The sequence below is a fragment of the Cellulomonas sp. GbtcB1 genome (assembly GCF_019091725.1).
Taxonomy (GTDB): Bacteria; Actinomycetota; Actinomycetes; order Actinomycetales; family Cellulomonadaceae; genus Cellulomonas.
The window spans coordinates 1-57,671 of the sequence record NZ_JAGXJG010000005.1 but is presented as its reverse complement, the minus strand read 5'-3'; the positions used below and the strand labels follow the sequence as shown (position 1 = coordinate 57,671).

The following is a 57,671-nucleotide window of genomic DNA, read 5'->3' as shown; positions in this document are numbered from 1 at the left end:
CCACGGGTGGTGGGAGTCGCGGCGTCGTCGTCGGCGAGTCCGCTGAGATGATCCTTGCCGCGCTGGCCGACACGACGTGGGAACACCCCGACTTCGTGCTCAGTCCCTTCGTCGTGGGCAAGGAGATCTCGGTGGCGTGCATCGCCGAGAGCCACGGCGTCCAGCACCTGCCCATCCTGCAGACGGAGTTCGACGGGCCGCTCTACGACTACACCATCAAGCACGATGCGACCCTGCGGCGCCACCACTGCCCGGCCCCGCTCGCGGAGCACACGGTCAGGAGCCTGCGACGGAGTTGCGAACGGCTCTATGAGCGGCTCGGGCTGAGCGGGTTCGCACGCTTCGACTTCCTGGTCCCGGAGGACGGGATCCCGAGGTTCCTCGAGGTCAACGCTCTCCCCGGCATGGCACGGTCGGGCAACCTCGCGACGATGGCGGCGGCCGGTGGGGTGGGGTACCCCGAGCTCGTCCGACGGCAGCTCGCGAGCGCGGCGAGCACCGATCGGTACCGTCCGTGACGGGCGTCCGTTTCCGGAAGGCGGCGACTCCGCACGGCGAGCTCCAGGGGTGGTCGTCCGAGGATCCCGGCGGCGTCCTGTTGTGGGACGCACCGCTGTACCGGACCGTCACCTCATGGCTCGAGCGGGTGTTCCGGGCTCACCTCGCGGCGGCGCGGGCCATCTGGGAGCCGGCACCGGCGCAGTTCGCCCGCACCCTGGGCCTGGGAGAACAGCTCGCCGCCGAGGTTCCGGTGGAGTGGGACGACGACTCCGTCGGCTTCTGCCGTGTCGACTTCGTGCTCGAGGCCGGACGTCCGACCGTGCTCGAGATGAACGTCGGCACCTCGGCGGGCGGTTCGATCGACGTCGAGGCGTGGGCGAGGCGGGTCGGTCCGTCCATCGGCGCGCGGCCCCACCACGCGAGGCTTCGTTGGGTCGCGCGGCGAGCGAGCGAGCTGGGTGCGTGTCGGGTCGTGATCCCGGTGTGGCCGTGGCTCGCGACCGGAGACCCCGAGCGGTACTTCGCCTCGACCCGGCACCACCTCGGCGAGCTCGGCTTCTCGTCCGACCTCGTCCCGCTCCTTGAGGTGCCTCACTGTGTCGACCGGGAACGGGACGTCGCGCTCCGCCTCTTCGCCGTCCAGGACGCGCTCGCGCACGGCCTGGCCCCTCGGGACTACGGCTACGGGCGCGAGTCGCAGGTCCGTTGGCTGTGCGGCGAGTTCGCGACAGCGTTGTCCAGCAAGGCCCTGCTCGCAGCGACAGCGCTCCAGCGGTCGGACGCGCCACTAGTCCCGCAGACCCGCGTCCTCGGGAATGCGCCGCCCGGCCTCGAGGGGATTCCGGTCGAGGACGCGGTGGCGCTGCGCGACGACCTCGTCCTCAAACCGGTGGACGAGCTGGGCGGAACCGGAGTGGCCATCGGACGCACCACCGCTCCCGACGTCTGGGCCTCGCTGTGCCGAGGCGCCAGACCAGGTGGGTGGGTGGTCCAGCGGGTGGCGACGCCCGACGTCGTGCACACTCCACGAGGACCGGCGGCTGCGGTCTGGGGGGCGTACCTCGTCGAGGGCAGGGCGTCGGGGATGCTGGCTCGGTTCCTGCCCGGCGGTCGGGGCGACTGCGTGATCAACGGGCACACGGGTGCCTTGCTCACCGCGGCGGTCGCGCGGTGAGCGAGGCCGGCGAGGCGCGACCGCGGGCTCGCCACCTGATCGGCATGTCCGGGCTCTCCGCCACGGGAGACGGCATCGCCCGGACCCTGCTCCCGCTCGCCGCGGCAGCGGCCCCGCACGCGGAGATGCTCGTCGGGGTGGTGCAGACCGCGGCACGGCTGCCGTGGCTCGTGGCGTCGCTGCCGGCGGGCCGAGCCGCAGACGGCCGGGGGCCGAGCGTGGTGCTCGCCGTCGGCCTCGCCCTGAAGCTCGGCGGACTCCTGCTCATCGCCACCGCGGCTCTGACGTCCACCTGGGGGCTTCTGGTCCCGGCCGCCCTCGCCGCGGCGACGGGTGAGGTCCTGTTCGAGACGGCGACGCAGGTCAGCGTCGTCCACGACTTCACCGAGTCCGACCGTCCGAGGACCAACAGCGCCCTCCAGGCCACCCAGGTGTCCCTGGGCCAGTTCGTGGGTCCGACCGTAGCCGGGCTGTTCTGGCAGTGGAACGCGCTCGTCAGCCTCGCGTCAGCCCTGAGCGCGCAGATCGGCGCGGGGGCGGCCCGTCGCCGGTGGGAGGCCCGACGGCCGCCGGTCGGGTCGCGCTCGTCCGCGGCCGGACCGCGCTCCGGCTGGGGAGCGGGTCTCCGCGCACTGTGGTCGTCGGACGCTCTGCGCGCGACCACCGTGATCGGCACCGTCAGCATGCTCGCGTACGGGCTGTGGAGCGTGTGCTTCGTCCTCCACGTCACCGGTCCTGCCGGGCTCGGGGCGAGCAGCGCTGTCTTCGGCCTTCTCGTGGGCTGCCCTGCGATCGGGGCGCTGCTCGGGAGCAGGGTCTTCCCCCCTCTGCTCCCTCGTCTCTCCGCTCTGGCCGGGTTGCTGGCGATGATCGTCGGTCAGCTCGGGCTGTTCGTCCCTGCCGCTCTCGGGGCGCCAGCTGTGATCGTGGCGTGTGGCCTGGTCATCTACGGTCTCGGGCTCGCGGGGTGGTCCGCGGGGGTGCTCGCGTTCCGGCAGTCGGTGGTTCCGAGCGAGGTGTACGGACAGGCGACCGGTGCCTATCGGTTCGTGAGCTGGGGAGCGAGCCCGCTCGGGGCCGCGCTCGGCGGGGTGCTGGTCGCCCGTGCCGGCACCTCGGTGGGGATGCTCGTCGGCGTGGCGCTCGTCGCTCTCCAGATTCCCCTCGTGCCGTGGGCGCGGTCGCTGCGCTCCTACCGGGGTGGGCGAGCATGAGGCGGTCACCGCGCTACTTCTCCCAGTGGGGCGACCTGGCGTGCAATCACGCGGTGATCGAGCGCCGCGAGGACCCCGCGACGCTGCACGACTGGGGTGCCGACGGGTACGCGTCGGGTGCGGAGTACCGACGGTGGTCGCTGAACACGTGCGGGATCGCCTGCCTCCAGTCCGTCCTCTCGGACCTGGGACACCCCGAGCAGCCCAAAGCGGCCCTCCTGCGCCGCGCCGTCGCGACCGGCGCCCTCGTCCCGCAGGACGACGGTGGGATCGACGGGATGTTCTACCGCCCGTTCGTCGAGTGGGTGCGGGCCGACTACGGGATCGAGGCGGTGGTCCGCGGTGTGCTCGAGGTGGACGAGCTCTCGTCCCATGTCGCGTCCGGCGACTGGTACGTCATCGCCTCCGTCTCGTCGGAGATCCGCTGGCCCGACCGACGGCCGAGCCGCCGCGGGGGCCACCTCGTGCTGGTGCACGACATCCGGGACGGGCACCTCGTCTTCCACAACCCGTCGGGACTCGGCGCCACCGCGGCCGACGCCCGCTGCGCCCCCGAGAGGTTCGCCCAGTTCTTCGCCGGGCGCGGCATCATCGTGAGGAGAAGCTCGTGAGAATCGTCCTGATCGCCGGCGGTCGGACCGCCGAGGCCGCCGGAACCCGGGGCTCCGCAGCGCACCTCGAGCAAGCGGCCCGTGCTCTTGGGCACCGCGTCGAGACCCTGGAGGTACCGGCCGACCCGGACACCCGGTGGTCAGCGCTGGCCTCCGCGCGGCAGCACGACGTCGTCCTCCCCCTCATCTCCGGTCTCGAGGGCGCACTCGAGCTCCTGGACGTCCCGTACGTCGGGTCGCCACCCGACGCCGCCGCGCTCGCTGCCAACAAGGCGACCTTCAACACCCTGCTCACCGGGTGGGGCCTGCGCACCGTACCCTGGGAGCTGCACGACGTCGGACGAGACGGTGTCTCGGCGTCGCCCGCCGTCCCGGGACCCTGGTACGTCAAGCCGGCCCGCCTTGGCGCCTCGTACGGCATCAGCCGCGTGGATGCACCCGGCGGCCTCGGCACCGCGGTTCGGGCCGCAGCCGACCACGACAACCTCGTCCTGATCGAGCAGGAAGTTCCCCGACCGTTCATCGAGGTGGAGGTCGCGGCAATCGTGGGGGCGTCGGCCCGGATCAGCCCCCCGATGGAGATCAGGGCGCCAGGTGCTCTGTGGCGCGATCCCCGGTGGAAGTACTCGCTCGACGAGCTCCCGGTCCTCTACCAGGGCGGCGCGGCGCAGGAGTGCCTCGACGCCGTCCGATTGATGATCGAGCGCTCGGGCGTTGCGGGCGCGGTGCGTTTCGACCTGTTCGTCTCCCGCGGGCAGGCTGTGTTCGTCGGAGAGGTCAACGCGCTGCCGGGGCACGGCGCGGCCTCGACCTTCCCTCGCATCTTCGAGCTCGCGGGTGTCAGCCGGCCCGAGCAGCTCGAGATGATGCTGGAGGCCGCGGTGCGGAACCACTCCCGCGCAGCCTCGCAGCGCGTTCGCGGATAGCGGCGGTACTGAGCGGGGGCGGACCTCACCCGTCGCAGAGCCGGCTCGGACGAGGGCATCGCCTTCGCGGGCTGACCGCGGGCGTTCCCCGGCCGCGGCGCGCATGCTGGACCGGCCGGGTGCAGCGCCGCCGCCCGGCGCCGGTCGGACGAGGAGACGTCATGACGACGAAGGTCGAGGAGTCGGTCCTGGTGAACGTGCCGGTTTCCGTCGCGTACAACCAGTGGACCCAGTTCGAGGACTTCCCCCGGTTCATGGGGGGCGTGCAGTCGGTGACCCAGCTCGGCGACGACCGCCTGCGGTGGGTCGCGGAGATCGCGGGCGTCAAGCGTGAGTGGGAGGCGCGGATCCTCGAGCAGGTCCGCGACGCGAAGGTCGCCTGGGCGGCCACCGAGGGCGCGACCAACGCGGGCGCCGTCACGTTCGAGGACCTGGGCGGCGGGCAGACCTCCGTGCACCTCTCGCTGGAGTACGCGCCGGAGGGCCTGGTCGAGAAGGTCGGGGACGCGCTCGGGGTCGTGGAGAACCGCGCCAAGAAGGACCTCGAACGGTTCAAGGCGTTCATCGAGGACGAGGGGTACGCCACCGGGGCGTGGCGCGGCGAGGTGAACGCCGGGGCCGGGGTCGGCACCCCGGGGGTCGAGGCGGCCGCCGCGTCCGAGGGCGACCGCGGGAAGGCCGGGTTCTCCGGCAAGGCCGTGGCCGCGGGACTCGGTGCCGCCGCGGCGGGGGCGGCCGCGGCCGTCGTCGGGGCCGCGCGGGCCGGCGGGGACGCGGCGGAGGTCGACCCGGTGGTGCCCGCGACCGCGGAGCCGCTGCCGCCGGCGGAGCCGGTCGCCGGCCAGGCCGCGCCCGTGGTCGACGTGCCGCCGACGCGGACCGCGCCGGTGGCCGACGACGGGACGGACCCCGCCGCGCAGATCTGACACGGCGCCCCCGGTCGGGACCTGCCCGACCGGGGGCGCGGTGCGTCAGGCCTCGTCGGCCAGGAACCAGGCCGTCGTCCACCCGGGCACGACCCCGTCCGCCCCGGCGCCCGGCTCCGCGCTCGTGAGCACCACGCGCCCGGCGTCGACCCGGTACGGCTCCGCGCCGAAGGTGGTGACGACGTGCCACCCGCCCGGGCGGACGTAGTGCAGGACGTCGTCCCGCCCGGTCTCGACCCACGCCAGCTCCTCCGCGCCCTGGAGCCGCCGCCGGGCCGCGAGCGCCCGGCGGTAGAGCCCGAGCGTCGAGCCGGGGTCCGCCTCCTGGGCCGCGACCGCGTGCTCGGCGAACCACGCCGGCTGCGGCAGGTGCGCGGCGCCGGCGCCGAAGCCGAACGAGCCGCCGTCGGCGGTCCACGGGATCGGCACCCGGCAGCCGTCGCGGCCGACCTGGGTCCCGCCGGTGCGGAAGAAGGTCGGGTCCTGCCGCTGCTCCGCGGGGATGTCCGCCACCTCGTGCAGGCCGAGCTCCTCGCCCTGGTAGAGGTAGGTCGAACCCGGCAGGCCCAGCACCAGCAGCGTCGCGGCCCGGGCGACCCGCAGGCCGTGCTCCCGGTCCAGCCTGGACTCCGGACCGCCCTCCAGCAGCCAGCGCGCGGCCCGCTCGCGCGGGGCGAGACCGTCGCCGCGCGGCGCGATGCCGTAGCGGGTCGGGTGCCGCACCACGTCGTGGTTCGACAGCACCCAGGTGCTCGACGAGCCGGACCGCGCGGCCAGCTCGAGGTTGTCGGTGATGATCCGCCGGAACTCACCGGCATCCGGCTCCGCGAGCAGCAGGTCGAAGTTGAAGGACTGCCCGAGGCTCTCCGGCCGGGCGTACAGCGGCACCCGCTCGGAGTCGACCCACGCCTCGGCGACGGCGGCGCGCGGCGGGTCGTAGTCGTCGAGGACGGTCCGCCACTCGGCGTACACCTCGTGCACGTCGTCCCGGTCGTACAGCGGGTGGTTCCCGTCCCGCGGCAGCGCCTCGATCTCCGCGGCCGAGGGCAGCGGCTCGGTCAGGTCCTTGGTCAGCATGTGCGCGACGTCGATCCGGAAGCCGTCGACCCCGCGGTCCGACCAGAACCGCAGGGTCCGGACGAAGTCCGCGCGGACCTCCGGGTGGTCCCAGGCGAGGTCGGGCTGCTCGGTCGCGAAGCTGTGCAGGTACCACTGCCCGTCGGCGACCCGCTCCCAGGCCGGCCCGCCGAACGTCGACTCCCAGTCGGTCGGCGGCTCCGAGCCGTCGGGTCCCGCACCGTCCCGGAAGATGTACCGCGCGCGCTCGGGCGACCCCGGCCCCGCCGCCAGCGCGGCGCGGAACCACGCGTGCTGGTCGGAGGTGTGGTTGGGCACGATGTCCACGACGACCCGGATCCCGCGGGCGTGCAGCGCCTCGACCATCGCGTCGAAGTCGTCGAGGGTGCCGAGCCGCGGGTCGACGTCGCGGTAGTCCGCCACGTCGTAGCCGCCGTCCGCGAGCGCCGACGGGTAGAACGGGCTGAGCCAGACGGCGTCCACCCCGAGCTCCGCGAGGTAGCCCGCCCGCCGGGTGACCCCGGCCAGGTCCCCGAGGCCGTCGCCGTCGGCGTCGGCGAAGCTGCGCGGGTAGACCTGGTAGACGACGGCCTGCCGCCACCAGGCGGGGACGTCCCCGGGCGGGGTGCTCGCGGCGGGCGCGGTGGTGGTGTCCTGTGCGGTCATGCGGGTGCGTCCTCCTGCGGGTCGGGGTGCGGGTCGGGTGCGGGTCGGCGGGGCCGGGTCAGCCCTTGACGGCGCCCTGGGTGACGCCCTCCATCACCCAGCGCTGGGTGAACAGGTAGGCGACGATCGCGGGCGCCATGGCCATCAGGTACGAGGCGAACGCCACGTGGTAGTTGTTGCTGAACTGGTTCTGGAACAGGTTCTGCCGCACCGGCAGGGTCTGGAGCGCCGGGTCCGAGATGATCAGCGACGGCATCATGAAGTCGTTCCAGGCGTACAGGAACGCGAAGATGCCGACGGTCGCGCTCATGGGTGCCAGCAGCGGGAAGATCAGCCGCCAGAACGTCTGCCACGTCGTGGCGCCGTCGAGCCGCGCGCTCTCCTCGAGCTCCTCGGGGATCGACCGCAGGAACGCCGTGAACAGCAGCACGCTGAAGCTGAGCTGGAACATCGTCGCCAGCAGGATCACGCCGAACGGGTTGTCCAGGCCGACGCGGCCCGTGAGCTGGATCTGCGGCAGGGCGACCACCGGGAACGGGATGAACATCGCCGCGAGCAGGTAGTAGAAGGAGTACCGGAACAGCCGGTGGTCCCAGTTCCGCATGATCGCGTAGGACGCGAACGCGGCGAGCAGGATCGTCGCCACGACCGTCCCGGCCGTGACGAGCAGCGAGATCCCGGCGCCCACCGGGAACTTCGTCAGGTTCCACGCCTCGACGAACCCGTCGACGCTGAACGGCGCCGGCAGCGAGAAGGCCTGGCCGTCGACCGCCTGCCCCTGGGTCTTGAACGCCATCGACACCGTCACGTAGAGCGGCAGCAGGACGGTGACCGCGCACAGCACCAGGACGACCGTCCCGGACCAGTTCGTGCGCTCGGACCGGACGTGGCCGGTGGTGCGGCCGGTGCCGCGGGCGGCCGCGACCGCCGTCGTCGTCTGCGTCGCCATCACGAGGCCTTCCGGGTGCGCGTCAGGGAGAGCTGCAGGAGGGAGATCAGGACCGCGACGACGAAGAAGATCGTCGCGTTCGCCATCTGGTAGGCGTAGTCGCCGCCGTTGAAGCCGGCGATGATCGTCATCGCGACGCTGCGGGTCTCGGTGCCGGGGCCGCCGTTCGTGAGGCCGACGATGATGTCGTAGGCGTTCAGGTAGCCCTTGAACCCGAGGATCACGTTGATGACGACGTAGCCGGCCACCAGCGGCACGGTGATCCGGAGCAGCTGCTGGACCTTGCTCGCGCCGTCCAGGTCGGCCGCCTCGTACACGTCGCCGGGCACGGACAGCAGGCCCGCGATGTAGATGAGCATCGTCCCGGGGATCGACTGCCACGCGGTGACGAGGACGATCGCGACCCAGGCCAGGTCCGGGTTGGCCAGCAGGCTCGTCTCCAGCCACCCGATCCCGGTGGCGGCGCCCGCGGCGGGCAGCGAGTTCGAGAACAGGAAGTTGAAGACGTACGCGATGATGATGCCGCTGATCACCATGGGGACCACGAACACCGTCCGCAGCGCCGTCTTCATCCGGATCCGCGACGTCAGCCCGACCGCGAGCAGGAACGCCACCAGGTTGACGACGACCACCGTGGCCACCGCGAAGCCGAAGGTGAACAGGTAGCTCTGCAGGATCGCCGGGTCGCTGAACATCGCGACGTAGTTGGTCAGCCCGACGAAGCTCCAGTCCCCGATGCCGATCGAGTCGGTGAAGCTGAAGAAGATCCCGATGATCCCCGGCACCGTGATCGCCAGCGTGAACAGCACGACGGTCGGCAGCAGGAGCAGGTAGTAGATCGGCTCGACCCGGCGGCGGGCGCGCCGGGGCGGTGGGGCGGTGGCGGCCGCGCGGGCGGCCGTCCCGGTGGTCACGGTGCTGGTCATCGCGTCGACTCCTTCGTCTCCGTGACCGGGGCCGGCTGCCGGAAGGCGAGCCGCGCCCAGTCCGCGTCCAGCGTGCGGAGCATCCCGGCGGGGTCGCCGCCGAGCAGGACCGCCTGCGCGTAGTTGTTGACCGGGATGGTCTTGGGGATGAGCACGGACGGCCCCTGGTACACCCGGTTGTCCTCGTAGTACGACGCCATCCCGGCCACCCGCGGGTCGTCGACGGGCGCGGCGTCGGTGGTCGGCGTGAAGCCGAGCTGCGAGGCGTTGTAGGCCTCGATGACCTCCGGGCGGTACAGGTACTCGAGGAAGTCGCGTGCCGCCTCCGGGTGCTTCGCCTCCACCGGGATCCAGGCCGCGAGGTCGACGTTCACCCGGACCGCCAGGTCGTCCGGGTCGTCGGTCATCGGCAGCGGGAAGGTGCCGAGCGGGAGGTCGGGGGCGGTTTTGGCGATCTCGCTGAACGCCCACGGCCCCTGGAGGTACATCGCCGCCTCGCCCTGGGCGAAGGCGAGGTTGCCGTCGCCGTAGCCGCGGCTGGCGGCGTCCGGGTTGACGTACTGCGCGAGCTCGGTCGCCTGCTCCAGCGGCCCGGTGAAGTCCTGCTCGAACGACACCGCGCTGCCCGGGCCGACGTCGGTGCCCTGCTCGGCGAGCCGGTCGAAGAAGTCGAGGACGTCGACCTGCCCGCCGACCGCGTAGTCGAACCAGCCCTGCGCGACCGTCCAGTCGTCCTTGAACGTGGCGTAGATCGGCATGATCCCGGCGGCCTGGAGCGTCTCGCAGGCGGCGATCAGCTCGTCCCAGGTCTGCGGGACCTCGATCCCCTGCTCCGCGAAGATCTGCTCGTTGTAGATGACCGACGCGGCCATGACCGAGTACGGCAGCGCGCTCGTCCGGCCCGGGTACGACCCGTACTGGTCCATCAGCGGCTGCAGGTCCGGGCGGATCCGGGTGGCCGCCTCCGTGTCCGACAGGTCGCTCAGCGCACCGCGCTGCACGAACCGCGCCGACTCCATGTTGTAGTTCGCGAGCGCGATGTCCGGCGGGTTGCCCCGGACGAAGCTCGCCGACACCACGTCCACGCCGGAGGTGTCGAGCACCACCCGCACGTCGGTCTGCGCGGCGTTGTACTCGTCGACCAGCTCCGTCATGAAGCCGATCGCCTCGCGCTTGCTGAACGCGAACCGCACCTCGTCGCGGCCGTCGCCGGCGCACGCCGCGAGCAGCACCCCGCTCGTCAGGACCACGAGCGCGGACGCGACGGCCCGGCGCACGCGCCGCACCCGCCCCGCCCGCCCCGCGGGTCGAGAGATCCCCTGCACCATCGTCCCCTCCGTCGCGGACACCGGTCGGGCGAACGTCATCGTCGCCCACTAGATCTACTTGGCAAATCAACTCGCCTCGGGCAGTGTGTCAGCGCCGAGGAAGGGCGGTCAAGACCTGTGACGACCCAGCACCACCGCGCGGCGCCGCGGCCCGCGAGCCTGGACGCCGTGCTGTCCTGCGCGTGGGATGCCGCCGAGCTCACTGCCAGCGAGGTCATCGCCGCGACCGGCCTGACCCGGTCCACCGCGATCGAGGCCCTCGACGCCCTCACCGCCACCGGGCTGCTCCGCGAGCTGCCGAACGCCCGCGCCGCCGGCGCGTACCGCAAGGGCCGCCCGGCGCGGCGGTTCGGGCTCGTCGCCGACGCCGCCGTGCTCGTCGGGGTCGACAGCGGGCAGGTGCACGTCACGGCCACCGTCGCCGACCTGCGCGGCGCGCCGCTCGGCACCGCCCGGGCGGTGCTCGGGCCGCTGCACGACGACCCCGCGGTGCGGCGGACCGCGGTCCTCGCTGCCGTCGACGAGGCGCTGGCCGCCGCTGCACGGACCCGTGCGGACGTGCTCGCCCTGTGCGCCGGCGTGCCCGCCCCCGTGAACACCCACGGCGACTCGCCCCCGCACCCGGACGGCTTCTGGGACCGGATGAACCCGGGGCTCCGCGACGCGTTCGCCTGGGCGCCGCTGGTCCGCGTCGAGAACGACGCCTCGCTGGCCGCGGTGGCCGAGGGCACGCGCGGCGCGGCGGTCGGCAGCCGGAACTACGTGGCGCTGCTCGCGGGCGAGCGCCTGGGCGCGGGCGTCGTCGTCGACGGCCGGGTGCTGCACGGCGCGCACGGCGGCGTCGGCGAGATGGTGGCCTTCGACCTGGTGGAGGGCGTCGGCGCGGCGTACGGGCTCGGGGCCCGGGCGGCCGAGTGGGCGGCCGACGCCGTCGCGCGCGGGGAGGTGGCCTCCGGCGGCCCGCTCGCCGCCGTCGCCGCGGAGGACCTCGACGGGCGACGGGTGCTCGAGCTCGCCGCCGACGGCGACCCGGACGCCCTGGAGGTCGTGCAGCGGGTCGGCGCGATGCTCGCCCGCGTCGTCAGCGTGCTGGGCAGCATGTTCGACCCGGAGCGCATCGTGGTCTCGGGCGCCGTGTCCGCGGGGGTGCAGCAGGTGGTCGAGGCCGCGCGAGCGGCGCTGCCGCCGGGGCTGCACCTGCCCGCGCCGGCGCTCGAGATCTCGCCTCTGGGGGCGGACGTGGTGGTGACCGGGGCGATCGCGGAGGCGCTCTCCGCCGCCCGGGCGCACGCGCTCGACGTCCTGGCGTCGCGCGCGGCCGCCGGCGACGCGCGGGGATAGCGCCCCGCGGGAGCGTCGCCGCACCCCACGACCGCTCCTCGGAGGGGGCTGGCTCCGGTCGGCCCGACCCGCGAGGATGCCGCGGTGACCGCACCCACGCACGCCGCCCTCATCGCCGACCTGCGCCCCGCCGAGCGCAGCAGCCAGGCACCGGAGCAGCCCGGCCCCGCGCACGACGACGCGGTCGCGGCGCTCCGCGCGCACGCGGCCCGGTGGTCGCTCCAGGACGCCGCATCCGCGTGGGCGGCGGGCCTGTGGTCCGCGCCGTTCGGCTGGCGCAGCGCACTGACCGGCGTCGCCGTCGGCCGCGTCCTCCCGGTCCACCCGGCGGAGCCGTACTCCGCCACGTCCGACGTGTGCCGGGTCTGCGGGCACCGGGAGGGCCACGGGCTCGACGTCGCCGAGGAGCGCTGGCAGCGGCACACCCAGGGGGCGCCGATCGACGGGGCCGTCGCCGAGCACGTCCTCGCGCTGGACGACCTCGCGGGTCATCCCCGCCCCGAGCCGACCGACTACGACGTCTGGGCGCTGCGCGCGCTGCTCACCACGCTGCGCACCCTGCCGCCCCGCACCCGCCCGTCGAAGGCCCGGGACGCGCTGAAGCGGACCGGGGTGCTGCCGACGTCGTCGGCGTGGGCGTACCAGTCGGTGCTCGAGGAGCTGGCGCTGGTCGGCGTCGTCGCGACCGCTGCGCGCCCCGGCATGGTCGAGCGGTGGACGACCTACGCCGAGCGCGACCAGCGGCCGAGCGTGCGGGTGGAGGTGCAGGCGCCGCTGGCCTGGTGGGACTCGGACCACGGGCTGCGGGAGGACGTGGTGGAGCGGGTGTTCGGCCACCTCGGGACCTCGTCCGTGGACCTCGACGCGCCCCGGCCGACGCCCGAGCCCGAGCGGGCCGCGACCGCCACCGTCGCGATCCCGGCGCTGCTGCGCGCCCCGCGCACGGGGGCCGCCCTGCCGCCGCACGTCGGCACCGGCCAGGCCGAGGCCGGCGACGTGTACGCGATCCGCCTCGCGGACGACCGGTGGGTGACGGCGTACGTGCACGGCGAGGCGCTGACGGAGCCCCGGCGGTACGTCCTGGTGGAGTACCTCGCCGGGGTGCACGCCGCGTTCCCGTCGCCGGACGCCGTCGGGACGGCCGTGCAGCCGCGGCGGGACGGTCGCTCGACGTTCCGGGTGCACTCGCTGGAGAAGCTGCCGCGCGCCCGCCGGATCGCCCGGGACGTCCCGGCACCGTCCGCGGCGGAGCCGCTGCCCGCGAGCTCCCCGACGGGGGGCGCGGAGACCGTCCGGCAGATGGCGGGATGGTTCTTCCCGGACGCGTGAACGCGGGCCTCGGTGCCGGACGGGCTTCGGGACCGGGGTCGGCGGTCCACACCTGCGCTGCGACCGGGGAGACGACCGCCGCGGGTCCGTTCAGGTGAACCTCACTCGCAGCCATGCCTGATATGTCCGCTTTGTGACAAGGTGCCCTCACCAGCAGCGGGGCACGGGCAGGGCGGGACGCCAGGGGGCGACGTGACGATCGGGACCACCACGAGTGCGCGCGTCGAGGGGGTCGACGCCCTCCGCGGACTGGCCGCGATCGCCGTGTTCATCTGCCACATCGGCGGCTACTGGGGCTTCCTCGACCTGCCGGGCAAGCTCCCGCAGCTCGTCGCCGCCGGCGCGCACGGCGTCGACGTATTCATCGTCATCTCCGGGTTCTGCCTCGCCCTCCCGCTCGCCGGGCACCGGCGGCCGCTGCGGGTCCCGCAGTTCTACGGCCGCCGCGCGTGGCGGATCCTGCCGCCGTACTACGTCGCCCTCGCGGTCGCCGCCGTGCTCGCGCTGCTCCCGGCGACCTGGCACCTGACCGTCGCCCGGCAGGCGTCCCTCGGGGACGTGCTGCTGCACCTCGTCACCGGGCAGGCGTGGGTGCCCGGCGAGGTCGGCACCATCAACGGATCCCTGTGGTCCGTCGCGCTCGAGGTGCAGCTCTACCTGCTGTTCCCGCTCCTGGTCCTGGCGTGGCGCCGCTGGGGCATCGTCCCCGTGCTCGTCGGGGCGGTCGCGCTCGACCTGGCCTGGCGCGGCTCCGGCGCCCTCGGCGGCCCCGCACCCCTCGGCTCCGACCTCGTCGTCCCGGCCCGGCTCGACCAGTTCGTCGCCGGCATGGCCTGCGCCGTGGCGATCCGCGCCGGCTTCACCTGGTCCGTGCGCCGCGGGCTGGTCGTGTTCTCGATCGCGACCCTCGCCGCGCTCGGCACCTCGACCCTCGACCTCGGCGTGTTCACCGGGGTGGCGTGGGCCGCCGCCGGGTCCAGCGCGGTGCTGCTGCTCGCCGGGCCGCTCGGCCGGGCGCTCGGGGACACCGTCCCGGATCGGTTCGGTGCGCGGTCGTTCAGCTTCTACCTGCTGCACCAGCCGGTCCTGCTCGTCGGCGCCCCGGTCGTGGCGCTGCTCCCGGGCGGGATGCCCGTGCAGCTGGTCGTCGGGGGTGCGATCGCGTTCCTCGTCACCGTGGCCGCCGCCGAGCTGCTGTACCGCGGGGTCGAGCTGCCCAGCCACCACGCAGGGCGTCGGCGTTTCCCGGTCACCGTCGCGCTGCCGCCGCGCACGCCGGCCGTCACGCGGGACGACCGGCGCGACGACCTTCCCGAGCCGACGCCGGTGTGATGGTGCCCAGCCGGCTCCGTCGCGGTCGCCGCGATCCGTGAGCCGGTCGCCCCGGCGTGGTCCTGGCGACCGCATGTCCGGCCCCGGACGCGAAGAACCCCCGGCCGGATCTCTCCGACCGGGGGTTCCCCGTCATGTGTGCGCGAGGGGGGATTTGAACCCCCACGCCCTTTCGGACACTGGCACCTGAAGCCAGCGCGTCTGCCGTTCCGCCACTCGCGCGCCGCAGAAGATTAACACGATTCCGGGGGCCCTCCTGACCACCCCCTCCGCGGCGCCCCGGGACCCCGCCTGCACGCCCCGCGCACACCCCGCCGCGACCTCTTCACCAGGGACGCGCCACACCCGTCGTCCCCAGGGAGAGCCTGCGGACCTGGTCCGCGGCTACCATCGACGCAGTGTGTCGGGTGCAGGTTCGCGCCCGACCGTTCGCGCGTGCGGTGAGGAGGTGGTGGGCGTGGGCATCCTGGACCGGTTCGAGCACGGTGTGGAGCGCGTGGTGAACACCGCGTTCGCCAAGGCCTTCCGCAGCGAGGTGAAGCCCGTCGAGCTGGCGAGCGCGCTGCGCCGCGAGGTCGACGACCGGGCCGCCGTCGTCGGCCGCGACCGGACGGTCGTGCCGAACGAGTTCACGTTGGAGCTGTCGCCGTCCGACTACGACCAGGTCGAGGCCTGGGGCGCCGAGGCGCTGGCCGACGAGCTGGCCGCGAACGTCACCGAGCACGCGACGGGCCAGCGGTACGCGTTCGTCGGCCCCGTGACGGTGGCGTTCCACGAGTACGAGGACCTCGAGACCGGACGGTTCCGGGTGAAGTCGGCGACGGTGCGCGGTGCGGCCGCCCCTGCGACGACCGCCGCCCCGAGCCCGCGGCACCCGCTCATCGACATCGACGGCCAGCGGTACCTGCTGACCGGCCCGGTCACGGTCATCGGCCGTGGCTCGGAGGCCGACATCGTGGTGGACGACCCGGGCGTGTCCCGCCGGCACCTCGAGATCCGCGTCTCGTCGCAGGGCGTCGTCGCCTCGGACCTCGGGTCCACGAACGGGTTGTTCGTCGAGGGGCACCAGGTCCCCGCCGCGACACTCCTGGACGGGAACACGCTCACCATCGGCCGGACCCGCATCATGTTCTGGACGGGCGACGGCGACGGACAGGACCAGGACGAGTGAGCCACGGCACGCAAGGCACGCATGAGTGAGCTGACGGTCACCCTGCTCCGCCTGGGCTACCTCGTGCTCCTGTGGGCTTTCGTGCTGTCCGCGATCGGGGTGCTGCGCCGGGACCTGTACGGGACCCGCATCACGAGCCGCCGCAAGCCGCGCGCCGCGGCACCCGCCGCCGGCCCCGCCACGGCCCCTGCCGCCGCCCCGGCGCCCGAGCGCGGCCGCGGCCGCAAGAGCGGTCCGACCCGCCTCGTGGTCACCGAGGGCCCGCTGCGCGGCACGACGCTCCCGCTCGGGTCGTCGGCCGTGCTGATCGGCCGCGCCCCGTCCTGCACGCTGGTGCTCGACGACGACTACTCGTCCTCCCGGCACGCGCGGGTGTACCCCGAGGGCGGCCAGTGGCTGGTCGAGGACATGGGGTCGACCAACGGCACCTTCCTGGACGACCAGAAGGTCACGGACGCGGTCCCGGTCCGCCCCGGTGCGCAGATCCGCATCGGCCAGAGCGTCCTCGAGCTGCAGGGGTAGCGGGGATCGTGGGCATCGCGCTGCGGTACGCCGCCCGGTCCGACGTGGGGCTGGTCCGGTCGAACAACCAGGACTCCGCCTACGCCGGTCCGCACCTGCTGGTCGTCGCGGACGGCATGGGCGGGCACGCCGGGGGCGACGTCGCGTCGTCCGTGGCGATCGCCGCCCTCGCCCCGCTGGACGGCGAGTCGCACGGCCCGGACGACGCGCTGGACGAGCTCGAGCGCGCGCTCGAGGAGGCCCGCGAGGAGATCATCAGCCGGTCGGAGTCGAACCCCGAGCTCGCCGGGATGGGCACGACGGTCACCGCGATCCTGCGGGCCGGCAACAAGCTCGCGATGGTGCACCTCGGCGACTCCCGCGGTTACCTGCTGCGCGACGGCGTGCTGACCCAGGTCACGACCGACCACACCTTCGTCCAGCACCTGGTCAACACGGGCAAGATCACGCCCGAGGAGGCCGAGACCCACCCCCAGCGTTCCGTCGTCATGCGGGTGCTCGGCGACTTCGACGTCGACATCGCCCCGGACCTGTCCGTGCGCGAGGCGCGGGCGGGCGACCGCTGGCTGCTGTGCTCCGACGGGCTGTCGGGGTTCGTGAGCGGGGAGACGATCGCCCGGACGCTGTACGAGCTGCCGGACGTCGACACCTGCGCCGAGCGGCTGGTTCAGCTCGCGCTGCGCGCGGGCGGTGGCGACAACGTGACCGTGGTGGTCGCCGACGTACTCGAGCTCAACGAGGTCCGCGACGGTGCCGGCCCGACCACGAACGCGGTGGTCGTCGGGTCGGCGGCCGTCTCGCGCAACCGCCCGACCGCCGCGCAGGACGGTCCCGCCGCGCGCGCCGCCGAGCTGTCCCGGCAGGCCAGCACCCCCGGCGGGGGCGTGGCCGTCGTGGACGACGCCGACGACGCGGAGGACGACCCCGACGAGCGCCGCACGCGCCGGCGGCGCCGGACGCGCCGCGTCGTGCTGAGCCTGCTCGCCGTCGTGGTCCTGGCCGGGGCCGCGTTCGGCTTCTACCGGTGGACGCAGACCCAGTACTACGTCGGGGTCGACGGCGAGGTCGTCGCGATCTACCGCGGCATCCCGCAGTCGGTCGGACCGCTGTCCCTGTCGGAGGTCGTCGAGACCACCGACGTCGTCGTCGACGACCTGCCCGCCTTCGTGCGCGAGCGCCTCGACCAGACGATCCACACCGCGACGCTGGCCGACGCCCGCGAGCGCGTCGAGTCGCTCGCCGCGGACGCGGAGCCGGAGCCGAGCCCGACGCCGTCGCCCGCGACCCCGGCCGCGACGCCCGGCGCGACCACCCCGCCGGCGGGACCCTGATGGCCACGGTGGAGGCGCACCGCGTGCGCGCCGGCCGCGGCACCGAGCTGGCCCTGCTGGTCCTGGCGCTGGCGATCGCGATCGCCGCGTACGCGCTGGTCGGGCTGGGCGCGACCGACGAGCTGCCCGCCGACGTGCTCGGGTACGGCGCCGGCCTGGCCGGGCTCGCGCTGGTCGTGCACCTCGTGCTGCGCTGGCGCGCGCCCTACGCGGACCCGGTGATCCTGCCGTCGGTGATCGCGCTCAACGGCATCGGCCTGGCGATGATCTACCGGATCGACCTGGCCCGCGAGGCCCGCGGCGGCACCGAGATGTTCGCCGGCCGGCAGCTCGCGTGGTCGGCCATCTCGGTCGTGCTCGCGTGCGTGGTCCTCGTGGTGCTGCGCGACCACCGCACCCTGCGCCGGTACACGTACACCGCGATGGTCGTCGGCCTCGCGCTCATCCTGCTGCCGCTGGTCCCGGGGCTCGGCGTCACGATCAACGGCGCGCGGATCTGGGTCCGCGCGCTCGGGTTCTCCCTGCAGCCGGCCGAGCTCGCCAAGATCGCGCTGGCCGTGTTCTTCGCCGGCTACCTGGTCACGCACCGCGACACGCTCGCCCTCGCGGGGCCCAAGGTGCTCGGCCTCCAGCTTCCCCGCCTGCGCGACCTCGGGCCGATCATCGTCGTCTGGGCCGCCTCGATCGCCGTCCTGGTGCTGCAGAGCGACCTCGGCACCTCGCTCCTGCTGTTCGGCCTGTTCGTCGCGATGCTCTACGTCGCGACCGAGCGGCTGTCCTGGATCGTCATCGGCATGGTGATGTTCGCCGGCGGCGTCGCCTTCGCGACCACCGCGTTCGGGCACGTCGCGGCGCGGTTCCACATCTGGCTGCACGCGCTCGACCAGGACGTGTTCGAGCGGTCCCCGGGCGGCTCCGGCCAGCTGGTCCGCGGGCTGTTCGGGCTGGCCAGCGGCGGGCTGTTCGGCACGGGCTGGGGCCAGGGCCGGCCCGACCTGGTGCCGTTCGCCGAGTCGGACTTCATCATCGCGTCGCTCGGCGAGGAGCTCGGCCTGACCGGGCTCATGGCGATCCTCACGATCTACCTGGTGCTGTGCCAGCGCGGCCTGCGCACCGCGATCGGCGTCCGGGACGGCTTCGGCAAGCTGCTCGCCGCCGGCCTGGCGTTCGTCATCGCGTTCCAGTGCTTCGTCGTCGTCGGCGGCATCACCCGGATCATCCCGCTGACCGGCCTGACCACGCCGTTCCTCGCGTACGGCGGCTCGTCGCTCCTGGCCAACTGGATCATCGCGGCGCTGCTCCTGCGCATCTCCGACGACGCCCGGCGCCCCGCGCCCGAGCCGGGTGGCGAGCTCCTGTCCACCCCGGCCGGCGGCCTGCCGCTCGACGAGGACGCCCGCAACCCCGTCGCCGTCGCCGGTGACGACCAGCCCACCGAGCAGCTGCGCCGCACGTCCGGGGGTGGTCGCGCGTGAACACCGCCCTCCGCCGCCTGGCGACGGTCGTCGTCGTGATGTTCCTGGCCCTGCTCGCCGGCACCACCTGGGTGCAGTTCGGCCAGGCGTCCGCGCTGAACAACGACTCGCGCAACGTGCGCACGCTGTACCGGGAGTACGGCAAGCCGCGCGGCCCGATCATCGTGGCCGGCCAGCCCGTGGCGCAGTCGACGGCCGTCGACGACCCGTTCGGGTTCCAGCGCTCCTACAGCCAGCCCGAGCTCTACTCGACGGTCACCGGCTTCTACTCGGTCGTGAACGGCGGCTCCCAGCTCGAGCGGTCGATGAACGACGTGCTCACCGGCCAGGCCGACTCGCTGTTCTGGACCCGCATCCAGGACCTGATCACGGGCGCGCAGCCGCAGGGCTCGTCCATCGAGCTCACGATCGACCCGGCGGCCCAGCAGGCGGCGGTCGACGCGCTCGGCGGCCAGCAGGGCGCGGTCGTGGCGGTCGAGCCGTCGACCGGCCGGATCCTCGCGATGGTCTCGACGCCGGGCTTCGACCCGAACGCCCTCGCCACGCACGACACGACGGCGGCGAACGCGGCGTACCAGCAGCTCCTCGCGGCCGAGGGCGACCCGCTCATCAACAAGACCACCAGCGAGAACTACCCGCCCGGGTCGACGTTCAAGCTGGTCACCGCCGCGGCGGCGCTTGAGTCCGGCGACTACACGCCCGACTCGGTGCTGTCCGCGCCCGACGTCTACACGCTGCCCGGCACCCGGACCACCCTGCCCAACTTCGGCGGGTCGTCCTGCGGGGCGAACCAGCAGACGACGCTCGCCGACGCGCTGCGGATCTCCTGCAACACGGCCTTCGCGTCGCTCGGGGTGGACCTCGGCGACGACGCCATCCGCGCGCAGGCCGAGAAGTTCGGCTTCGACCAGACCGACCTCACCGTGCCGATGCGCGTCGCCGCCTCGCGGTACCCCGAGGACCTGGACGACGCCCAGACCGCGCTGTCGGCGATCGGCCAGGAGTCCGTGCGGGCGACCCCGACCCAGATGGCGATGGTCGCCTCGGCGATCGCGAACGGTGGCACGCTGATGACGCCGTACCTGGTGCAGACCGTGCGCACCGCCAACCTCGATGTCGTCAGCGAGGCGGACCCGACGGAGCTGTCCCAGGCGGTCTCCCCCGCGACCGCGCAGCAGCTGACCGACATGATGATCGGCGTCGTGCAGTCCGGGTCCGGCACGTCCGCGCAGATCCCCGGCGTGGCGGTGGCAGGGAAGACCGGCACGGCGCAGACCGGCGTCGAGGGCGACGCCCCGCACGCCTGGTTCACCGGCTTCGCGCCCGCGGACGACCCCCAGGTCGCCGTGGCGGTCATCGTCGAGCACGGCGGGTCCGTCGGCTCCGAGGCCACCGGCGGCCGCGTCGCCGCGCCGATCGCCAAGGCCGTCATGGAGGCGGTGATCAACCCGTGAGGCCGGCACCGGGCGTCGTGCTGGGCGGGCGCTACCGCCTGACCCGGCAGATCGCCGTCGGCGGCATGGGCGAGGTCTGGGCCGCGCACGACGAGTCCCTGGCGCGCGACATCGCGATCAAGGTGCTGCGCGAGGAGTACGCCGGCGACACCGGGTTCCTCGAGCGGTTCCGCACCGAGGCCCGCAACGCCGGCAGCCTGTCGCACGCCGGCATCGCCGCGCTGTTCGACTACGGCGAGCAGGACGGGTCCGCGTTCCTGGCGATGGAGCTGATCGTCGGCGAGCCCATGAGCGACCTGCTCGAGCGCGAGCCCGTGCTGCCCCCGCGCCGGCTGCTGCCGATCCTGGCGCAGACCGCGCGTGCCCTGCACGCCGCGCACGAGGCCGGCGTCGTGCACCGCGACGTGAAGCCCGGGAACATCCTCATCACGCCCACGGGCAAGGTGAAGATCACCGACTTCGGCGTCTCGCTGTCCAGCAACCAGGTCCCGATGACCGCCACCGGCATGGTGATGGGCACCGCGCAGTACCTGTCGCCCGAGCAAGCCGTCGGCGGCCCCGCCACGGCGGCGTCCGACATGTACGCGCTCGGGATCGTCGCCTACGAGGCGCTGGTCGGGCACCGGCCGTTCACCGGGCCGACCGCCGTCGACATCGCGGTCGCGCACGTGAACACCCCCGTCCCGCCGCTGCCGCCCTCGGTGGACCGGCAGATCGCGCGGCTGGTCATGCGGCTGCTCGCCAAGGACCCCGCCGACCGGCCCCGCACCGCCGACGAGCTCGCCGACCTGTTCGACGCGCTCGTCCCGCACACGCCCGCCGGCGGCAGCCCGCCGGTGTCGATCGTGCCGGGGCGCTCGGCCTCCGGCGCCGGCGCGGGCGCCCGGTCGGGCGCGCGCGAGACGGCCGGCGAGTCGCGCGCCACCGGCTCGCGGCCCAGCGACGCCGGCGCGATGCGCGTGCGCGGGTCGGCCTCCTCCCCGGCGGCGACCGCGACGGACACCCCGCCGTCGTTCGACCCGCGGACGGGACGGCCCACCACGGGCGCCCGCACGGCCGCGCCGGCGCCGACCTACCGCGCGACCGGTGGCCGCGGCGGCGCGCACAGCAACCCGACGACCCGCGCGCACGCCCGCGTGCAGCGGGGCGCCGGCGGCGGGCGGTTCCACGTCCGCTGGCCGCTCCTGGTGCTCGCCGTCCTGGTCGTGGCGCTCCTCGGAGCCGCGCTGGCGGACCGCCTGACGGGTGACACGGGGTCGCTCGCCCCCGTGGGTACCAGCGAGTACACCCGGGCGGCCACCGAGGGTGGGATGATCTGGCGAGCACTGCCCGGCGCAACCGCGCCGGACGCGCAGACGACGACAGCGAAGGACGCCTAGTGGTGGACGACGGATCCCGGATCCTCGCCGGACGGTACGAGGTCGGTGAGCTCATCGGCCGTGGTGGCATGGCCGAGGTGCACATCGGGCACGACGCGCGCCTCGGGCGCACCGTGGCGATCAAGATCCTGCGCTCCGACCTCGCGCGCGACCCGTCGTTCCAGGCGAGGTTCCGCCGCGAGGCGCAGGCCGCGGCGGGGCTCAACCACCCGTCCATCGTCGCCGTGTACGACACCGGCGAGGACGTGTACACCGAGCCCACGGGCGCGACCGCGCACGTGCCGTTCATCGTCATGGAGTATGTCGAGGGCCACACGGTCCGCGACATCCTCCGCGACGGCCAGGCCGTGCCGATCGAGGAGGCCATCGAGATCACCGCCGGCGTGCTGTCGGCGCTCGAGTACTCCCACCACGCGGGCATCGTGCACCGCGACATCAAGCCGGCGAACGTCATGCTGACCCCCACGGGCGCCGTCAAGGTGATGGACTTCGGCATCGCGCGCGCCGTCGCCGACTCCGCGGCCACCATGACGCAGACCCAGGCCGTCATCGGCACCGCGCAGTACCTGTCGCCCGAGCAGGCCCGCGGCGAGACCGTCGACGCCCGCTCCGACCTGTACTCGGCCGGCTGCCTGCTGTTCGAGCTGCTCACCGGGCGCCCGCCGTTCATCGGCGACTCCCCCGTGGCCGTCGCCTACCAGCACGTCCGCGAGATCGCCCCGGCGCCGTCGTCGGTCGCCTCCGACGTGCCCGAGGTGCTCGACCGCATCACCGCGAAGGCGCTGGCCAAGGAGCGGGACGCCCGCTACTCGTCCGCCGCCGAGTTCCGCGCCGACCTCGAGGCCGCCGCCCGCGGCGGTGCCGTGTCCGCGCCCGCCGTGGCCGCCGCGGCGCTGGGCGCCGGCGCCGCGACGCAGGTCCTCGCGCCCGACGCGGCCGCGACGCAGGTCATGCCCGGCGACGCCCCCGCGTGGGCGCCGACCGGCCCCGGCACGTCGGTGCTGCCCGCGCAGACCGACGAGGAGCCGGAGGAGGAGAAGAAGTCCAAGCGGTGGCTGTGGATCACGCTCAGCGTGATCGCGGTCCTGGCGGTGGGCGGCCTCATCTGGCTGCTGACGCAGGACCGGGAGCCACCCGTCGAGATGGTCACCGTGCCGACCGTCACCGGTCAGGCCGAGGCGGACGCGACCACGGCACTGACCGGCGCGGGCTTCGAGGTGGACCGGCAGGCCGAGGCCAGCGCCGACGTGCCCGAGGGCTCGGTCACGCGCACCGACCCGGCCGGCGGCACGGAGGCCGAGGACGGCTCCTCGGTGACCATGTGGGTGTCCACCGGGCCGAACGCCGTCACGGTGCCGGACGTCTCCGGGCTGACCCAGGACCAGGCGAGGCAGCAGCTCACCGACGCCGGCCTGGTCGTGGGCACCGTCCGCGAGGACGACAACCCCGCGCAGCCCGAGGGGCGGGCGCTGGGCACCGAGCCCGGCGCGACGCAGTCGGTCGCCGAGGGGTCGTCGGTGACGCTCGTGATCTCCTCGGGACTGGTCCAGCTCCCGGACCTCGCCGGTCAGACGGAGGACGCCGCGAAGGAGACGCTGAACGGCCTCAAGCTGACGGCCAACACCTCGTCCGAGGAGAGCGCGGACGTCGCCCCCGGCACCGTGATCCGTCAGGACCGCGCCGCGGGCCTCGTGCCGCAGGGCACGACGGTGAACCTCGTGATCGCCACCGCCCCGACGACCGTCACCATCCCGAACGACATCGTCGGCAAGTCCGAGGCGGACGCCACCGCGCAGCTCCAGGGCCTGGGCCTCCAGGTCGACGCCGTGTCCTCCGACGACCCGTCCAGCCAGCCCGCCGGGGTGGTGCTGTCGTCCGACCCGCGCGCGGGCTCGACGGTCCCGCTCAACAGCACGGTCACCCTGACCCTGTCCTCGGGCCCGAACCCGACGGGCGGCAACCAGGGCAACGGCGGCGGCAACGGCAACGACGGCTGAGCACCGGCACCCGGCTCGGCCTGCGGGCCCCGATCCCCTCCGGGCGGATCGGGGCCCGCGTCGTCTCTCCCCTCGCACCCGCGCCACCATCGCGACGAGTTCGGTACCCCCAGCCGAGTTCGGTGCCCCCAGCCACCGAACTGGGCTGGAAGCACCGAACCGACGAGGACCCCCGAGCGGCCGCGTCAGCCGCGGCGTCGACGAGCGGATCGCAGGGCGCGGCGGACGCGCTGCACCACCTCCGCCGGGCGGTCCAGGTCAGGCCAGGTCACGCGGAGAACCGTCCAGCCCTCGTCCTCGATCGCGTGCTGCCGACGCTTCTCCTGGAACAGCGCGTCGGCTGCCGCACGGCCGTCCGTGCCGTACTTCACGCGGCCGTCGAACTCCACCGCCACCCGCTCCTCCGGCCAGCCCACGTCGACCCACCGCCACCCGCCGGCGGTCCGGACGGGCACCTGCAGATCGGGGAGGGGCGACCCGGACGCGGCGAGGATCCACCGGAGCCGGGACTCGCCGACCGACTCCGCCCGGGCGTCGGCCATGCCGAGCACGAGGCGCGCACGGCGGATCCCGGGGCTCCCGGCCCGACGCTCGACGATCCGGCGGAGCTCGGCCGGGTCGGCTCCCGCACGCAGCCCCGAGTCGGCGACGGCGAGTCCGTGCGCGCCCGGGAGCGTCGCGGCGCAGTCGACGACGGTGCGCTCCAGCGAGGTGGTCGGAAGCGCGAGCGACCGGCTCACGTCACCCGTCGACATCGCCGCGAAGTGGTCACGCACGCCGTCGGGCCGATCCGTCCGGACCGCGCGCCGGCGGACGGGCCCGGTGACGTCCACGTGCCGGGGCACGGTGACCAGGGAGCAGCCCCAGAGCACGGCTGCGGTGGTGTGGCTGAACCAGTGCTCCCCGGTCCGGCGCGCGTGCACCGCGGCCGCGCGGCACAGCAGCAGGTGCAGGGCGGTGTCGTGGGGACTGAGGCCCTCGCAGGGCGGCGCGTATGCTCCGCGTCCGACGCGGACGAGCGTCCCGTGACGGAGCCGTCGCTGCAGGTCCTCCACGGGTACGTCTGCGGCGAGCACGACCTCCGGGACGCCCGGTCGCACGACAGCGGTCCACGCGCGACCGGGTGGCCGGTCATCGGGACGCCGCGCGGTCCCGGGGCAGGCGGTCGCTGCGACGGGGTCCCCTCGCTCGGCGGTCGAGGGCGGGTGGTTCAGAACGGGGCTCGAGGGGCTCATGTCCCCAGGCTGGCGCCCGCGCCTCCGGGGCTCTCCTCGCGGTCCCCAGATCGGAGCACCTGCGTGCGTCCCGCACGCCTGTGGACGGCTCGGCCGGCGCAAACCGTCCACCGGTGCGCAGCCCGCGAGTTCGGTGGCTCCGGCCGAGTTCGGTGCTTCCTGCCACCGAACTCGGCTGCACACACCGAACTCGGTGCTCAGCCGGCCCGCAGCGGAAAGCGCGCAGCAGGGCCTACGGGCGGACCAGGGGGTGGAGGCCCGCGGAGCGGGCGACCGCGTCCGACTCGCCCGTCAGGGTCAGCCAGTTCGCCAGGAGGCGGTGGCCGCCCTCCGTCAGGACGCTCTCCGGGTGGAACTGGACGCCGTGCAGCGGGAGCGTCCGGTGCTGCAGGCCCATGATGATGCCGTTCGCCCGCGCGGTGACCTCGAGGTCGGCCGAGACGGTGTCGTCGACGACGGCCAGCGAGTGGTACCGGGTCGCGGTGAACGGCGTCGGCAGGCCCTCGAAGACACCGTGCCCCTCGTGGGACACCAGGCTGGTCTTGCCGTGCATCAGCTCCGGGGCGTGCGTGACGGTGCCGCCGAACACCTCGCCGAGCGCCTGGTGCCCGAGGCAGACCCCGAGCATGGGCGTGCCGGACTCGGCGCAGTCCCGGATCACCTGCATGGACGCGCCGGCCTCGGACGGCGTGCCCGGGCCCGGCGACACGAGGACCCCGTCGAACTCCCCGCGCTCGGAGACCGGCGGCACGGCATCGTTCCGCACGACGACGGTCTCGGCACCGAGCTGGTCCAGGTACCCGACGATCGTGTAGACGAACGAGTCGTAGTTGTCGACGACCAGGATGCGGCTCATCGTCAGCCCTCCCCCACGGTGGTGTCGTTGAACGGCATGTACGGGGCGAGCCAGGGGAACACCCACACGAAGCACGCGGCCAGGACGGCCACGGCGAGGACCAGCAGGATCAGGACGCGCACCAGGGCCGGCCCGGGCAGGTGCCGCCACAGCCACCCGTACATCAGGAGACCTCCGCGAGCTCGGCGGGCACGCCCTCGGAGACGGGTGCCCAGTAGTCCAGGACGCCGTGCACGATGTACCGCTCCCGCGCGGAGAACATCGGGTGGCAGGTCGTCAGGGTGATGAAGCGCTCGGTCGGCTCGGCGTCCGGCTGGTCGGGTACCGGGGCGATGACCTGCACGTCGTCGGGCATGACGATCTGCGACGACGTCACGCGGTAGACGTACCAGGTGTCCTCGGTCCACACCACGATCGGGTCGCCCTCCTGGAGCTCCGCGATCCGGTTGAACGGCTTGCCGTACGTCGTGCGGTGCGCGGCCAGCGAGAAGTTGCCGACGCCGCCGGGCATCGCGGTGCCCTCGTAGTGCCCGACGCCGAGCGGGTTGAGGACGTTCGGCCGGTCGGTGCCCTGCGTGATGGTGCGGGTCGGCTCGCCGTCCCAGCGCGGCACGCGCATGGACGCGAACGTCGTGAGGTACTCGGGCTCGGCCATGACAGGCGGCTCGTCGTACCGCGGCGTGACGATCGCGGGGCCGTCGGACGCCAGCGGCTCCAGGGGCTCGTCCCAGCCCTGCTCCTGGACGAGCTGGGCCTGCTCGCGGTTCGACTCGACGTCCGTCCACCACAGCTGCCACGCGAGGAACGCCAGCAGCAGCACGCCCGCGGTGATCAGCAGCTCGCCGAGGACGCCGACGGCGCCGAGGACGACGCCGCCCCCGCGCGACGGCTGCCGGTCGCGCGACCGGCCCGCGCGCCGCCCTCCGCCCGCGCCGGACCCGACCGGGCCGGCGTCGCGGCCGTCCGCGTCGGGCCGGGTGGTCTCGGTCCCGCTCATCCCTCGGTGTCCTCCTGACGCGCGGCGGGACCCGCCCCGGTGCTCGTGGCGGTGCTCCCGTCGGCGACGAGACCCGGGAGGACCTCGGTGCCGGACGGCACGCTGGCGTACCGCATGTCGACCGAGCCATCGTAGGCGGGCACCTGCACGCCCTGCTCGGGGCGGGTGACCTGGTACCCGAGCCCGACGGCGTCCACCCAGGACCGGTAGGCGCGGACGGCGGGGTCCCCGGCGAGCGCGTCGAGCAGCTCCTCGGGGTCGCCCACGGCGGTGACGACGTACGGGGGCGAGTACCGGCGACCCTGGAGCGACAGCACGTTGCCGATGCACTGGAACGCGCTGGTGGAGATGACGCGCTGGTCCATGAGGGCCATCGCCTCCGCTCCCCCGGCCCACAGGGCGTTGATGACCGCCTGGAGGTCCTGCTGGTGCACGACGAGGTCGTCGGGACCGGCTCCGGCGGGACGCGGCCCGTCCGCGGGGGCGTCGTCGAGGCTCACGGTGATGCCCGTCCCCGTCACCGCCACCTTGCCGGAGGCGATGTCGAACGCCTCCCCCGCCGACTGCCACTCCAGGCCCACCGAGTCGGTCTGGGTCTGCGTGAGCGCGTCGACCTCGGACCGCAGCGCGGCCACCTGGTCGGCCAGCCGCTCCCGGCGGACGTCCTCGTTGGCCTGCAGCCCGGCCAGGTCCTGCGGCTGCCGGGTGTCGGTCCCGCTGGCGAGCCGGGCGTTCGCGGTGAACAGCGCGCCCGCCAGGGCCATGACCAGGCCGATCGACAGCGTGCCGCGCAGCGCGCGACCCCGGCGGTGCCGCTGGATGCGGTGCTGGGCGTGCTCGCGCGCGGCGCGCAGCCGGGCCGACGGCTGGGTGGGCGACGAGGCTCCGGAGGGCGCGTCGGGCGGGGCGGACGGTCCCCCGGGCGCGCCCGGGTCGTCCGGCGCTGCCGGCGCCGCGTGGACCCCGTGGGCCCGACGCTCAGGGTGCTGCTCGGGCACGCTCATCCCCCTCGGTTCTCCGCCACTACGCTAGGCCACGTCCACGCGGCTCCGTGCGCGCGTCCGCAGCGCGGCGCGGGCCGGATCCGCCGAGCTAGACGGTCGACGTCAGGAGCATCCCGTGCCCAAGTCCAGGACGCGGCAGAAGTCGCACTACACCGCGCCCACCGAGCGCTCGTCCGGCCCCACGGTCAACCCGCCGTGGTTCGTGCCCGTGCTCGGCGGCCTGCTCCTCGTCGGCCTGGTGTGGATCGTCGTCACCTACCTGACGAACTTCGACTTCCCGATCCCCGGGATCGGGTCGTGGAACCTCGCGATCGGCTTCGCGTTCGCGCTGGTCGGCCTCGGGATGGCCACCCGCTGGAAGTGACCGCCCGGCCGCGGCCGGGCGGACGGTGACGTCGCCCGGCCCGGCACCGGTGCGCGCGCCCGCCGACCGGATGTCGGCTTGCGCCCCGCGGCGCTGTCCCCGACCGCTGTCCCCAGGCACGGCCCGGTTGTCCCCAGCCCGTCCCCCGGTGAATCCGCGGCAGATCGGCGCGATCGGCGGCCCTGTCCCCAGCGGTGCACAACCCTGTGGATAACTACACCGGTGTAATTCCACACCTGTGAGCATCGTTGGGGATCGGTCTCAGACCCCCGCGTAGGTGACCACGGCGGCACCGACCAGCAGGACGGCGACCGCGGCGCACGACCCGACCGCGACGAGCGTCCGCCGCTCCCGCGGGGCGTAGGCGAAGGCCGCGCCGAGCGCGGCGCCCACGAGCAGGCCGCCGAGGTGCGCCTGCCAGGCCACGCCCGGCAGGACGAAGCCGAGCACGGCGTTGATGGCGATGACGGCGACGATGCCGCCCGCGGACCGCCCCACGCGGCGCAGGACGACCAGGACCGCCCCGAACAGGCCGAACACGGCCCCCGACGCGCCGACGACGCCGGTCACCCAGGACAGCTCGACCGGCGAGGCCAGCAGCAGCACCATCACCGAGCCGCCGACGGCGCTCAGCAGGTAGAGCGCGAGGAAGCGCCACCGGCCCAGCGAGGCCTCGAGGAACGGGCCGACCGACCACAGCGCGATCATGTTGAACGCGATGTGCGCGATGTTGCCGGTCGAGTGCAGGAACGCGGCCGTGAGGAACCGCCACGGCTCGGCCTCGCCGATGAACGGCGCGAACGCGAGGTCCCGGGTCCAGGTGTCGCTCGTGAGCTGGAGCACGTAGCTCACGACGCACAGCCCGATCAGCGTGAGCGTGACGACGGGGCGCCCGCCGGTGACGCGGCCGCCGAACGCGGTCCGCGCCGGCCGCTGCTGGCGCTGCGCGTCGCGCACGCAGTCGACGCACTGGATGCCCACCGCAGCCGGGCGCTGGCACTCCGGGCAGGTCGGCCGGCCGCACCGCTGGCACCGCACGTACGCGATGCGGTCGGGGTGCCGCGGGCAGACGGGCGGGGGTGTGGGCGCAGGGCCCGGCTGCGGTTGGGTCATCGAGGCGTCAGGACTCGAACGAGACCGACTCGATCACCACGTCCTCGACCGGGCGGTCGCCCGGGCGGGTGCGGGTGGTGGCGATCGCGTCCACGACGGCGCGGCTCTCCGCGTCGACGACCTTGCCGAAGATCGTGTGCTTGCCGTTGAGGTGCGGCGTCTCGGTCACGGTGATGAAGAACTGCGAGCCGTTCGTGCCGCCCACCTGGCCCGTGATCGGGTCGCGGCGGAGGCCGGCGTTGGCCATCGCGAGCAGGTACGGCTCGGAGAACCGCAGCTCGGGGTGGATCTCGTCGTCGAAGGTGTAGCCGGGGCCGCCGGTCCCACGCCCGAGCGGGTCGCCGCCCTGGATCATGAAGCCGTCGATGACGCGGTGGAAGATGACGCCGTCGTACAGCGGGGAGCCGGTGCGCGGCTCGCCCGTCGCCGGGTCGGTCCACTCCTTCTCACCGGTCGCGAGGCCGCGGAAGTTCTCCACGGTCTTCGGGGCGTGGTTCTCGAAGAGCTCCAGGCGGATGTCGCCACGGTTCGTGTGCAGGGTCGCGTGCATGCCCGCCATCCTGTCACGCGGACGTGTGGGTCGGCCGGGTGAGGAACCGGTGTTCTCCCCGGACGAACACAGCGCTGCCACCTGCGCGGGAGGCCGGACGGTGGCAGAGTGGGGAGCCACCTGACCAGCCCGAGCAGGAGAGTGTGGACATGGCCTTCCTGACCCGACGGAGCAAGATCGAGACCGTCACCGACCACCTGACGTCCGAGCGCCTGAAGGGCCAGGCCGCCGACGTCGGCGCCGCCCTCGCGGACGCGGGCAGCAAGGCCGCGGACGGCGCCGGCAAGCTCGCCGCCACCGCGAAGGTGCAGGCGGGCGAGGCGGCGGTCGCCGCCAAGGGCGCCGCCGGACACGCCATCGAGTGGACGCAGCCCCGCGTGGAGGCGGCCGTCGAGTGGCTGATCCCGCGGATCGACCACCTGTACAAGGAGAGCGTCAAGGCCGCGGCCCCGCGCGTGGAGAAGGCCGCCGTCAAGGCGAGCCCCGTCATCGACACGGCGCACGACAAGCTCGTCGACGACCTGCTGCCCAAGCTCGTCCAGGCCGTGAACGAGGCGGCCGAGCGCGCCGGCGCCACGGTCGAGCAGGTCGTCGAGACCGGCTCGGGCAAGGCGAAGAAGCAGGCCGCGAAGGCGGCCGCCGCTGCCGCCGCCGCGGCGAAGGCGGCCGAGAAGAAGCAGCACAAGGGTGCCAAGCGCTTCTTCCTGTTCGCCACGATCCTCGGCGCCGGTGCCGCGGTGTTCGCGTGGACCCGCTCGCGCACGACGACCGACCCGTGGGCCGAGCCGTGGGAGCCCGAGGCCCCCGCCGCCGACCAGCTGCGCGCCCGCGCGGGCGACGCGGCGGACGCGGTCGGCCAGGCCGCCGGCGAGGCCGTGGCCCGCGGTCGCGAGGCGACCCACAAGGCCGCCGAGCGCGTCGCGGAGGTCCGCGAGGCGGCCGAGGAGCGCGTCGCCGACGCCACCGAGAAGGTCACCGAGGCGGCCAAGAAGGCGACTCCGCGCCGCGCGGCGCCGAAGAAGCCGGACACGGCCGCCGAGGGCACCGACGAGGGCTCCACGGGCGCCTGAACGGCCCCGAGGACGCCAGAGCGGCCCGGCACCCCTCGGGGGTGCCGGGCCGCTGACGTGCGTGGTGGAGCCAAGGGGACTCGAACCCCTAACCCCCTGCTTGCAAAGCAGGTGCGCTACCAATTGCGCCATGGCCCCGCGCGGTCCCGCCCGCGGGCGGGACGGCCGGTTTCCGGCCGCGGCAGGCGGCGGCGGAGAGGAGCGGAGGTCTACTCGACCGAGTCGGTGACCTCGGCCCACAGGTCGCGGTCGTCGCGCTCGGCGGCGTACCGCGTCCAGAGGACGTAGCCCGCGGCGGCGACCGCCGCGAGGAGCAGCAGCTTCTTCATGGATTCCTCCACGGGGCTTCGGGAGTGGGCCTAAGAGGACTTGAACCTCTGACCTCTTCCTTATCAGGGAAGCGCTCTAACCGTCTGAGCTATAGGCCCTCCGCACGCCAGCGTGCTGGCGTGCCGGACGAGACTACCCCAGCCGGGGCGTCCCGCCCAAACCGGGGTTCACTCGTCCGTCATCGTGACGTGCACGCCACCGACCAGCGCGGCGGTGATGTTGTACAGGAACGCGCCGATGGTGGCGAGCGCCGTGATGAGGAAGATGTCCACGACCGCGACCAGCGTGGCGATCGAGAGCACGCGGTCGAACTCGACGTACTGCATGAGGTCGATGTTCGAGTCGGCGAGGATCTCGGTGACGAGGTCGTTGATCGTCGCGAAGACGTGCAGCGAGTCGAGCGTGATCCACACGACGGCGGTCGCGACGACGATCATGATGCCGATCGCGACGGACATGAGGAACGACAGCTTCATGACCGACCACGGGTCGACGCGCGAGACCGCGAGCCGCACCCGGCGCGGGCCGGAGCCGCCGAGCGCGGAGGTCCCGGAGGGCCGCGCCGCGGTGGCGCCGGCCTTGCCCGCCCCGGGCTTGGGGGCGGAGGCACCCGCAGAGGCACCCGCGGCACCTGCCGCCGCGCCGGAGGTCGACGACCCGCCCGCGGCCGCAGCCGGCCGGACCGGCTCCTGCGTGGTGGTCGTCGCCGCGGCGGCGGACGTGCGCCCGGACCCGCCCTGGGTGGCGGCCGGCGTGGCCTTGGTCGCCGGGCCCTTGGCCGCGGGGGAGGCCGCGGCCGGCGCCTTCTTCGCGGCCGGCGCGGTGGCGCGCTCGGCCTGCTCGGTGGCGGTGCGGCCGGTCGGCTTGTCGCCGGCGTCGCCCTTGCGGGGCGGGATCGACGGAGGCGTGTCGGTCACGCGTCCTCCTCGGAGGTCTCGTCAGCCACCGGGGCGTCCGGAGCTGTGGTGGCGCTGGTGTCCTCGAGGGCCGCGGACGTGGTCACGTCCGGCTCGCCCGACTCACCCACGGTACCCGCCTCGTCACCGAGGTGACGCTCGATGTTCCGCGCGACCGCGATGATCCGGTCCCCGTTGTCGGGCTTGGCGAAGATCACGCCCTGGGTCGTGCGGCCCGTGGCGTTCACCTCGGAGGTCGCGGAGCGGACGATCTTGCCGCGCTCCATGATGACCAGCACCTCGTCGTCCGCGTCCGTGACCAGCGCACCGACCAGGTCGCCGTTCGCCTCGGGGAGGTTGGCGACCTTGATGCCGAGGCCGCCGCGGCCCTGGACCCGGTAGTTCTCCACGGTGAGCGCGGTGCGCTTGGCGATGCCGCCCTGGGTCACCGTGAACAGGAACGCCTCCTCGCGGACGACGTCCATCGCGAGCAGCTCGTCGTCGGCGCGGAACTTCATGCCGGTGACGCCGGACGTGGCCCGGCCCATCGGCCGCAGCGCCTCGTCCGTCGCGGTGAACCGCAGCGACTGGCCCTTGCGGGACACCAGGATCAGGTCGTTGACCGAGTCCACGATCCGCGCCGACACCAGCTCGTCGGGCAGGCCGTCCTCGTCCTCGCGCAGGTTGATCGCGATGACGCCGCCGGAGCGGTTGGAGTCGTACTCCGCCAGCCGGGTCTTCTTGACCAGGCCGCGCTTGGTCGCGAGGACCAGGAACTCGGCCTGCTCGTAGTCGCGCAGGTCCAGGACCTGGGCGATCTTCTCGCCCGGCTGGAACGCGAGCAGGTTGGCGACGTGCTGGCCCTTGGCGTCGCGGCCGCCCTCGGGGAGCTCGTACGCCTTGGCCCGGTAGACGCGGCCGAGGTTCGTGAAGAACAGCAGCCAGTGGTGCGTCGTCGTCACGAAGAAGTGGTCGACGATGTCGTCCTCGCGCAGCTGCGCGCCGCGCACGCCCTTGCCGCCGCGGCGCTGGGCCCGGTAGTTGTCCGAGCGGGTCCGCTTGGCGTAGCCGCCGCGGGTGATGGTGACGACCATCTCCTCCTCGGCGATGAGGTCCTCGACCGACACCTCGCCGTCGAAGGGCAGGATCGTCGTGCGGCGCTCGTCGCCGTACTTGTCGACGATCTCGTCCATCTCCTCGCGCACGATCCCGCGCTGGCGCTCGGGGGACTCGAGGATCGCCCGGTAGCCGAGGATCTCCTGCTCGAGCTTGGCGTACTCGTCGAGGATGCGCTGGCGCTCGAGGGCGGCCAGACGGCGGAGCTGCAGGGTGAGGATCGCGTTGGCCTGGACCTCGTCGATGTCCAGGAGTGCCATCAGGCCCGAGCGCGCCTCGTCGGCGTCGGGGGAGCGGCGGATGAGCGCGATGACCTCGTCGAGCGCGTCCAGCGCCTTGAGGTAGCCGCGGTAGATGTGGATCTGCTCCTCGGCCTTGCGCAGCCGGAAGTTCGTCCGCCGGACGATGACGTCGAGCTGGTGGGTCGTCCAGTGCCGGATGAACGCGTCCAGGCTGAGCGTGCGGGGCACGCCGTCCACCAGCGCGAGCATGTTGGCGCCGAACGTGTCCTGCAGCTGGGTGTGCTTGTACAGGTTGTTCAGCACGACCTTGGCGACGGCGTCGCGCTTGAGCACGATGACCAGGCGCTGGCCGGTGCGGCCGGAGGTCTCGTCGCGGATGTCCGCGATGCCCTGGACGCGGTTCTCGCGCACCAGGTCGGCGATCTTCTTGGCCAGGGTGTCCGGGTTGACCTGGTAGGGCAGCTCGGTGACGACGAGGCAGATCCGGCCCTGGATCTCCTCGACCTCGACGACGGCGCGCATCGTGATCGAGCCGCGGCCCGTCCGGTACGCCTCCTCGATGCCCCGGTGACCGAGGATCGTGGCGCCGGTGGGGAAGTCGGGGCCCTTCACGCGGGTGAGCAGCGCGGCGAGCAGCTCCTCCTTGGACGCCTCGGGGTTGTCGAGGTGCCAGCGGACGCCCTCGGCGACCTCGCGCAGGTTGTGCGGCGGGATGTTGGTCGCCATGCCGACCGCGATGCCGGCGGAGCCGTTGACCAGCAGGTTCGGGAACCGCGAGGGCAGGATCGACGGCTCCTGGGTGCGGCCGTCGTAGTTGTCCTGGAAGTCGACGGTGTCCTCGTCGATGTCCCGGACCATCTCCATGGCCAGCGGCGCCATCTTGCACTCGGTGTACCGCGGGGCGGCGGCCGGGTCGTCGCCGGGGGAGCCGAAGTTCCCCTGGCCGGCGACCAGCGGGTACCGCAGCGACCAGTCCTGCACCAGGCGGACCAGGGCGTCGTAGATCGCCGTGTCGCCGTGCGGGTGGTACTTGCCCATGACGTCGCCGACGACGCGCGAGCACTTGGAGAACTGCCGGTCGGGCCGGTAGCCGCCGTCGTACATCGCGTAGAGGACGCGGCGGTGCACCGGCTTGAGGCCGTCGCGGACGTCCGGGAGCGCGCGGCCCACGATGACGGCCATCGCGTAGTCCAGGTAGGACCGCTGCATCTCGAGCTGCAGGTCCACCTGGTCGATGCGGCCGTGCTCGATGTTGTCGCCGGTCAGCTCAGTCACAGGTCAGGGTCCTTCGGTGGGACGGACCCGGCGCGCGGCGTGCGCCGGGGTCGTGCGGAGGGTCAGGGCGCGGTCAGATGTCCAGGAACCGCACGTCGCGCGCGTTGCGCTGGATGAACGAGCGGCGGGACTCGACGTCTTCGCCCATGAGCACCGAGAAGATCTCGTCCGCCGCGGCCGCCTCGTCGAGCGTGACCTGCAGCAGCGTCCGGTGCTCCGGCGCCATGGTGGTCTCCCAGAGCTCCGAGTAGTCCATCTCGCCGAGACCCTTGTACCGCTGGATGCCGTTGTCCTTCGGGATCCGCTTGCCGTTGGCCTGGCCGTCGGCGAGCACGGCGTCCCGCTCGCGGTCCGAGTACACGTAGTCGTGCGGCGCGTTCGACCACTTGATGCGGAACAGCGGGGGCTGCGCCATGTAGACGTGGCCCTTGAGGATCAGCTCCGGCATGTACCGGTAGAGCAGCGTGAGCAGCAGCGTCCGGATGTGCTGGCCGTCGACGTCGGCGTCGGCCATGAGGACGATCTTGTGGTACCGCAGCTTGGACAGGTCGAAGTCCTCGCCGATGCCGGTGCCGAACGCGGTGATCAGGGCCTGGACCTCGGCGTTGCCGAGCGCGCGGTCGAGGCGCGCCCGCTCGACGTTGAGGATCTTGCCGCGCAGCGGGAGGATCGCCTGGGTCTGCGGGTTGCGGCCGCGGACGGCGGAGCCGCCGGCGGAGTCGCCCTCGACGATGAAGATCTCGCACTCGGCCGGGTTGTTGGACTGGCAGTCCTTGAGCTTCCCGGGCATCGAGTTGGACTCGAGCAGGCCCTTGCGGCGGGTGGCCTCGCGGGCCTTGCGCGCGGCGAGCCGCGCCTGGGACGCCTGGATGGCCTTGCGGATGACGTCCTTGGCCTCGTTCGGGTGCGAGTCCAGCCAGTCGCCGAACTGCTCGTTGACCACGCGCTGCACGAAGGTCTTGGCCTCCGTGTTGCCCAGCTTGGTCTTGGTCTGGCCCTCGAACTGCGGCTCGCCGAGCTTGATCGACACGACGGCGGTGAGGCCCTCGCGGATGTCGTCGCCCGTGAGGTTGTCGTCCTTCTCCTTGAGGATGCCCTTGTCGCGCGCGTAGCGGTTGACCAGCGAGGTCATCGCCGCGCGGAAGCCCTCCTCGTGCGTGCCGCCCTCGGTGGTGGAGATGGTGTTCGCGTAGGTGTGCACCGACTCGGAGTAGGCGCTGGTCCACTGCATCGCGACCTCGACGGAGATCTTGCGCTCGGTGTCCTCGGCCTCGAAGTCGATGACCTCGGGGTGCACCAGGTCGACCTTCTTCGCCGAGTTCAGGTGCTTCACGTAGTCGACCAGGCCGCCGTCGTACTTGTAGGTGACGGTGCGGGCCGCGATCGACGGCTCCGTGTCCGTGTCCGCCGCGCCGGCCACCTCGTCCTCGGTGTCACCGTGCTGCGGGCGCTCGTCGGTCAGCGAGATCTGCAGGCCCTTGTTGAGGAACGCCATCTGCTGGAACCGGGAGCGCAGCGTCTCGAAGTCGTACTCCACGGTCTCGAAGATGCTGGGGTCGGCCCAGAACGTCTGCGACGTGCCGGTCTCCTCGGTGGCCTCGCCCTTGCGGAGCTCGCCGTTCGGCTTGCCGCCGTCCGCGAAGTCCTGCTCCCAGGTGTAGCCGTCGCGCTTGACGACGGTCTGCACCTTGGTGGACAGGGCGTTCACCACGGAGATGCCGACGCCGTGCAGGCCGCCCGACACGGCGTAGCCGCCGCCGCCGAACTTGCCGCCGGCGTGCAGGATCGTCATGACGACCTCGACCGTCGGCCGGCCCTCGGTGGGGTGGATCGCGACGGGGATGCCGCGGCCGTTGTCGACGACGCGGACGCCGCCGTCGGCGAGCAGCGTGACCTCGATGTGGTCGCAGTAACCGGCGAGGGCCTCGTCCACGGAGTTGTCGACGACCTCGTAGACCAGGTGGTGCAGGCCGCGCTCGCCGGTGGAGCCGATGTACATGCCGGGACGCTTGCGGACCGCCTCGAGGCCCTCGAGCACGGTGATCGCGGACGCGTCGTAGGCGGGAGTCCCGTTCACCGTCCCCCCGGGTGCGGAGGAATCAGGTCCGGTGGAGGGGCTCTGGTCAGCCACGGGCGGTGGTGCTCCTCAGTTCTCACACGCGGCGGAGGCGGCCGTCCTCCGCGCGGGAGGGCGGATCACTCCACGACGACGGAGATCGTGCGTCCTGGACCGGCGCAGACGCGCCAGAGATGTCGATTCCCAGTGTACCCGGCCCCGGGCCGGAAACCCCTGCGAACCGCCTTGCCTGTGGACGCGCTCCGCCGCGTCGTGGCGCGGGGGAGAGCGCCGTCCGGTCAGCCCCAGGTGTCCCGGGGCCCGCGGCCCTTCACGGAGCGGCGACCCTTGCCGAAGCCCGGCCCCTGCGGGCCGAGCACCCGCACGTCCTTCACGACGCCCTCGCCGACGTCCTCGGCCATCCGCCGGACGAGCTGCGGGGCCAGCATCTTGAGCTGCTGCGCCCACGCCGAGGAGTCGGTCCGGACCACCAGCACCCCCTCGGTGAAGGTCTCCGGCGTGCAGTGGTCGGCGATCTGGTCCCCGACGACCTCGCGCCACCGACCGACGACGCCGCCGACCGACACCTCCTGCACCCAGCCGCGGTCCCGGAACAGCGAGGCCATCGTCGCGGACACGGTCAGCGGGTCGCGCGGGTGCACGCCGGCGCCGCCGAGCTCCGCGGGGGAGAGCGGCGACCGCGCGCGGGGCGCCTGGCCCGGGCGGTAGCCCTTCGACCGGGCCACCGAGCGGAACCGGGCCAGCGAGAGCCGGGCCATCTGGGCGGCCGGCGTCACCTCGAGCTGCTCGGAGACCGGGACGGCGGGGTCGAACGTCGGGGCGTCGTCCGCGTCCGGGGCCGTCGCGGGACCGCGGTCGGCGGCCTCGGCGCCCCCGGGGAAGGGCACGTCGTCAGGCGACACGGGCGACCTCCGACGCCACCACGTCGTAGCGCGAGCCGGCCAGCCGCTCGGGCACGTCGCCCGGGACCGCCGCCGTGACGAACACCTGCCGCGCGCCGGCCACCATCTCGGCCAGCCGCTCGCGCCGCTTCGCGTCGAGCTCGGCGAACACGTCGTCCAGCATGAGCACGGGCTCGCCGTCCGGCCCGGAGTCCGCGACCCACAGCTGCGCGGCGTCCTCGGTCGTGCCGGGCCGCGGGCCGTTCGTCAGCAGCTCGTAGGACGCGAGCCGCAGGGCCAGGGCGACGGACCAGGACTCGCCGTGGCTTGCGTACCCCTTGGCGGGCAGGTCCCCGAGCGTGAGCACCAGGTCGTCGCGGTGCGGGCCGACCAGGCAGACCCCGCGCTCGAGCTCCTTGGGCCGGACCCGGGCCAGCGCCTCGAGCATCTGGGCCTCGACGGCGCGGGCGGGCGTGGCGGAGTCGGCCCCGGGCTGGGCGGGCCCGGCGACGGGCGGCAGCGTGTCGCGGTCGGCGTCCGCCCCGGCCAGCGCCGCGGCGAGCGAGGACCGGTAGCCGACCTGCGCGGCACCCTGGCCGTCGCTGACCCGCTCGTACGCGTCCTCGACGTAGGGGTCGAGCGCGGCGACCACGGCCTGCCGGGCGACGATGACGTGCGCGCCGAGCTCCGCGAGCTTGGCGTCCCAGACGTCGAGGGTGCTGAGGTCGAGGTTCGACCGGGACCCCCGGAACCCGGCCGCGGACTTCAGCAGGGCGGTGCGCTGCTTCACGACCCGGTCGTACTCGGAGAACACGCCCGCGAGCCGGGGCGTCACCTGCACCGCCAGCTCGTCGACGAACCGCCGGCGCCCGTCCGGGTCGCCCTTGACGAGCGCCAGGTCCTCGGGCGCGAACAGCACCGAGCGCAGGGCACCCACCACGTCGCGGGCCCGGGACGGGGCGCCGTTGAGCTTCACGCGGTTCGACCGGCCGGAGCCGAGCTGCGCCTCGATGACGAGCGCGCGCTCCGAGCCGTCGTCCTGCGCGCGCACGATGCGCGAGCGCACCACGGCCGCCGACGCCCCGGCTCGCACGAGCGGGGCGTCGGTCGGCACGCGGTGGCTGGAGAACGTCGAGACGTAGCCGATCGCCTCGACGAGGTTGGTCTTGCCCTGCCCGTTCGGCCCGACGAGCGCGGTGATCCCGGGCTCGAAGGTGAGGTCGACCTGGTGGTACGACCGGAAGTCCGTCAGGGACAGGTGCGAGACGTACATCGGCGGGGCGTCAGCCCTCCGAGCGCACGCCGGACGGGGCGTCGCCGGAGATGGGGGCGCCCGCGGCCTTCACCGCGTGGCCGCCGAACTGCTGGCGCAGCGCCGCGACCGCCTTCATCGCGGGGGACTGCTCCTGGCGGGACTGGAACCGGGCGAACAGCGCGGCCGTGATGACGGGCAGCGGGACGGCGGCCTCGATCGCCTCGTCCACGGTCCAGCGGCCCTCGCCCGAGTCGGCGACCCAGTCGTCGATCGCCTCGAACGCCTGGTCCTCCTCGAGCGCCTTGACCAGCAGCTCGAGCAGCCAGGAGCGGACGACCGTGCCGCGCTGCCAGGCCTTCATGGTGCCGGCGACGTCGGTGACGATGTCCTTGGCGGCGAGCAGCTCGTAGCCCTCGGCGTACGCCTGCATGAGGCCGTACTCGATGCCGTTGTGCACCATCTTGGCGTAGTGCCCGGCGCCGACGGCGCCCGCGTGCACGAAGCCCTCCTCGCGGGGGCCCTCGGGGCGCAGCGCGTCGAACACCGGCATGACCCGCTCGACCTGCGCGGCGTCGCCGCCGACCATGAGGCCGTAGCCGTTGGCCAGGCCCCAGACGCCGCCGGAGACGCCGACGTCGACGAAGTGCACGCCCTTCGCGCCCAGCTGCTCGGCGTGACCCTTGTCGTCGCCGAAGTACGAGTTGCCGCCGTCGATGACCAGGTCGCCCTCGGCCAGCAGGCCGCCGAGCTCCTCGATCACGGAGTGCGTGACGGCGCCGGCCGGAACCATGACCCACACGACGCGCTCGCCGGCGGGCAGCGCCTCGACGAGCTCGGCCAGCGACGCGACGTCGGAGACCTCGGGGTTCCGGTCGTAGCCGGTGACCTCGATCCCCGCGTTCCGCATCCGGTCGCGCATGTTCGCGCCCATCCTGCCCAGACCCACCAGGCCGATCCGCATCGCTCCACCTCTCCTCGCCCGACCGCCGCCGGGACGGCTTCGCGTCCCGCGGCGTCCTTGTCGCCCGCCATTCTCCTGCGGCGACGAGGGTGCTGACGACCGGTGGGCTCGTCTCGCAGGTCACACCCGGTGCGCGCCCGGCCGTGACCGGGCGCGCCCTCGCGTCAGGACGCGAAGCGGATGGGGACCAGCAGGTAGCGGTACTCCTTGAGGTCCTCGCCCTCGAGCGACTCCTGGCCGGTGAACTCGACCGGCTTGTTCGGGTGCGTGAACGACAGCCGCACGAACGACGTCGTCAGGGCGCCCAGGCCGTCGAGCAGGAACTGGGGGTTGAACGCGACGGCGATGTCCTCGCCGACCAGCGTCGCCTCGAGCGCCTCGGACGCCTGCGCGTCGTCGCCCTGGCCGGCGTCGAGCACGACCTGGCCGTCGGTGAACGTCAGGCGGATCGGGGTGTTCCGCTCCGCGACGAGCGCGACGCGCTTGGCGGCGTCCGCCAGCAGCTGGGTGTTCACGACCGCGTGGATCGGCGACTCGTCCGGGAACAGCCGGCGCACGGCCGGGTAGTCGCCGTCGACGAGCAGCGACGTGGTGTGCCGGCCGCCGGCCTCGAAGCCGATGAGGTCGACGCCCTGGCCGGTGGCGAGGCCGACGTTCACCGAGCCGGAGGCACCGAGCGACTTGGCGGCGTCCGACAGCGTGCGCGCGCGGACCAGCGCGACCTCGGAGACCCCGGGGTCGGACGGGTGCCAGCGGAGCTCGCGCAGCGCCAGGCGGTACCGGTCGGTCGCGAGCAGGGTGACCTTCTCGCCCTCGATCTCGACACGCACGCCGGTCAGCAGGGGGAGGGTGTCGTCGCGGCTGGCGGCGACCGTCACCTGGGCGACGGCGCGGGTCATCTCGTCGCCGTTCACCGTGCCCGTGAGCGCGGGCATCGCCGGGAGCTGCGGGTAGTCCTCGACCGGCATGGTGAGCAGCGTGAACCGGCTCGCGCCGCAGGTGACCGACACCTTGGTGCCGTCGAGCTGCACGTCGACCGGCTTGTTCGGCAGCGCGCGGGAGATCTCCGCGAGCAGGCGACCCGACACCAGCACCGTGCCGGGCTCGCTCACGTCCGCGGGGATCTCCGAGCGCGCCGACACCTCGTAGTCGAAGGAGGCCAGGCGGAGCGTGCCGTCGGCCTCGGCCTCGATGCGCACGCCGGCGAGCACCGGGACCGGCGGGCGGGTGGGCAGGCTGCGAGCGATCCACGTGACGGCTTCTGCGAGGACGTCACGTTCGACGCGGAACTTCATGCCCCACCCTCTCGGTCTGGGGGATCGCGGGGATCCCGTGCGGTGCTGAACGACCCAGGCCGTGGGAGGGCAGGGGTCGCCCCGAACACTACGCGAGTGACCAGGGCTCCGGTACCGAAGCCGGGACGGGTTGTGGACGGCTGCGAGCGGCCCGGAACGTTCGCCAGGAGGGCACGAGAGCGGCGCCCGTGCCGCCGCGTCGGAGGGCACGACTCCGTGGGTCCTGCGCACGACGGCCCTGGACGAAGGATTCCGGGCCTCGGAGGTCGTGCACAAGCCAACTCGTCCTGGGCTCCGTCTCCGGACCGGTCGAGGGTCGGTCCGGTCGGTGCTCGGTCGGCCCGGCAGGGCACTGACGGGCTGTGGATCTCTCTTCTAGGGATCGGTCGTCGTCATCGTCGCTTCTGTGCACTCTGGGGATTGCGGGTCTTCGTGCTGGTCAGCGTGTCGAGCGGCGTGTGCACGACGGTTGTGGACCGGTTGGGGACGACGCCGTCGGACGTGGACAGTGCTCCAGGCGTCCTTCTCCGTCCACCGTGACCGCAGGATCCGTCCACACGAATCCTGGGGGTCGTCCACCGGTTTCCACAGACGTGTCCACAGGTGTGCACATTCGTCCCAGGCCTGATTCCTGCGCCCTGCGGGCACGGGACGACGACGACCCGCCGCCGGCCGGTGCCGGGGCGGGTCGTCAAGGGTGCTGCGGGGTGCTGCGGGGTGCCGGGGCGGGGCTCAGCCGCGGCTCTCCTGCTTGATCCGGTTGGTCAGCTCGGTGACCTGGTTGAAGATCGAGCGGCGCTCGGCCATCAGCTCGCGGATCTTGCGGTTCGCGTGCATGACCGTGGTGTGGTCGCGGCCGCCGAACGCCTGACCGATCTTGGGCAGCGACAGGTCGGTCAGCTCGCGGCAGAGGTACATGGCGATCTGCCGGGCCGTCACCAGCACCCGGGACCGCGAGGAGCCGCACAGGTCCTCGATGGTCAGGCCGAAGTACGCCGCGGTCTGGCCGATGACGGCCGTCGCGGTGATGTCGGCCTGGTCGTCGTCGGTGATCAGGTCCTTGAGCACGATCTCCGCCAGCGACAGGTCGACCTGCTGCCGGTTGAGGTTCGCGAACGCGGTCACCCGGATCAGCGCGCCCTCGAGCTCGCGGATGTTGGTCGAGATCTTCGACGCGATGTACTCGTGCACGTCGTCCGGCGCCTGGAGCTTGTCGTTGGCCGACTTCTTCCTCAGGATCGCGATGCGGGTCTCGAGGTCCGGCGGCTGGACGTCCGTGATGAGGCCCCACTCGAACCTCGAGCGCATCCGGTCCTCGAAGCCGTTGAGCTGCTTGGGCGGCAGGTCGGACGTCAGCACGATCTGCTTGTTGGCGTTGTGCAGGGTGTTGAACGTGTGGAAGAACTCCTCCATCGTCTGCTCCTTGCCCTGCAGGAACTGGATGTCGTCGATGAGGAGCACGTCCACCTCGCGGTAGCGGCGCTGGAACGCGCCCGCCTTGCCCTCGGAGATGGAGTTGATGAAGTCGTTGGTGAACTCCTCGGAGTTCACGTAGCGCACGCGCACCGAGGGGTAGAGGTTCCGGGCGTAGTGGCCGATCGCGTGCAGCAGGTGGGTCTTGCCCAGCCCGGAGTCCCCGTAGATGAACAGCGGGTTGTAGGCCTTGGCCGGAGCCTCGGCGACCGCGACCGCCGCGGCGTGCGCGAACCGGTTGGACGAGCCGATGACGAAGGTCTCGAACAGGTACTTCGGGTTCAGCCGCGCGGGCTCCACGCTCGGGGTGGGGCCCGCGGGCTCGCGGCGGAACGGCTCGGCGCGGGCCGGCTCGACCTGAGCCGAGTCCCCGGTGCTCGGGTGGCCGGTGGCGGCGTGCGCGACGACCGGGGTGGCCCCGGACTCCGGCCCGCGGGCCGGCGGGGCGGTCGCGAGCCCGGCGTCGCCGGTCTCGAGCGACGGGTCGACCGTGATCGCGAACCGGGCGTCGCGGCCGAGCGCGGCCGCCAGCGCGTCGGAGACCTCCTGGCGGACGCGGGTCTCCAGGTAGTCCTTGGTGAGGTCGTTGCCGACCGCGAGCAGCATCGTGCCGTCGAGCAGGCCGAGCGGCTTGGCCAGGCGCACGAAGGCGAGCTGGCGCGGCGTGATGTCGGGGCTCACCTCGAGCTGCGCCATCGCGGCCGACCAGACCTGCGTGAGCTGATCGTCCTGTCCTGACACCTGTACCTCGCTGCCGTCGTGAGTCGCGTGGTCGAGTGTCGCACGCCCCGGTGACGTGTCCACAGACTTGTCCACACCTGTGCGCGACGGTGGATCACGCAGGATCTCGGGCTCGCCGTGGCGCGACCGGGGGTCCGGGTGCGGCGCTGTCCACAGGGCCGGCCGGCTCTGTCCACGGGGTGGGGACCGGGTTGCTGCGGGACGCGTCGGGGGACGATGCTAGTAGCCGCCCCGACCGCGCGGGAGAGGGATGACCCGATCCGCCCCGGGCCGCGGGCCTCGCGGTTTGACCCCTGCGCGCGGGCGACGTAACGTTGACCAGCCTTGAGATGGCTCCTGCTGGCGTGCCCTGACGTCGGCCGCGTCCGATGACGTGGGTACCGGAGCAGTCGAGCAACGGGCACCGAGACCTGGCCGGACGTCGGCCGATGTACCGAAGTACTTGGAGACCATCGTGAGCAAGCGGACCTTCCAGCCGAACAACCGGCGTCGCGCCAAGACCCACGGCTTCCGTCTGCGCATGCGGACGCGTGCCGGCCGCGCGATCCTCGCCGCCCGCCGGCGCAAGGGTCGCGCCGAGCTGTCGGCCTGACCCACCCGACGCGGTGCTGCCCGCCGCGCACCGGATGCGCCGGTCCGCCGACTTCGAGCGGGCCGTGCGCGGTGGTGCGCGGGCCGGGCGGAGCACGCTGGTGGTGCACCTCGTGACGCGAACCGACCCCGGACCTGGTCCGGCGGTCGGTTTCGTCGTGTCCAAGGGCGTGGGCAACGCCGTGACCCGGAACCGGGTCAAGCGGCGCCTGCGCGCCCTGGCCACCGAGCGGCTCGGCACCCTGCCGGCGGACGCGGACCTGGTGGTGCGTGCGCTCGCACCCGCCGCCGAGGCCGACTACGCGACGCTCGGGCGCGAGCTCGACGGGGCGCTGCGGACCGCGTCCCGGCGGCGAGCCGAGCGGGCCGCTCCCGCTCCGGGCGCGTCCCGATGACCGCCGAGCGGGAGGGGCGCGGTGCCGTCGCCCGGGCCGTGCGCGCCGCGGTGCGGCTGCCGCGCCGCGTGCTCGTCCTGCTGATCCGCGGGTACCAGCGCTTCCTGTCCCCGCTCACCCCGCCGACGTGCCGGTTCTACCCGTCGTGCTCCGCGTACGCCGTGATCGCCCTCGAGCGGCACGGCGTGATCCGGGGCACGCGGCTGGCCGTCTGGCGCATCCTGCGCTGCAACCCGTGGAACCCGGGCGGCGTCGACGACGTTCCACCGGCGGGGTCGCACCGTCGACACCCGCACGGCGCGGTCGCCTCCGCGCACTGATCACCTGGAGAGTTCCCCGATGAGCTGGTTCGACGGCCTGCTGTACCCGATCATGGTCGCTGTCGCCTGGATCATGGTCCAGTTCCACTCGCTGCTGACGTGGCTGGGCCTCGACCCCGCCGGCGGCGCCGCGTGGGGCTTCTCGATCGTCGGCCTCGTGATCGTGATGCGGATCATCCTGATCCCGCTGTTCTTCAAGCAGATCAAGGCGTCCCGCGGCATGCAGATGCTCGCGCCGGACATGAAGAAGATCCAGGCGAAGTACAAGGGCAAGACCGATCCGGCGTCCCGCGAGGCCATGAGCCGCGAGACGATGGAGCTGTACCGCAAGCACGGCACGAACCCGTTCTCGTCCTGCCTGCCGATCCTGGCCCAGTCGCCGATCTTCTTCGCGCTCTTCCGGGTGCTCAACTCGCTGCCGCAGCTCGCGGCCGGCGACTACCCGCGGCCCAACCTCGGACCGCTCACCCAGGAGCTCGCGGCCCAGGCGGAGAGCGCCACGATCCTCGGCGCCCCGCTGTCCGCGACGTTCATGAACGCGGCCGAGTTCGGCACCGCGGCGTCGAACGTCCGCTGGGTGACGATCATCCTCGTCGTCGCGATGTCGCTCACGACCTTCACGACGCAGCGCCAGCTCACCATGAAGAACATGCCGCCGGCCGCCCTCGAGGGCCCGATGGCGCAGCAGCAGAAGATGCTCATGTACGTCTTCCCGCTGATCTTCGCCTTCTCCGGCGTGAACTTCCCGATCGGTGTCCTCATCTACTGGACCACCACCAACCTGTGGTCGATGGGTCAGCAGTTCTACACGATCCGGAAGATGCCGGCGCCGGGGTCGCAGGCCGAGGCCGCGCTCAAGGCGCGCCAGGCGAAGAAGGCGTCGCACAAGGGCGTCTCCATCGAGGAGTCCGACACCCTCACCATCGAGGAGAAGCCGGTCGGCGGGCAGCGGCAGCAGCCCGTGGGCAAGGCGCGCGCGAAGAAGCAGCGACCCGCCGGCACCCCGGGTGCGGCGGCGGGCAGCGCCCCGGCCCCGACGTCGGGCGCGACGGGCGGCGCGGCGAAGGCCGGCGATCCCGCTGCCGGCGCGGCGGGCAAGGGCGGGACGCCGAAGGCGTCCGGGTCGGGCTCCGCGGCGGGCGGGAAGCCCGCCGGTGCTGCCGGGTCGAGCCAGGCGTCCTCGGGCAAGAAGAAGCGGAGCGGCACCGGCCAGGGCGCCGGCGGGTCGGCGCAGACCCGCCCCGGCTCCACCTCGCCGGGTACCTCGACCGACGACTGAGACCTCCGCGCCCCGGCGCGACCCCGACCCTCCCAGCAAGGAGAGCCCCACATGACCCACACCGACGCCGCCGGTGAGGCCGGCGCCGTGACCCGCCTCGAGGAAGAGGGCGAGATCGCGGCGGACTACCTCGAGGAGCTGCTCGACATCGCCGATCTCGACGGCGACATCGACATCGACGTCGACCACGGCCGCGCCGCCGTCGAGATCGTCGCGGAGGCGGGCGCCGAGCGTGCGCTCCGCAAGCTGGTCGGCGAGGACGGCGAGGTGCTCGACGCCCTGCAGGAGCTGACCCGGCTCGCGGTCCAGGCGAAGACCGGCGACCGCAGCCGGCTCATGCTCGACGTCGCCGGGTACCGGGCCGGTCGCAAGACCGAGCTCGTCAAGGTGGCCGAGGAGGCGATCGCGGAGGTGCGGTCGTCCGGCGCCGCGGTGTCGCTCGACCCGATGAACCCGTTCGAGCGGAAGGTCGTGCACGACGCCGTCGCCGCCGCCGGGCTGACCTCGGACTCGGAGGGCGTGGAGCCCGAGCGGTACGTGGTGGTGAAGCCGGCGAGCTGAGGCTCGCGACGCGGTTCGGCAGGAGCCGACGAGAGGCCGGTCCCGAGGGGGACCGGCCTCTCGTGCTTCCCGGGAGAGGCCTCTCAGCGGCTCTGAGAGAAGTCGTTCGTAGGTAAAGGAACGGCGGACACGGGTCGGCCGGGCAGTTGCTGCCACATGACGCCGCAGAGACTCGATCGTGCTCGGGTAGCCGCCAGCGCCAGGCGGCGACGTGCGGCGGTTCGTCGGCGCGAGCGGCGAGGATGCCGAGGCGGTGTGGCGTGTGACCCGTCAGCGCGGCGTGCGTGTCGTTGCCGTGCAGGCGGGCTCCTCGGCGTCGGGCGAGGTCGTCGCTCGGCTCGGTCGGTCGCCCTGGTCACTCGGATGCGTCGCGTTGGCGCTCGACTGCCCTGCCGCGGATGCTCGGCGTGCTGGCTCGGGGTCGGGCGGTCTTCGGGGCGAGGCGGACGCAGCGCTCTCGCGGTGACGCCAGGTGCCCACGCTGCCGGCGTGGGTCCGCTCGAGGGCACCTCCCGGCGGTGCAGGACCATGCGGGGGCGACCCTCTGGTTCTGGACGCGCAGGGGCGCGAGCTGCGCGCCATGGTGTTCCACGTGGAACGCGCGTTCGACCGATGGAGTTCGGTTCTCCGGGGGACCGAGGGCTCGTGCCCCGCCCGCGTTCCGAACCCAGGCGCGATTCCCGCGCCCGTTCCAGCCGTGGAACGGCTACTCGTCGGGACGACGCAGAGGTCGAGTCTCGAGCTCCTCCCGCAAGCCGGTCGGCAGCCGCACGCCGACGGACCGGCGTCCCCGCGGACCGACCGGTACCGCATCGGGACTCCCGCGGTGACCGTCACGCGCCGACGCGAGAGCGCCGGCCGGGTCCGGGTCGGTCGGCCGACCCTCGACGCGGCGGCGTACGGGCTCTCGCCCGGCGGGCAGACGTCGTCGCGGGCCGGGAAAGCACGCGAGCGAGAGGTGCGCGCCGGTGCGCGGAGCTCCACGGTGGTGTTGCCCCGGTGCGGGCGGGCTGGTCGCGGAGCGGGGTCTGAGCGTCCCGTCAGCCGGCTCGCCGCGACCAGCAAGGTCGCACCGGGTCCGACTGCGACCGTCGGCGTCATCCGGACCGAGCGCCGCCCGGTCCGCCCGGTCCGCTGTTCCACGTGGATCAGCGACGACCACGGCGCGGCGTGTGGTCTGGCGCGTCGGAAGGTCAGCCGGCGCCGTCTCTGGTGGCCCTTGCCGCGCGTGCTGGCCCGTGTTGCGCGTGCCAGCGGGTGCCGCGTTCGTCGGGCCGTGCCGCGCCTGCTGCGCCAGCGGTGCGTTCGGTGGGCTCGTCCTGCGCTGCTGGTCTCCTGCGCCTGCTGACCCCTGCGTCCGCTGGCGTGTGCTGACGGCGCGGGCCCCCCGGACTGCTGAGCCAGGGCGGGCGGAGAGGGACCTTTCGCATCGGTGGGTGGGGGAGAGTCCCTCAGCCCGGCGTCCGTACCCCGACTCTCCCCGGGCAGGTCACGGGTTGCCACGCCTGGTGGTGAGCCTGCTCAGCGGGCTGACGGGCGCGAGGGGAGCTGCCGGCATCAGACACGGTGTCTCTGGCATCGGCACCGACGGTGCGTTTCACGTGGACCCTTCGCTCGCGACCGCGTGGGGAGTCGGGCCGGGGGGAGGCCGCCCGTCGGTGCTCGTCCCGCTCGGTGCACACTGTTCGGAGCGGCCGCCCCTGCCCGGTGACGTCTGAGAGGGATCGGACAGCGGATCGGCATTGGTACGCCCCCATCTGGTGTGGTGAGCGACGGTGGCCGACCAGCCGTCCCTGTCCCAGTCCCTGTCCCTGTCGCGGTCGCCGTCGCCGTCACCGTCACCGTTGTCGTCACCGTGGCCGCGGCGCGGGCGCGGGCTCGGTGGTCAGTCGCCGTGCTTCTGACCGTTCCACGTGAAACAGCACTGATCGCGGCCGGTCAGGGGACACGGCGGGCCGCAAAGCGGACGCCCCTGATGCCTGCCGGCAAATACGAGTGCCGCGGGGCGGGTCCGTCGCTCCGCGTTTCACGTGGAACAGCCTGACCTACGTGGGTCAGCGCCGTCGGACGACGCGTCGCACAGTCATCGCGCTCGGGCGGCCCGCGGCGAATGCCGATCTTCGCCCGTGTGAAGGCTTCTCCGCGTAGCCGCCCAGCCCGGCTGCAGGCGGACAGGGCCGGCCCTGCCGGTGCCGCGTCCGTCGATCCCCGTTCCACGTGGAACAGCACCGCGCCACGGCCTCCACGAGCGCAGGGTGCGTCGGACCCGCGCGGTACCGTAGACGCATCACGTGCGCACCGGTTCCGAACAGGCCACCGCGCACCACCCGATCCCGAGACCAGGGGAGTGCTGTGCGGCCTGAGTCCGCCCCCGCGCGCGACGACGAGCGCCCCGACGCGCCCGTCGACCCGTTGGACGGCGACCCCCGCCTGCCTGAACACTTCGGCGCGGCCTGGCCCGCCGTCGACGGGTTCCACGCGATGCTGCGCGACCAGGGCGTCCTCCGCGGCCTCGTCGGACCGCGGGAGGTCGCGCGCCTCTGGGAGCGGCACCTCGTGAACTCGGCTGCCGTGGCGCCGTTCCTCCCGGAGACCGGGACCATCGTCGACGTCGGCAGCGGTGCCGGCCTCCCGGGGATCGTCGTCGCCGCGATGCGGCCCGCCGCCGAGGTCGTGCTCCTGGAGCCCATGGAGCGTCGCACGGACTGGCTGACGGAGGTCGTCCAGACCCTCGGCCTCCCGAACGCGCGCGTCCTCCGCGGACGGGCGGAGGACCAGGTGGGCGCGCTGCAGGCGGACGCCGTCACGGCCCGCGCCGTCGCGGCCCTGGACAAGCTGTACCCCTGGACGCTGCCGCTCCTCAGGGTCGGCGGTCGTCTCGTCGCGCTCAAGGGCGGCCGCGCGCAGGACGAGGCGGAGGCTGCCGTCCAGGTCGGGGAGCGGTTCGGCGGGGGGCCCGCGGCCATCGAGGTCGCGCCCACGCTGCCTGGTCTGGAACCGACGAGCGTGGTCGTGGTGACCCGCACGAGCACCGGCACCGCGTCCGCGGCCCCGCCGGCGCGTGTTTCACGTGGAACGGAGGGCCGGTCGCGCCGACCGCGCCGCTCGACGAAGGGACAGGGCGCGTGACGACCAACCCGACCCGCTGGGAGATCGAGGACCCGGACGAGCGGCGGCGCGCGGCGCTCGTCGAGAGCCTGCCGCCCGCGGACGAGGACACGCCCCTGATGGCGGAGCTGCGTCAGGACGCGCGCCGCCGCATCGAGCTGCGGGGCCGCACCTTCCCCCGGCCCGACCGCACCCGGGTGATCACGGTCGCGAACCAGAAGGGCGGCGTGGGCAAGACCACCACCACGGTGAACCTCGCCGCGGCCCTGGCCCAGTCCGGCCTGCACGTCCTGGTCATCGACAACGACCCGCAGGGCAACGCGTCGACGGCCCTGGGGGTGGACCACCGGGCCGGCGTGACCTCGGTGTACGACGTCCTCGTGGACGGCACGCCGCTCTCCGAGGCGGTGTACCCCAGCCCTGACGTGCCGAACCTCTGGTGCGCCCCGGCGACGATCGACCTCTCCGGCGCGGAGATCGAGCTGGTGTCGATGGTGGCGCGCGAGACGCGCCTCCGGAACGCGGTGCACGCCTACCTGGAGGAGCGCGACCGGCGGGGCGAGCCCCGGATCGACTACGTGCTCGTGGACTGCCCGCCGAGCCTCGGCCTGCTCACCGTCAACGCGTTCGTCGTGGGCGACGAGGTGCTCATCCCGATCCAGTGCGAGTACTACGCGCTGGAGGGTCTGAGCCAGCTCCTCAAATCGATCGAGCTGATCCAGGCGCACCTGAACCGCGGGCTGCACGTGTCCACGATCCTGCTCACCATGTACGACGGCCGGACCAACCTCGCGCAGCAGGTGGCGCAGGAGGTCCGGGAGCACTTCCCCGACAAGACCCTCCGGACGACGGTGCCCCGGTCGGTGCGCGTCTCGGAGGCGCCGTCCTACGGGCAGACCGTCCTGACGTACGATCCCGGCTCGAGCGGCGCGCTGGCCTACCTGGAGGCGGCACGCGAGCTCGCCGAGCGCGGCACCACGGCCGACCGGAAGAAGGAGGACGCGTGAGCGAGAAGCGGCGAGGTCTCGGGCGCGGCCTGGGAGCGCTCATCCCCACCGGGGCGGAGCCCCGCGAGGGGGACCGGCCCGTCGACGTCTTCTTCCCGGACCGCACGACCTCGGACGACCGCGACGGTCGGCCGACGCCGGACGGCAGCGGGGCTCGCGACGGCCGCTCCGACGCTCTGACCAGCGTGAACGGTCACGCAACGGTCGATGCGCCCGTAGCGGAGGCGCCCCCGGCCCCCACCACCCGGTCCAACGGCCGCAAGGGCGTCCCGTCGCTCACGGTGCGGCAGCCCACGCGCGCCCGGGCCCGCACGGCCGCCGAGCGCGCCGTCGAGGCGGACCCCGCCGCTGTCCCCGTGCCCCCGATGCCGCCCACCGCCGAGGTCGACGACCTCGTCCCCGTCCCCGGCGCGACCTTCGCGGACCTCCCGGTGACGGCCATCCGGCCGAACCCGCGGCAGCCGCGATCGGTCTTCGACGAGGACGCGCTGGACGAGCTCGTGGGATCCATCCGCGAGATCGGCGTGCTGCAGCCCGTCGTGGTGCGCGCCGTCGACGACCGCTACGAGCTCATCATGGGGGAGCGGCGCTGGCGCGCGACCCAGGCGGCCGGCCTCGAGACCATCCCCGCGATCGTGCGGCAGACCGAGGACGGGGACCTGCTGCGCGACGCGCTGCTGGAGAACCTGCACCGGTCCCAGCTCAACCCGCTGGAGGAGGCGGCCGCGTACCAGCAGCTGCTGGACGACTTCGGCTGCACGCACGACGAGCTGGCGCAGCGGATCCACCGCTCCCGCCCGCAGATCTCCAACACGCTGCGCCTGCTCCGGCTGCCCCCGCTCGTGCAGCGCCGGGTCGCCGCGGGCGTGCTGTCCGCCGGCCACGCCCGCGCGCTGCTGGGCCTGAGCGACGGCGCGGCGATCGAGCGCCTCGCGCAGCGCATCGTGGCCGAGGGGCTGTCCGTGCGGGCGGTGGAGGAGATCGTCGCGCTCGGGGCGGAGGGCGGGAAGCCCAAGCAGCGCCGTCCGCGCGCCGGGCTGCGGAACGAGGCGCTGGACGACCTCGCCAGCCGGCTCTCCGACCGCTTCGAGACCCGGGTGAAGGTCGACCTCGGCAAGCAGCGGGGCAAGCTCACGGTGGAGTTCGCCTCGGTGCAGGACCTCAACCGCATCCTGTCGAGCCTCGCGCCCGACGACCCGGGCATCCTGCGCTCCTGACCGCCGGGCGCGACGCGGGCGCCCCGGCCGGTCCGAGCGCCGCTCAGCGCCCCGCTGACGCCACGAGGCGCCGGCACCCCTCCCCGGGGTGCCGGCGCCTCGTCGTGCGGCTCCTGCGGGGCCTGGGCGCCCTCAGCGGCCCGACAGCCCCGCCTCGACGAGCCGCCGGTACAGCGTCGGCAGGTGGTGCCCGCCGGCCTCGGCGCCCTGCGGGAACAGCGACGTCTCCGTCATGCCCGGGGCGACGTTCACCTCGAGGAACCACGGCTGCCCGTCCGCGTCGATGATGAGGTCCGTGCGGGACAGGTGCCGCAGGCCGAGCACCTGGTGCGCGAGCACCGCGGCCTCGGCGGCCCGCGCCGCGAGGTCGTCGGTGAGGCGGGCCGGGGCGAAGTACTCCGTGCGGCCGGGGTTGTACCGGGCGTCGTAGTCGTAGGGCCCGTCGGTGACGACCTCCACGGCCGGCAGCGCGACGGGGGAGCCGTCCAGCTCGACGACGCCGACGGCCACCTCGACGCCCTCGACGGCGCGCTCGATCAGCGCGGTGTCGCCGTAGGCGAAGCAGGCGACCATCGCGCCGGGCAGCTCCTCGGCGGTGCGGACGAGGGTCACACCGAGCGCGGAGCCGCCCCGTGAGGGCTTCACCACGAGCGGCAGGCCCAGCTTCGCCACCACCGCGTCCATGACGCGGCCCGCGCCGAGCTCCCGGAACAGGCTCTGGGGCAGCGTGACGAACTCGGGCGTCGCGATGCCCGCCCGGGTGACGGTCGTCTTGGCGATCGGCTTGCTCCAGGCGACCCGGCTCGCACGGGGGCCGGTGCCGAGGCTCGGCACGTCCAGCAGCTCGAGGACGTCGCGCACCGAGCCGTCCTCGCCGCTCGCGCCGTGCAGCAGCGGCCACACGAGGTCCGGGCGGGTCTCGGCGAGAGCGGGCACCAGATCGGCGTCGACGTCGTGCACGGACACGTCGACCCCGGCGGTGCGCAGCGCCTCGGCCACCCGCCGGCCCGAGCGGATCGAGACGTCCCGCTCGTGCGACAGGCCGCCCGCCAGGACGACGACGCGCGGAGAGGCGGGGACGGGGTCGTGCGGCACGGTTCGGGTCCTCCTGGTGCGGCCGCAGGGGCCGGTCGTGGACGGGCGGTGTGGTGCCGGTGCGCGGGCAGCGGGCGCCGCCCCGACCGTACCGGGTCGCGGGCCGCGACCGGTCGCGCCCCGCGTCAGGCCAGGTCGGGGCCCGGGGACTGCACGTCGCCGCGCGATGCGCCGCCGCCGGTGCCGAACAGCGACACGAGCTCGCTCTCGGCCGAGACGACGCCCGCCAGCCGGCGGACGCCCTCCCGGATGCGCTCCGGGGTCGGGAAGCAGAACGACAGCCGCATGTGGTCGGTGCCCTGCCCGTCGAAGTAGAACGCCGTCCCGGGCACGTAGGCGACGCGGGCGGTGACGGCGCGGGGCAGCATGGCCTTGGCGTCCAGGCCCTCGGGCAGCCGGACCCAGGTGTAGAAGCCGCCGTCCGGGACCGTCCACGTGGCGTCGGGCAGGTGCTCGGCGAGGGCGCCGATCATCGCGTCCCGTCGCTCGCGGTACAGCTCGCGGAAGGCCTTGACCTGGCCCCTCCAGTCGCAGGTCGCCAGGTAGGCGCTGATGGCCAGCTGGGAGGCGTTCGAGGGCGACAGGATCGCCGACTCCGAGGCCAGCACGAGCTTCTCCCGGACGGCGTGCGGCGCGACGGCCCAGCCGACCCGGTAGCCCGGGGCGAACGTCTTGGAGAACGATCCGAGGTAGATGACGCCCTCGTCGCTCATCGAGCGCATGGCCGGGAGCGGCTCGCGGTCGAAGCCGAGCAGGCCGTACGGGTTGTCCTCGAGCACGAGGACGCCGTAGCGCGCCGCGATCTCGAGGATCCGCGGCCGGCGCTCGGCCGAGAGGGTCACGCCGGCCGGGTTGTGGAAGTTCGGCACCGTGTACAGGAACTTGACCCGGCGGCCCTGGCGTGCGAGGTCGGCGAGCGTGGTCTCCAGCGCCTCGGGGATCAGCCCCTCCGCGTCGAGGGGCACGTGCACGACGTCGGCCTGGTACGCGCGGAACACGCCGAGCGCGCCGACGTACGACGGGGCCTCCGCGACGACGACGTCGCCCGGGTCGACGAACAGCCGGGTCACGAGGTCGAGCGCCTGCTGCGAGCCGGTCGTCACCACGACGTCGTCGGGGTGCGCCTCGATGCCCTCGAGCCGCATCACGTCGAGGATCTGCTCCCGCAGCGTCTCGTCGCCCTGGCCGGAGCCGTACTGCAGGGCGGTGGTGCCGCGGGTGGCGACGACGCGCTGGGCGAGGTCGCCGATCACGTCCAGGGGGAGGCCCTCGAGGTACGGCATGCCGCCCGCGAGCGACACCACCTCGGGGCGGTTCGCGACGGCGAACAGCGCGCGGATCTCGGAGGCGCGCATGCCGTGCGTGCGCTCGGCGTACGAGCCGAGCCAGCGGTCGAGCCGCGTGCCGGCGGCCGGAGTCGGGTGGGGGCCCGACGCCATGCCGTCGGGCCGCTCGAGAGCGGTCATCTCCCGAGTGTGCCACGCCACTCCCGGCACCCCCCGCCCCGTCCACCGCGGGCGCGCCGGACGCGCACGAAGCCTCCCCGTCCGGACGGGCGGGGAGGCTCCGGGGGTCAGCGAGCGGCGCGGGGCGCCGTCACCAGGTGGCGATCTCCGCCAGCGCGGCGTCCATCTCGGCCGCGTAGGCCCGCTTCTCGCGCGCCCCGACCAGCGTCCGGACCAGGTCGCCCTGGTGGAAGACGTACAGCGTCGGGATCGAGATGACGTTGTACCGGGCGGCCAGGTCCTGCTCCGCCTCGGTGTCGACGGCGACGAAACGGAGCCGCCCCGCGTAGGTGACCGCGAGCTCCTCGAGCACGGGAGTCACCATGCGGCACGGCACGCACCAGTCCGCCCAGAAGTCGACGACCACGGGCAGCTCGGACCGCAGCACCTCCTGCTCGAAGGTGCCGGCGGTCACCGCGAGGGCGGCGGCCACGCCGGGGCTCAGTGCCCGGCGGCGGCCGCGGCCGAGGCGGTGTCGGCGCCCTGCGCGTCCAACGCGTCCGCGGCGTCGACGTCGGCCTGCTCGACGGCGGCGGGGATCTCGGCCGGGGAGGCCGGGTCCACGTCGCCGAGCGCGGCCAGGTAGTGCTGCGCGTCGAGCGCGGCCGAGCAGCCCGAGCCGGCGGCGGTGATCGCCTGACGGTAGGTGTGGTCGACCGCGTCACCCGCGGCGAACACGCCCGGCAGGTTGGTCCGGGTGGACCGGCCCTCGACGACGATGTAGCCGTTCTCGTCCAGGTCGACCTGGCCCGCGAGGAGCTCGGTGCGCGGAACGTGGCCGATCGCGACGAACACGCCGGTGGCGCCGTGCTCGCGGGTCTCGCCGGTCACGGTGTCGCGCAGGGTGACGCCGGTGACCTTCTCGTCGCCGTGGATGCCGACGACCTCGGAGTTCCACGCGAACTGGATCTTGGGGTCGTTCTTGGCGCGGTCGGCCATGATCTTCGACGCCCGGAGCTCGTCGCGACGGTGCACGATCGTCACCGACTTGCCGAACCGGGTGAGGAAGGTGGCCTCCTCGACGGCCGAGTCGCCGCCGCCGACCACGATGATGTCCTGGTCGCGGAAGAAGAACCCGTCGCAGGTCGCGCACCACGAGACGCCGCGGCCGGAGAGCCGCTTCTCGTCGTCCAGGCCGAGCTCGCGGTACGCGGAGCCGGTCGAGAGGATGACGGCGCGGGCGCGGATGGTCTCGCCGCCGCCGGTCACGATCGTCTTCACGGGGCCGGCGAGGTCGAGCTCGACGGCGTCGTCCCAGAGCACCTCGGCGCCGAACCGCTCGGCCTGCTTCTGCAGGTTGTCCATGAGGTCGGGGCCCAGGATGCCGTCGGGGAACCCGGGGAAGTTCTCGACGTCCGTGGTGTTCATGAGGGCGCCGCCGGCGGTCACCGACCCGGCCACCACGTAGGGGGCCAGGCCCGCGCGCGCCGCGTAGATCGCGGCGGTGTACCCGGCGGGGCCGGAGCCGACGATGACGATGTCGCGGACGGGGGTCTCGGTCACGGTGCTTCCTCGAGGTCGGGGAACTCTGCTGTCGCTGCGGAGAACAGATCCTAGGCGCGGGATGTTCCGCGCCGCGGTGCTGCCTGGTCAGGCGGGGTCAGGACACCGCGAGGTTGGTGATCTCGATGCGGTTCTGGCCGTCGGGCGTCTGCGCGAGCGAGGGGAACCAGAGCACGATGCTCTGCGTCTCGGTCGGCTGGGCGAGGGTCAGGACGGTCTGCGGCGCGAGCGCGCCGGAGGCCAGGACGTCGCCCGCCGTCGGGTTCGCGGCGTCGGTCGACCGGACCTCCACGGCGCCGCCGGACCCGTTGACGTCGAGCGTGATCGCCGTGACGGTCGCGGGGGCCTGCAGCGTGATGACGAGGCCGACGGCGTCCTTGAACCCGGCGTAGTCGGGCCGGTTGTAGGTGTGGGTGTACCAGGAGGTCGCCGGGTCGCCGTCGGTGAGGCGGCCGACCAGCTCCTCGTGCTCCCCGTCCCCGTCGGACGGGTCGATGCTGTTGACCGCGGCGACGACGGGCGGCGCGGCGGCGGGCGCCTGCTCCTCGGCGGGTGCCTCCTCCTCCGCGGGCGCTTCGGCGGCCGGGGCCGACGTCGCCGGCGCGGGGGCGGCCTCGGTGCCCGAGTCGCCCGGCGAGCTGAACGGCGACAGCACGTTGCCGATGGCGATGACGACGCCGACGATCACGGCCAGCGCGACGCCGCCGAGCACCCAGCGGGTCGGGTCGATGCGCCGCTGTGACACGGGAACGGTGCGCTCCTCGGCGGGGAAGGGCAGGTCCCACTCCGGGCGGTCGGCGGGGGCGTCGGCGGGCACGTCGGTCGCCGGGGTCGGCTCGGAGCCGAACGACGGGAAGACGGGCGGCTCGTCGGCGGCGGGGACGGCAGGAGTCCAGCCGTCGGCGGGGGCCGCGGCGGCCGGTGCGGCGCCCCCGGCGGCGGGGGAGGCAGCCGGTGCGGCGGCGCTCGAGGCCGAGGCGGCGGCGCCGCGGGCCGTCGTGCGGCCGAACACGGAGCTGGTGCGGCGCACGGGAGCGACGGCGGTGGTGGCCGTCCCGTCGGCGGCGTCGCGCGCGGGCTCCGTGCGGGCCGGCTGCTCGCCGACGCCCGTGATCCCTGCGACGGCGAGGTCCGCGGCGTCGGGCTCGTCGTCCCGGGGTGCGGGCTCGGCGGGCGCGGGGTCAGCAGGCGCGGTCGTGGGCTCCGCGGGTGCGGGCTCGGCGCGCGTGGGCTCGGCGGATGCGGCCGAGTGCTGCTCGGCGGTGCCCGGGCCCGGCTCGCCGTCCTCGGTGGTCGCCGTGCCGGGTCGCGCCGCGGACGTGGCCGCCGCCGCGGTGCTCGGCTCGGTGGCGGGCGCGGGCTCCGCCGGCGACCCGGATCGGGCGGGCGGGACGGCCGGCGGGGCGTCGGCGGGCGAGCGGGGTGCGTCCGCGGGAGCCGCGGCGCCGGCTGCGCCGGCTGCGGTGCGCGAGCCCGTGCCGGTAGGCGCCGTCGCCGCAGCGTCGGGAGCGGCGTCCGCGGCCGGGTCGGTGCCCGCGGGGCGGGCGGGGGGGGCCGCCGGGGGCCCGCGGGGGGGGGGGGGGAGGGCGGCGACCGGGTCTCGCACCGGGCGGGCAGAGTGGGGGCATGCCGAGCAGCGCCGCCCCCGCCACCCTCCCCGCCCCCGCGGACCGCCGCTGCTTCGGCGACGGCGACCCGCTCTACGAGCGCTACCACGACGAGGAGTGGGG

General features: G+C 73.8%; 51 protein-coding genes and 3 tRNA genes (1 of these 54 running past the window's edge). 26 read left to right on the top strand and 28 right to left on the bottom strand.

Features of this window, described 5'->3' with window-relative positions; translation table 11 throughout:
- From KVT14_RS03330 to KVT14_RS03305, 6 genes are all read left to right on the top strand, one after another.
- Positions 1-518: the 3' portion of an ATP-grasp domain-containing protein gene (locus KVT14_RS03330; protein WP_217614354.1), read on the top strand. 520 nt of this gene lie to the left of the window's left edge; the window shows 518 of its 1,038 coding nt (coding positions 521-1,038); its start codon lies beyond the left edge, outside the window; the stop codon is at positions 516-518.
- The gene (locus tag KVT14_RS03325; protein WP_217614353.1) at positions 515-1,675 is read left to right on the top strand and encodes a hypothetical protein; all 1,161 of its coding nucleotides are present in this window, start codon (positions 515-517) and stop codon (positions 1,673-1,675) included. Before KVT14_RS03330 ends, KVT14_RS03325 begins: the two co-directional genes overlap by 4 nt.
- Before the next feature lie 44 nt (positions 1,676-1,719).
- Positions 1,720-2,889, top strand: a complete 1,170-nt coding sequence (locus KVT14_RS03320) for an MFS transporter (RefSeq protein ID WP_217614352.1) — start codon at positions 1,720-1,722, stop codon at positions 2,887-2,889.
- On the top strand, positions 2,886-3,500 hold the full coding sequence (locus tag KVT14_RS03315; protein WP_217614351.1) for a hypothetical protein: 615 nt from the start codon (positions 2,886-2,888) through the stop codon (positions 3,498-3,500). The genes KVT14_RS03320 and KVT14_RS03315 overlap by 4 nt, the downstream gene beginning before the upstream one ends.
- Positions 3,497-4,426, top strand: coding sequence for a hypothetical protein (locus KVT14_RS23115; RefSeq protein WP_217614350.1), 930 nt, complete (start codon positions 3,497-3,499; stop codon positions 4,424-4,426). Before KVT14_RS03315 ends, KVT14_RS23115 begins: the two co-directional genes overlap by 4 nt.
- A 161-nt stretch (positions 4,427-4,587) precedes the next feature.
- Positions 4,588-5,352 carry an SRPBCC family protein gene (locus KVT14_RS03305; RefSeq protein WP_217614349.1) on the top strand — a complete coding sequence of 255 codons (765 nt, stop codon included), beginning with the start codon at positions 4,588-4,590 and terminating at the stop codon, positions 5,350-5,352.
- A 45-nt stretch (positions 5,353-5,397) separates the two neighbouring features.
- Here the strand turns inward: KVT14_RS03305 and KVT14_RS03300 are convergent, their stop codons facing one another.
- The 4 genes from KVT14_RS03300 to KVT14_RS03285 are packed head-to-tail and all read right to left on the bottom strand — an operon-like array spanning position 5,398 to position 10,337.
- Complete coding sequence (locus KVT14_RS03300) at positions 5,398-7,095, bottom strand: glycoside hydrolase family 13 protein (protein WP_217614348.1); 1,698 nt, start codon at positions 7,093-7,095, stop codon at positions 5,398-5,400.
- 58 nt (positions 7,096-7,153) lie between these two features.
- Positions 7,154-8,044 carry a carbohydrate ABC transporter permease gene (locus KVT14_RS03295; RefSeq protein WP_217614347.1) on the bottom strand — a complete coding sequence of 297 codons (891 nt, stop codon included), beginning with the start codon at positions 8,042-8,044 and terminating at the stop codon, positions 7,154-7,156.
- Positions 8,044-8,970 carry a carbohydrate ABC transporter permease gene (locus KVT14_RS03290; protein ID WP_147795105.1) on the bottom strand — a complete coding sequence of 309 codons (927 nt, stop codon included), beginning with the start codon at positions 8,968-8,970 and terminating at the stop codon, positions 8,044-8,046. Before KVT14_RS03290 ends, KVT14_RS03295 begins: the two co-directional genes overlap by 1 nt.
- Positions 8,967-10,337, bottom strand: a complete 1,371-nt coding sequence (locus KVT14_RS03285; protein ID WP_254630313.1) for an ABC transporter substrate-binding protein — start codon at positions 10,335-10,337, stop codon at positions 8,967-8,969. Before KVT14_RS03285 ends, KVT14_RS03290 begins: the two co-directional genes overlap by 4 nt.
- A 78-nt stretch (positions 10,338-10,415) precedes the next feature.
- Here KVT14_RS03285 and KVT14_RS03280 point away from each other — a divergent pair, with 78 nt between their 5' ends.
- The 3 genes from KVT14_RS03280 to KVT14_RS03270 all read left to right on the top strand — a co-directional run bounded on the left by KVT14_RS03280 (position 10,416) and on the right by KVT14_RS03270 (position 14,300).
- Complete coding sequence (locus KVT14_RS03280) at positions 10,416-11,639, top strand: ROK family protein (protein WP_217614346.1); 1,224 nt, start codon at positions 10,416-10,418, stop codon at positions 11,637-11,639.
- A gap of 84 nt (positions 11,640-11,723) precedes the next feature.
- The gene (locus KVT14_RS03275; RefSeq protein WP_217614345.1) at positions 11,724-12,968 is read left to right on the top strand and encodes a hypothetical protein; all 1,245 of its coding nucleotides are present in this window, start codon (positions 11,724-11,726) and stop codon (positions 12,966-12,968) included.
- A gap of 192 nt (positions 12,969-13,160) precedes the next feature.
- Complete coding sequence (locus KVT14_RS03270; RefSeq protein ID WP_217614344.1) at positions 13,161-14,300, top strand: acyltransferase; 1,140 nt, start codon at positions 13,161-13,163, stop codon at positions 14,298-14,300.
- A gap of 139 nt (positions 14,301-14,439) precedes the next feature.
- Here the strand turns inward: KVT14_RS03270 and KVT14_RS03265 are convergent.
- Positions 14,440-14,522 (bottom strand) — tRNA-Leu (locus tag KVT14_RS03265).
- Between the two features lie 235 nt (positions 14,523-14,757).
- On the opposite strand from KVT14_RS03265, the gene KVT14_RS03260 reads away from it, so the two are divergent.
- From KVT14_RS03260 to pknB, 7 genes are read left to right on the top strand one after another with little or no spacing between them, the layout of a single operon-like run.
- Entirely contained in the window at positions 14,758-15,471 is a 714-nt protein-coding gene (locus KVT14_RS03260; RefSeq protein WP_147795101.1) for a DUF3662 and FHA domain-containing protein, read from the top strand.
- A 21-nt stretch (positions 15,472-15,492) separates the two neighbouring features.
- Positions 15,493-15,993, top strand: coding sequence for an FHA domain-containing protein (locus KVT14_RS03255; protein ID WP_147795100.1), 501 nt, complete (start codon positions 15,493-15,495; stop codon positions 15,991-15,993).
- Between the two features lie 8 nt (positions 15,994-16,001).
- Positions 16,002-17,324, top strand: coding sequence for a Stp1/IreP family PP2C-type Ser/Thr phosphatase (locus KVT14_RS03250; protein ID WP_217614343.1), 1,323 nt, complete (start codon positions 16,002-16,004; stop codon positions 17,322-17,324).
- A complete protein-coding gene (locus KVT14_RS03245) occupies positions 17,324-18,799 on the top strand; it encodes an FtsW/RodA/SpoVE family cell cycle protein (RefSeq protein ID WP_217614342.1) in 1,476 nt (491 codons plus the stop codon). The genes KVT14_RS03250 and KVT14_RS03245 overlap by 1 nt, the downstream gene beginning before the upstream one ends.
- A complete protein-coding gene (locus KVT14_RS03240) occupies positions 18,796-20,253 on the top strand; it encodes a penicillin-binding protein 2 (protein WP_217614341.1) in 1,458 nt (485 codons plus the stop codon). The genes KVT14_RS03245 and KVT14_RS03240 overlap by 4 nt, the downstream gene beginning before the upstream one ends.
- Positions 20,250-21,632, top strand: a complete 1,383-nt coding sequence (locus tag KVT14_RS03235; RefSeq protein WP_217614340.1) for a serine/threonine-protein kinase — start codon at positions 20,250-20,252, stop codon at positions 21,630-21,632. The genes KVT14_RS03240 and KVT14_RS03235 overlap by 4 nt, the downstream gene beginning before the upstream one ends.
- Before the next feature lie 2 nt (positions 21,633-21,634).
- The gene (pknB, locus tag KVT14_RS03230) at positions 21,635-23,629 is read left to right on the top strand and encodes a Stk1 family PASTA domain-containing Ser/Thr kinase (RefSeq protein ID WP_308160864.1); all 1,995 of its coding nucleotides are present in this window, start codon (positions 21,635-21,637) and stop codon (positions 23,627-23,629) included.
- Positions 23,630-23,814: 185 nt separating this feature from the next.
- Here pknB and KVT14_RS03225 read toward each other — a convergent pair whose 3' ends face one another.
- From KVT14_RS03225 to KVT14_RS03205, 5 genes are all read right to left on the bottom strand, one after another.
- Positions 23,815-24,729, bottom strand: a complete 915-nt coding sequence (locus tag KVT14_RS03225) for a hypothetical protein (RefSeq protein WP_217614338.1) — start codon at positions 24,727-24,729, stop codon at positions 23,815-23,817.
- Between the two features lie 367 nt (positions 24,730-25,096).
- Positions 25,097-25,720 carry an aminodeoxychorismate/anthranilate synthase component II gene (locus KVT14_RS03220; protein ID WP_217614337.1) on the bottom strand — a complete coding sequence of 208 codons (624 nt, stop codon included), beginning with the start codon at positions 25,718-25,720 and terminating at the stop codon, positions 25,097-25,099.
- 2 nt (positions 25,721-25,722) lie between these two features.
- On the bottom strand, positions 25,723-25,884 hold the full coding sequence (locus KVT14_RS03215) for a hypothetical protein (protein WP_166938077.1): 162 nt from the start codon (positions 25,882-25,884) through the stop codon (positions 25,723-25,725).
- Positions 25,884-26,717 carry a class E sortase gene (locus KVT14_RS03210; protein WP_217614336.1) on the bottom strand — a complete coding sequence of 278 codons (834 nt, stop codon included), beginning with the start codon at positions 26,715-26,717 and terminating at the stop codon, positions 25,884-25,886. Before KVT14_RS03210 ends, KVT14_RS03215 begins: the two co-directional genes overlap by 1 nt.
- The gene (locus KVT14_RS03205) at positions 26,714-27,715 is read right to left on the bottom strand and encodes a DUF881 domain-containing protein (RefSeq protein ID WP_308160863.1); all 1,002 of its coding nucleotides are present in this window, start codon (positions 27,713-27,715) and stop codon (positions 26,714-26,716) included. The genes KVT14_RS03210 and KVT14_RS03205 overlap by 4 nt, the downstream gene beginning before the upstream one ends.
- A gap of 121 nt (positions 27,716-27,836) precedes the next feature.
- Here KVT14_RS03205 and KVT14_RS03200 point away from each other — a divergent pair, with 121 nt between their 5' ends.
- Positions 27,837-28,085 carry a cell division protein CrgA gene (locus KVT14_RS03200; RefSeq protein WP_217614335.1) on the top strand — a complete coding sequence of 83 codons (249 nt, stop codon included), beginning with the start codon at positions 27,837-27,839 and terminating at the stop codon, positions 28,083-28,085.
- 261 nt (positions 28,086-28,346) lie between these two features.
- On the opposite strand, the gene KVT14_RS03195 is transcribed toward KVT14_RS03200, so the two are convergent.
- Together KVT14_RS03195 and KVT14_RS03190 are read right to left on the bottom strand one after the other, a co-directional pair.
- Positions 28,347-29,042: a rhomboid family intramembrane serine protease gene (locus tag KVT14_RS03195; RefSeq protein WP_308160862.1), complete on the bottom strand. Its 696-nt coding sequence runs from the start codon at positions 29,040-29,042 to the stop codon at positions 28,347-28,349.
- Between the two features lie 163 nt (positions 29,043-29,205).
- The gene (locus KVT14_RS03190) at positions 29,206-29,748 is read right to left on the bottom strand and encodes a peptidylprolyl isomerase (RefSeq protein WP_147795090.1); all 543 of its coding nucleotides are present in this window, start codon (positions 29,746-29,748) and stop codon (positions 29,206-29,208) included.
- 149 nt (positions 29,749-29,897) lie between these two features.
- Here KVT14_RS03190 and KVT14_RS03185 point away from each other — a divergent pair, with 149 nt between their 5' ends.
- Positions 29,898-30,818 (top strand): hypothetical protein, encoded by a 921-nt coding sequence (locus KVT14_RS03185; protein ID WP_217614333.1) that lies wholly within the window; start codon positions 29,898-29,900, stop codon positions 30,816-30,818.
- A 62-nt stretch (positions 30,819-30,880) separates the two neighbouring features.
- Here the strand turns inward: KVT14_RS03185 and KVT14_RS03180 are convergent.
- The 11 genes from KVT14_RS03180 to dnaA form a co-directional block, all read right to left on the bottom strand.
- Positions 30,881-30,956 (bottom strand) — tRNA-Ala (locus KVT14_RS03180).
- Positions 30,957-31,027: 71 nt separating this feature from the next.
- Complete coding sequence (locus KVT14_RS03175; protein ID WP_210417409.1) at positions 31,028-31,147, bottom strand: DLW-39 family protein; 120 nt, start codon at positions 31,145-31,147, stop codon at positions 31,028-31,030.
- Between the two features lie 25 nt (positions 31,148-31,172).
- A tRNA-Ile gene (locus KVT14_RS03170) sits at positions 31,173-31,246 on the bottom strand.
- Between the two features lie 69 nt (positions 31,247-31,315).
- Positions 31,316-32,065: a DUF3566 domain-containing protein gene (locus tag KVT14_RS23370; protein ID WP_217614332.1), complete on the bottom strand. Its 750-nt coding sequence runs from the start codon at positions 32,063-32,065 to the stop codon at positions 31,316-31,318.
- Complete coding sequence (gene gyrA / locus KVT14_RS03160; RefSeq protein ID WP_217614331.1) at positions 32,062-34,677, bottom strand: DNA gyrase subunit A; 2,616 nt, start codon at positions 34,675-34,677, stop codon at positions 32,062-32,064. Before gyrA ends, KVT14_RS23370 begins: the two co-directional genes overlap by 4 nt.
- A 73-nt stretch (positions 34,678-34,750) precedes the next feature.
- Entirely contained in the window at positions 34,751-36,754 is a 2,004-nt protein-coding gene (gene gyrB / locus KVT14_RS03155; protein ID WP_308160860.1) for a DNA topoisomerase (ATP-hydrolyzing) subunit B, read from the bottom strand.
- Positions 36,755-37,032: 278 nt separating this feature from the next.
- The gene (locus KVT14_RS03150; RefSeq protein WP_308160859.1) at positions 37,033-37,641 is read right to left on the bottom strand and encodes a DciA family protein; all 609 of its coding nucleotides are present in this window, start codon (positions 37,639-37,641) and stop codon (positions 37,033-37,035) included.
- A gap of 4 nt (positions 37,642-37,645) precedes the next feature.
- Complete coding sequence (gene recF, locus KVT14_RS03145) at positions 37,646-38,908, bottom strand: DNA replication/repair protein RecF (protein WP_217614329.1); 1,263 nt, start codon at positions 38,906-38,908, stop codon at positions 37,646-37,648.
- Between the two features lie 10 nt (positions 38,909-38,918).
- On the bottom strand, positions 38,919-39,851 hold the full coding sequence (gene gnd, locus KVT14_RS03140) for a phosphogluconate dehydrogenase (NAD(+)-dependent, decarboxylating) (RefSeq protein WP_217614328.1): 933 nt from the start codon (positions 39,849-39,851) through the stop codon (positions 38,919-38,921).
- Positions 39,852-40,015: 164 nt separating this feature from the next.
- Positions 40,016-41,146 (bottom strand): DNA polymerase III subunit beta, encoded by a 1,131-nt coding sequence (gene dnaN / locus KVT14_RS03135; protein ID WP_147795083.1) that lies wholly within the window; start codon positions 41,144-41,146, stop codon positions 40,016-40,018.
- A 732-nt stretch (positions 41,147-41,878) separates the two neighbouring features.
- The gene (dnaA, locus tag KVT14_RS03130) at positions 41,879-43,315 is read right to left on the bottom strand and encodes a chromosomal replication initiator protein DnaA (protein WP_217614398.1); all 1,437 of its coding nucleotides are present in this window, start codon (positions 43,313-43,315) and stop codon (positions 41,879-41,881) included.
- A 499-nt stretch (positions 43,316-43,814) separates the two neighbouring features.
- Between dnaA and rpmH the strand changes: the two genes are divergently transcribed.
- The 8 genes from rpmH (at position 43,815) to KVT14_RS03090 (ending at position 51,838) form a co-directional block, all read left to right on the top strand.
- Entirely contained in the window at positions 43,815-43,952 is a 138-nt protein-coding gene (rpmH, locus tag KVT14_RS03125; protein ID WP_010849920.1) for a 50S ribosomal protein L34, read from the top strand.
- 13 nt (positions 43,953-43,965) lie between these two features.
- Positions 43,966-44,346, top strand: coding sequence for a ribonuclease P protein component (gene rnpA / locus KVT14_RS03120; RefSeq protein ID WP_217614327.1), 381 nt, complete (start codon positions 43,966-43,968; stop codon positions 44,344-44,346).
- Complete coding sequence (yidD, locus tag KVT14_RS03115; RefSeq protein WP_217614326.1) at positions 44,343-44,666, top strand: membrane protein insertion efficiency factor YidD; 324 nt, start codon at positions 44,343-44,345, stop codon at positions 44,664-44,666. Before rnpA ends, yidD begins: the two co-directional genes overlap by 4 nt.
- A gap of 19 nt (positions 44,667-44,685) precedes the next feature.
- Positions 44,686-45,945 (top strand): membrane protein insertase YidC, encoded by a 1,260-nt coding sequence (gene yidC, locus KVT14_RS03110; RefSeq protein WP_217614325.1) that lies wholly within the window; start codon positions 44,686-44,688, stop codon positions 45,943-45,945.
- 51 nt (positions 45,946-45,996) lie between these two features.
- Entirely contained in the window at positions 45,997-46,506 is a 510-nt protein-coding gene (locus tag KVT14_RS03105) for a R3H domain-containing nucleic acid-binding protein (RefSeq protein WP_217614324.1), read from the top strand.
- 2,352 nt (positions 46,507-48,858) lie between these two features.
- A complete protein-coding gene (gene rsmG / locus KVT14_RS03100; RefSeq protein ID WP_308160858.1) occupies positions 48,859-49,635 on the top strand; it encodes a 16S rRNA (guanine(527)-N(7))-methyltransferase RsmG in 777 nt (258 codons plus the stop codon).
- On the top strand, positions 49,632-50,621 hold the full coding sequence (locus KVT14_RS03095; RefSeq protein WP_305764248.1) for an AAA family ATPase: 990 nt from the start codon (positions 49,632-49,634) through the stop codon (positions 50,619-50,621). Before rsmG ends, KVT14_RS03095 begins: the two co-directional genes overlap by 4 nt.
- On the top strand, positions 50,618-51,838 hold the full coding sequence (locus tag KVT14_RS03090; RefSeq protein ID WP_217614323.1) for a ParB/RepB/Spo0J family partition protein: 1,221 nt from the start codon (positions 50,618-50,620) through the stop codon (positions 51,836-51,838). The genes KVT14_RS03095 and KVT14_RS03090 overlap by 4 nt, the downstream gene beginning before the upstream one ends.
- Positions 51,839-51,970: 132 nt before the next feature.
- On the opposite strand, the gene KVT14_RS03085 is transcribed toward KVT14_RS03090, so the two are convergent.
- The 5 genes from KVT14_RS03085 to KVT14_RS03065 form a co-directional block, all read right to left on the bottom strand.
- On the bottom strand, positions 51,971-52,933 hold the full coding sequence (locus tag KVT14_RS03085) for a D-alanine--D-alanine ligase (RefSeq protein WP_217614322.1): 963 nt from the start codon (positions 52,931-52,933) through the stop codon (positions 51,971-51,973).
- A gap of 125 nt (positions 52,934-53,058) precedes the next feature.
- On the bottom strand, positions 53,059-54,399 hold the full coding sequence (locus KVT14_RS03080) for a PLP-dependent aminotransferase family protein (protein WP_254630312.1): 1,341 nt from the start codon (positions 54,397-54,399) through the stop codon (positions 53,059-53,061).
- A gap of 130 nt (positions 54,400-54,529) precedes the next feature.
- Positions 54,530-54,871, bottom strand: coding sequence for a thioredoxin (gene trxA, locus KVT14_RS03075; protein ID WP_217614321.1), 342 nt, complete (start codon positions 54,869-54,871; stop codon positions 54,530-54,532).
- A gap of 8 nt (positions 54,872-54,879) precedes the next feature.
- Positions 54,880-55,941 (bottom strand): thioredoxin-disulfide reductase, encoded by a 1,062-nt coding sequence (gene trxB / locus KVT14_RS03070; protein ID WP_154727666.1) that lies wholly within the window; start codon positions 55,939-55,941, stop codon positions 54,880-54,882.
- Positions 55,942-56,038: 97 nt separating this feature from the next.
- On the bottom strand, positions 56,039-57,547 hold the full coding sequence (locus tag KVT14_RS03065; protein WP_217614320.1) for a hypothetical protein: 1,509 nt from the start codon (positions 57,545-57,547) through the stop codon (positions 56,039-56,041).
- Positions 57,548-57,671 lie beyond the last annotated feature (124 nt).

Coding starts and splice junctions, on each gene's coding strand:
- KVT14_RS03320 (WP_217614352.1), top strand. CDS start 1,720: ATGTCCGGGCTCTCCGCCACGGGAGACGGCATCGCCCGGACCCTGCTC.
- KVT14_RS03315 (WP_217614351.1), top strand. CDS start 2,886: ATGAGGCGGTCACCGCGCTACTTCTCCCAGTGGGGCGACCTGGCGTGC.
- KVT14_RS03305 (WP_217614349.1), top strand. CDS start 4,588: ATGACGACGAAGGTCGAGGAGTCGGTCCTGGTGAACGTGCCGGTTTCC.
- KVT14_RS03300 (WP_217614348.1), bottom strand. CDS start 7,095: ATGACCGCACAGGACACCACCACCGCGCCCGCCGCGAGCACCCCGCCC.
- KVT14_RS03295 (WP_217614347.1), bottom strand. CDS start 8,044: ATGGCGACGCAGACGACGACGGCGGTCGCGGCCGCCCGCGGCACCGGC.
- KVT14_RS03290 (WP_147795105.1), bottom strand. CDS start 8,970: ATGACCAGCACCGTGACCACCGGGACGGCCGCCCGCGCGGCCGCCACC.
- KVT14_RS03285 (WP_254630313.1), bottom strand. CDS start 10,337: ATGACGTTCGCCCGACCGGTGTCCGCGACGGAGGGGACGATGGTGCAG.
- KVT14_RS03255 (WP_147795100.1), top strand. CDS start 15,493: ATGAGTGAGCTGACGGTCACCCTGCTCCGCCTGGGCTACCTCGTGCTC.
- KVT14_RS03245 (WP_217614342.1), top strand. CDS start 17,324: ATGGCCACGGTGGAGGCGCACCGCGTGCGCGCCGGCCGCGGCACCGAG.
- KVT14_RS03220 (WP_217614337.1), bottom strand. CDS start 25,720: ATGAGCCGCATCCTGGTCGTCGACAACTACGACTCGTTCGTCTACACG.
- KVT14_RS03215 (WP_166938077.1), bottom strand. CDS start 25,884: ATGTACGGGTGGCTGTGGCGGCACCTGCCCGGGCCGGCCCTGGTGCGC.
- KVT14_RS03210 (WP_217614336.1), bottom strand. CDS start 26,717: ATGAGCGGGACCGAGACCACCCGGCCCGACGCGGACGGCCGCGACGCC.
- KVT14_RS03190 (WP_147795090.1), bottom strand. CDS start 29,748: ATGCACGCGACCCTGCACACGAACCGTGGCGACATCCGCCTGGAGCTC.
- KVT14_RS03185 (WP_217614333.1), top strand. CDS start 29,898: ATGGCCTTCCTGACCCGACGGAGCAAGATCGAGACCGTCACCGACCAC.
- KVT14_RS03175 (WP_210417409.1), bottom strand. CDS start 31,147: ATGAAGAAGCTGCTGCTCCTCGCGGCGGTCGCCGCCGCGGGCTACGTC.
- recF (WP_217614329.1), bottom strand. CDS start 38,908: ATGTACGTCTCGCACCTGTCCCTGACGGACTTCCGGTCGTACCACCAG.
- gnd (WP_217614328.1), bottom strand. CDS start 39,851: ATGCGGATCGGCCTGGTGGGTCTGGGCAGGATGGGCGCGAACATGCGC.
- dnaN (WP_147795083.1), bottom strand. CDS start 41,146: ATGAAGTTCCGCGTCGAACGTGACGTCCTCGCAGAAGCCGTCACGTGG.
- dnaA (WP_217614398.1), bottom strand. CDS start 43,315: ATGGCGCAGCTCGAGGTGAGCCCCGACATCACGCCGCGCCAGCTCGCC.
- yidD (WP_217614326.1), top strand. CDS start 44,343: ATGACCGCCGAGCGGGAGGGGCGCGGTGCCGTCGCCCGGGCCGTGCGC.
- yidC (WP_217614325.1), top strand. CDS start 44,686: ATGAGCTGGTTCGACGGCCTGCTGTACCCGATCATGGTCGCTGTCGCC.
- KVT14_RS03105 (WP_217614324.1), top strand. CDS start 45,997: ATGACCCACACCGACGCCGCCGGTGAGGCCGGCGCCGTGACCCGCCTC.
- KVT14_RS03080 (WP_254630312.1), bottom strand. CDS start 54,399: ATGACCGCTCTCGAGCGGCCCGACGGCATGGCGTCGGGCCCCCACCCG.